Annotated in this window: 52 protein-coding genes, 1 tRNA gene and 1 riboswitch (1 of these 54 cut by a window edge); of the genes, 19 read left to right on the plus strand and 34 right to left on the minus strand. The window is 63.9% G+C overall.

Going from position 1 to position 55,972, the window contains the following annotated elements:
• Positions 1-9 precede the first annotated feature (9 nt).
• Genes BIO17B3_RS15575 through BIO17B3_RS15600 form a run of 6 tightly spaced genes read right to left on the minus strand, consistent with a single transcriptional unit; the run spans position 10 to position 5,590 of the window.
• Positions 10-1,191: a class I SAM-dependent rRNA methyltransferase gene (locus BIO17B3_RS15575; RefSeq protein ID WP_156054710.1), complete on the minus strand. Its 1,182-nt coding sequence runs from the start codon at positions 1,189-1,191 to the stop codon at positions 10-12.
• Positions 1,192-1,200: 9 nt separating this feature from the next.
• Positions 1,201-2,211 carry a tyrosine recombinase XerC gene (locus BIO17B3_RS15580; RefSeq protein WP_156054711.1) on the minus strand — a complete coding sequence of 337 codons (1,011 nt, stop codon included), beginning with the start codon at positions 2,209-2,211 and terminating at the stop codon, positions 1,201-1,203.
• 49 nt (positions 2,212-2,260) lie between these two features.
• Complete coding sequence (locus BIO17B3_RS15585; protein WP_156054712.1) at positions 2,261-2,932, minus strand: DUF484 family protein; 672 nt, start codon at positions 2,930-2,932, stop codon at positions 2,261-2,263.
• 13 nt (positions 2,933-2,945) lie between these two features.
• Positions 2,946-3,809 carry a diaminopimelate epimerase gene (dapF, locus tag BIO17B3_RS15590; RefSeq protein WP_156054713.1) on the minus strand — a complete coding sequence of 288 codons (864 nt, stop codon included), beginning with the start codon at positions 3,807-3,809 and terminating at the stop codon, positions 2,946-2,948.
• 3 nt (positions 3,810-3,812) lie between these two features.
• A complete protein-coding gene (locus BIO17B3_RS15595; protein WP_156054714.1) occupies positions 3,813-4,718 on the minus strand; it encodes a lipid A biosynthesis acyltransferase in 906 nt (301 codons plus the stop codon).
• The gene (locus tag BIO17B3_RS15600) at positions 4,715-5,590 is read right to left on the minus strand and encodes a lysophospholipid acyltransferase family protein (protein ID WP_156054715.1); all 876 of its coding nucleotides are present in this window, start codon (positions 5,588-5,590) and stop codon (positions 4,715-4,717) included. The genes BIO17B3_RS15595 and BIO17B3_RS15600 overlap by 4 nt, the downstream gene beginning before the upstream one ends.
• Positions 5,591-5,809: 219 nt before the next feature.
• Here BIO17B3_RS15600 and metK point away from each other — a divergent pair, with 219 nt between their 5' ends.
• Positions 5,810-7,003 carry a methionine adenosyltransferase gene (gene metK, locus BIO17B3_RS15605; protein ID WP_156054716.1) on the plus strand — a complete coding sequence of 398 codons (1,194 nt, stop codon included), beginning with the start codon at positions 5,810-5,812 and terminating at the stop codon, positions 7,001-7,003.
• Between the two features lie 34 nt (positions 7,004-7,037).
• Here the strand turns inward: metK and pip are convergent, their stop codons facing one another.
• Complete coding sequence (pip, locus tag BIO17B3_RS15610) at positions 7,038-7,988, minus strand: prolyl aminopeptidase (RefSeq protein WP_156054717.1); 951 nt, start codon at positions 7,986-7,988, stop codon at positions 7,038-7,040.
• Positions 7,989-8,036: 48 nt separating this feature from the next.
• Between pip and BIO17B3_RS15615 the strand changes: the two genes are divergently transcribed.
• From BIO17B3_RS15615 to metF, 9 genes are all read left to right on the plus strand, one after another.
• Entirely contained in the window at positions 8,037-8,363 is a 327-nt protein-coding gene (locus BIO17B3_RS15615) for a pyrimidine/purine nucleoside phosphorylase (protein ID WP_156054718.1), read from the plus strand.
• A gap of 16 nt (positions 8,364-8,379) precedes the next feature.
• Positions 8,380-9,720, plus strand: coding sequence for an argininosuccinate synthase (argG, locus tag BIO17B3_RS15620; RefSeq protein ID WP_156054719.1), 1,341 nt, complete (start codon positions 8,380-8,382; stop codon positions 9,718-9,720).
• A 94-nt stretch (positions 9,721-9,814) separates the two neighbouring features.
• Positions 9,815-10,591: an EAL domain-containing protein gene (locus tag BIO17B3_RS15625; RefSeq protein ID WP_156054720.1), complete on the plus strand. Its 777-nt coding sequence runs from the start codon at positions 9,815-9,817 to the stop codon at positions 10,589-10,591.
• A gap of 228 nt (positions 10,592-10,819) precedes the next feature.
• Positions 10,820-11,071, plus strand: a complete 252-nt coding sequence (locus BIO17B3_RS15630; RefSeq protein WP_156054721.1) for a type II toxin-antitoxin system Phd/YefM family antitoxin — start codon at positions 10,820-10,822, stop codon at positions 11,069-11,071.
• Complete coding sequence (locus BIO17B3_RS15635; protein ID WP_156054722.1) at positions 11,061-11,504, plus strand: putative toxin-antitoxin system toxin component, PIN family; 444 nt, start codon at positions 11,061-11,063, stop codon at positions 11,502-11,504. The genes BIO17B3_RS15630 and BIO17B3_RS15635 overlap by 11 nt, the downstream gene beginning before the upstream one ends.
• Positions 11,505-11,640: 136 nt before the next feature.
• Positions 11,641-12,642 (plus strand): magnesium/cobalt transporter CorA, encoded by a 1,002-nt coding sequence (gene corA / locus BIO17B3_RS15640; protein ID WP_156054723.1) that lies wholly within the window; start codon positions 11,641-11,643, stop codon positions 12,640-12,642.
• A gap of 61 nt (positions 12,643-12,703) precedes the next feature.
• The gene (locus BIO17B3_RS15645) at positions 12,704-13,333 is read left to right on the plus strand and encodes a LysE family translocator (protein ID WP_156054724.1); all 630 of its coding nucleotides are present in this window, start codon (positions 12,704-12,706) and stop codon (positions 13,331-13,333) included.
• A gap of 126 nt (positions 13,334-13,459) precedes the next feature.
• Positions 13,460-13,579: riboswitch (S-adenosyl-L-homocysteine riboswitch) on the plus strand.
• A gap of 59 nt (positions 13,580-13,638) precedes the next feature.
• The gene (gene ahcY, locus BIO17B3_RS15650) at positions 13,639-15,057 is read left to right on the plus strand and encodes an adenosylhomocysteinase (RefSeq protein WP_156054725.1); all 1,419 of its coding nucleotides are present in this window, start codon (positions 13,639-13,641) and stop codon (positions 15,055-15,057) included.
• A 5-nt stretch (positions 15,058-15,062) separates the two neighbouring features.
• Positions 15,063-15,914, plus strand: coding sequence for a methylenetetrahydrofolate reductase [NAD(P)H] (gene metF / locus BIO17B3_RS15655; protein ID WP_370512640.1), 852 nt, complete (start codon positions 15,063-15,065; stop codon positions 15,912-15,914).
• Here the strand turns inward: metF and BIO17B3_RS15660 are convergent.
• The 15 genes from BIO17B3_RS15660 to BIO17B3_RS15730 form a co-directional block, all read right to left on the minus strand.
• Entirely contained in the window at positions 15,911-17,146 is a 1,236-nt protein-coding gene (locus BIO17B3_RS15660; protein WP_156054727.1) for an MFS transporter, read from the minus strand. The two genes, metF and BIO17B3_RS15660, sit on opposite strands and share 4 nt — an antisense overlap.
• Before the next feature lie 137 nt (positions 17,147-17,283).
• Entirely contained in the window at positions 17,284-17,559 is a 276-nt protein-coding gene (locus tag BIO17B3_RS15665) for a DUF4404 family protein (RefSeq protein ID WP_232054314.1), read from the minus strand.
• 79 nt (positions 17,560-17,638) lie between these two features.
• Positions 17,639-18,499, minus strand: a complete 861-nt coding sequence (locus BIO17B3_RS15670; RefSeq protein WP_172979003.1) for an aldo/keto reductase — start codon at positions 18,497-18,499, stop codon at positions 17,639-17,641.
• 12 nt (positions 18,500-18,511) lie between these two features.
• A complete protein-coding gene (gene ubiB / locus BIO17B3_RS15675; protein ID WP_156054729.1) occupies positions 18,512-20,083 on the minus strand; it encodes a ubiquinone biosynthesis regulatory protein kinase UbiB in 1,572 nt (523 codons plus the stop codon).
• A 7-nt stretch (positions 20,084-20,090) separates the two neighbouring features.
• Entirely contained in the window at positions 20,091-20,750 is a 660-nt protein-coding gene (locus BIO17B3_RS15680; protein ID WP_156054730.1) for an SCP2 domain-containing protein, read from the minus strand.
• A gap of 139 nt (positions 20,751-20,889) precedes the next feature.
• On the minus strand, positions 20,890-21,804 hold the full coding sequence (locus BIO17B3_RS15685) for a Tim44 domain-containing protein (protein WP_156054731.1): 915 nt from the start codon (positions 21,802-21,804) through the stop codon (positions 20,890-20,892).
• 86 nt (positions 21,805-21,890) lie between these two features.
• Complete coding sequence (gene ubiE / locus BIO17B3_RS15690) at positions 21,891-22,640, minus strand: bifunctional demethylmenaquinone methyltransferase/2-methoxy-6-polyprenyl-1,4-benzoquinol methylase UbiE (protein ID WP_013106459.1); 750 nt, start codon at positions 22,638-22,640, stop codon at positions 21,891-21,893.
• Positions 22,641-22,669: 29 nt separating this feature from the next.
• Positions 22,670-23,089, minus strand: coding sequence for a gamma-butyrobetaine hydroxylase-like domain-containing protein (locus BIO17B3_RS15695; RefSeq protein ID WP_156054732.1), 420 nt, complete (start codon positions 23,087-23,089; stop codon positions 22,670-22,672).
• Positions 23,090-23,417: 328 nt separating this feature from the next.
• Positions 23,418-23,493, minus strand: a tRNA-Thr gene (locus BIO17B3_RS15700).
• A gap of 62 nt (positions 23,494-23,555) precedes the next feature.
• Entirely contained in the window at positions 23,556-24,077 is a 522-nt protein-coding gene (locus BIO17B3_RS15705; RefSeq protein ID WP_013106448.1) for a ClpXP protease specificity-enhancing factor, read from the minus strand.
• Between the two features lie 18 nt (positions 24,078-24,095).
• The gene (locus BIO17B3_RS15710; RefSeq protein ID WP_013106447.1) at positions 24,096-24,707 is read right to left on the minus strand and encodes a glutathione S-transferase N-terminal domain-containing protein; all 612 of its coding nucleotides are present in this window, start codon (positions 24,705-24,707) and stop codon (positions 24,096-24,098) included.
• A 93-nt stretch (positions 24,708-24,800) separates the two neighbouring features.
• Positions 24,801-25,607, minus strand: coding sequence for a cytochrome c1 (locus BIO17B3_RS15715; RefSeq protein WP_013123749.1), 807 nt, complete (start codon positions 25,605-25,607; stop codon positions 24,801-24,803).
• Positions 25,607-27,010 carry a cytochrome bc complex cytochrome b subunit gene (locus tag BIO17B3_RS15720; protein WP_156054733.1) on the minus strand — a complete coding sequence of 468 codons (1,404 nt, stop codon included), beginning with the start codon at positions 27,008-27,010 and terminating at the stop codon, positions 25,607-25,609. The genes BIO17B3_RS15715 and BIO17B3_RS15720 overlap by 1 nt, the downstream gene beginning before the upstream one ends.
• Before the next feature lie 68 nt (positions 27,011-27,078).
• The gene (gene petA / locus BIO17B3_RS15725) at positions 27,079-27,660 is read right to left on the minus strand and encodes a ubiquinol-cytochrome c reductase iron-sulfur subunit (RefSeq protein ID WP_172979002.1); all 582 of its coding nucleotides are present in this window, start codon (positions 27,658-27,660) and stop codon (positions 27,079-27,081) included.
• A 197-nt stretch (positions 27,661-27,857) separates the two neighbouring features.
• Complete coding sequence (locus BIO17B3_RS15730; protein WP_156054734.1) at positions 27,858-29,720, minus strand: pyruvate kinase; 1,863 nt, start codon at positions 29,718-29,720, stop codon at positions 27,858-27,860.
• Positions 29,721-29,830: 110 nt separating this feature from the next.
• On the opposite strand from BIO17B3_RS15730, the gene BIO17B3_RS15735 reads away from it, so the two are divergent.
• Entirely contained in the window at positions 29,831-30,193 is a 363-nt protein-coding gene (locus BIO17B3_RS15735) for a carboxymuconolactone decarboxylase family protein (RefSeq protein WP_013106442.1), read from the plus strand.
• A 19-nt stretch (positions 30,194-30,212) separates the two neighbouring features.
• Here the strand turns inward: BIO17B3_RS15735 and BIO17B3_RS15740 are convergent, their stop codons facing one another.
• The 3 genes from BIO17B3_RS15740 to icmF all read right to left on the minus strand — a co-directional run bounded on the left by BIO17B3_RS15740 (position 30,213) and on the right by icmF (position 35,424).
• Complete coding sequence (locus BIO17B3_RS15740; protein ID WP_156054735.1) at positions 30,213-31,115, minus strand: pseudouridine synthase; 903 nt, start codon at positions 31,113-31,115, stop codon at positions 30,213-30,215.
• Positions 31,112-32,056, minus strand: a complete 945-nt coding sequence (locus BIO17B3_RS15745) for a DMT family transporter (protein WP_156054736.1) — start codon at positions 32,054-32,056, stop codon at positions 31,112-31,114. The genes BIO17B3_RS15740 and BIO17B3_RS15745 overlap by 4 nt, the downstream gene beginning before the upstream one ends.
• Positions 32,057-32,142: 86 nt before the next feature.
• Positions 32,143-35,424, minus strand: coding sequence for a fused isobutyryl-CoA mutase/GTPase IcmF (gene icmF, locus BIO17B3_RS15750; protein ID WP_156054737.1), 3,282 nt, complete (start codon positions 35,422-35,424; stop codon positions 32,143-32,145).
• A gap of 242 nt (positions 35,425-35,666) precedes the next feature.
• Between icmF and BIO17B3_RS15755 the strand changes: the two genes are divergently transcribed.
• On the plus strand, positions 35,667-36,176 hold the full coding sequence (locus BIO17B3_RS15755; RefSeq protein ID WP_156054738.1) for a DUF1269 domain-containing protein: 510 nt from the start codon (positions 35,667-35,669) through the stop codon (positions 36,174-36,176).
• Positions 36,177-36,188: 12 nt separating this feature from the next.
• On the opposite strand, the gene nhaR is transcribed toward BIO17B3_RS15755, so the two are convergent.
• Complete coding sequence (gene nhaR, locus BIO17B3_RS15760) at positions 36,189-37,082, minus strand: transcriptional activator NhaR (protein ID WP_156054739.1); 894 nt, start codon at positions 37,080-37,082, stop codon at positions 36,189-36,191.
• A 118-nt stretch (positions 37,083-37,200) separates the two neighbouring features.
• Between nhaR and BIO17B3_RS15765 the strand changes: the two genes are divergently transcribed.
• The 3 genes from BIO17B3_RS15765 (at position 37,201) to BIO17B3_RS15775 (ending at position 39,296) form a co-directional block, all read left to right on the plus strand.
• Positions 37,201-37,902 (plus strand): Bax inhibitor-1/YccA family protein, encoded by a 702-nt coding sequence (locus BIO17B3_RS15765; protein WP_156054740.1) that lies wholly within the window; start codon positions 37,201-37,203, stop codon positions 37,900-37,902.
• Between the two features lie 11 nt (positions 37,903-37,913).
• The gene (locus BIO17B3_RS15770) at positions 37,914-38,228 is read left to right on the plus strand and encodes a zf-TFIIB domain-containing protein (protein WP_156054741.1); all 315 of its coding nucleotides are present in this window, start codon (positions 37,914-37,916) and stop codon (positions 38,226-38,228) included.
• 84 nt (positions 38,229-38,312) lie between these two features.
• A complete protein-coding gene (locus tag BIO17B3_RS15775; protein ID WP_156054742.1) occupies positions 38,313-39,296 on the plus strand; it encodes a TerC family protein in 984 nt (327 codons plus the stop codon).
• Between the two features lie 93 nt (positions 39,297-39,389).
• On the opposite strand, the gene recQ is transcribed toward BIO17B3_RS15775, so the two are convergent.
• The 3 genes from recQ to BIO17B3_RS15790 are packed head-to-tail and all read right to left on the minus strand — an operon-like array spanning position 39,390 to position 43,145.
• Positions 39,390-41,243 (minus strand): DNA helicase RecQ, encoded by a 1,854-nt coding sequence (recQ, locus tag BIO17B3_RS15780; protein ID WP_156054743.1) that lies wholly within the window; start codon positions 41,241-41,243, stop codon positions 39,390-39,392.
• Between the two features lie 28 nt (positions 41,244-41,271).
• The gene (gene rocF / locus BIO17B3_RS15785) at positions 41,272-42,192 is read right to left on the minus strand and encodes an arginase (RefSeq protein WP_156054744.1); all 921 of its coding nucleotides are present in this window, start codon (positions 42,190-42,192) and stop codon (positions 41,272-41,274) included.
• A complete protein-coding gene (locus BIO17B3_RS15790) occupies positions 42,189-43,145 on the minus strand; it encodes a TIGR00730 family Rossman fold protein (RefSeq protein WP_156054745.1) in 957 nt (318 codons plus the stop codon). Before BIO17B3_RS15790 ends, rocF begins: the two co-directional genes overlap by 4 nt.
• Positions 43,146-43,301: 156 nt before the next feature.
• On the opposite strand from BIO17B3_RS15790, the gene BIO17B3_RS15795 reads away from it, so the two are divergent.
• Positions 43,302-44,939, plus strand: coding sequence for an APC family permease (locus BIO17B3_RS15795; RefSeq protein ID WP_013123736.1), 1,638 nt, complete (start codon positions 43,302-43,304; stop codon positions 44,937-44,939).
• Positions 44,940-45,052: 113 nt separating this feature from the next.
• Here BIO17B3_RS15795 and BIO17B3_RS15800 read toward each other — a convergent pair whose 3' ends face one another.
• The 4 genes from BIO17B3_RS15800 to ptsP are packed head-to-tail and all read right to left on the minus strand — an operon-like array spanning position 45,053 to position 51,558.
• Positions 45,053-46,351 carry a carbohydrate porin gene (locus BIO17B3_RS15800; RefSeq protein ID WP_156054746.1) on the minus strand — a complete coding sequence of 433 codons (1,299 nt, stop codon included), beginning with the start codon at positions 46,349-46,351 and terminating at the stop codon, positions 45,053-45,055.
• A gap of 26 nt (positions 46,352-46,377) precedes the next feature.
• Positions 46,378-48,090, minus strand: a complete 1,713-nt coding sequence (locus BIO17B3_RS15805; protein ID WP_156054747.1) for a PTS fructose transporter subunit IIC — start codon at positions 48,088-48,090, stop codon at positions 46,378-46,380.
• A gap of 25 nt (positions 48,091-48,115) precedes the next feature.
• On the minus strand, positions 48,116-49,054 hold the full coding sequence (pfkB, locus tag BIO17B3_RS15810; protein WP_156054748.1) for a 1-phosphofructokinase: 939 nt from the start codon (positions 49,052-49,054) through the stop codon (positions 48,116-48,118).
• Positions 49,051-51,558 (minus strand): phosphoenolpyruvate--protein phosphotransferase, encoded by a 2,508-nt coding sequence (gene ptsP, locus BIO17B3_RS15815; RefSeq protein WP_156054749.1) that lies wholly within the window; start codon positions 51,556-51,558, stop codon positions 49,051-49,053. The genes pfkB and ptsP overlap by 4 nt, the downstream gene beginning before the upstream one ends.
• A gap of 164 nt (positions 51,559-51,722) precedes the next feature.
• Between ptsP and BIO17B3_RS15820 the strand changes: the two genes are divergently transcribed.
• A complete protein-coding gene (locus BIO17B3_RS15820; protein WP_013123731.1) occupies positions 51,723-52,721 on the plus strand; it encodes a LacI family DNA-binding transcriptional regulator in 999 nt (332 codons plus the stop codon).
• A gap of 39 nt (positions 52,722-52,760) precedes the next feature.
• Here BIO17B3_RS15820 and BIO17B3_RS15825 read toward each other — a convergent pair whose 3' ends face one another.
• Entirely contained in the window at positions 52,761-54,224 is a 1,464-nt protein-coding gene (locus tag BIO17B3_RS15825; protein ID WP_156054750.1) for a sensor domain-containing diguanylate cyclase, read from the minus strand.
• 197 nt (positions 54,225-54,421) lie between these two features.
• Between BIO17B3_RS15825 and BIO17B3_RS15830 the strand changes: the two genes are divergently transcribed.
• The gene (locus BIO17B3_RS15830) at positions 54,422-55,408 is read left to right on the plus strand and encodes an aldo/keto reductase (RefSeq protein WP_156054751.1); all 987 of its coding nucleotides are present in this window, start codon (positions 54,422-54,424) and stop codon (positions 55,406-55,408) included.
• Positions 55,409-55,507: 99 nt separating this feature from the next.
• Positions 55,508-55,972, plus strand: partial view of a diguanylate cyclase gene (locus tag BIO17B3_RS15835; protein WP_156054752.1) — the beginning only. Its footprint extends 1,428 nt past the window's final position; only the first 465 of its 1,893 coding nucleotides appear in the window; it begins with the start codon at positions 55,508-55,510; its stop codon lies beyond the right edge, outside the window.

Raw genomic sequence — 55,972 nt, forward strand, 5'->3', positions numbered from 1 at the left:
ACCGGAAGTTCAACTGCGGCGCAGCAGCAGCCCCTTGAGATACTCGCCTTCGGGGAAATGCAGGCTCAATGGGTGGTCGAGCCCGGCGCCGGTACGGGCGACGATCTGAGCGTCTGCGCCCGCGTCGAGCGCGGCGCCAGCGACGATTTTCTGGAACAGCTCGGCACTGACGCCGCCCGAGCACGAAAAGGTGAACAGCCAGCCTCCCGGCGGCAGCAGATGGAAGGCCAGGCGATTGATGTCTTTGTAGGCGCGCGCGGCGCGTTCGACTTGCTGCGGGCTGGCGGCGAATTTGGGCGGATCGAGCACGATGGCGTCGAACTGCGCGCCTTCTTCGCGCAGGCGGCGCAGAGTGGCGTTGACGTCGGCGTCGATGAATTGCGCCCGCGCCGGATCGAAGCCATTGAGCGCGACATGCTCGGCCGCCAGCGCCAGCGCGGGCGCGGAGGAATCGACCGAGGTGACTTGCTGCGCCCCGCCGGCCAGGGCGGCCAGCGAGAAGCCGCCGGTGTAGCTGAAGCAGTTGAGCACGCGCTGCAGGCCGTGCGCGCGTACCGTGTCGGCAAAGCGGGCGCGGGCGTCGCGCTGATCGAGGTAGAAGCCGGTCTTGTGGCCGGTGGCGACATCGACCTGCAGCCGCAGACCGTTTTCATGGATCTCGACCTGCGTTTGCCCTTCGCCCAGCAGCCAGCCGGTGGCCGCGGGCAGGCCTTCGCGTTCGCGCAGCGCGGCGTCCGAGCGTTCGTAAACGCGGGTTTCGGGCATGAGGGCATGCAGGGCGCTGACGATCACCGATTTCCAGCGCTCAATCCCCGCGCTGCCCGCTTGCAGCACCACGATGTCGGCGTAGCGATCGACGATGCAGCCGGGCAGACCATCGCTCTCGCCGTGTACCAGGCGGCAGGCGGTGAGATCCAGCCCGAGCGCTTGGCGGCGGGCGATGGCCGCGCGCAGTTGTTCGGTGAAAAAGGCGGCGTCGATGCGCTGCGTGGCCTCGAAGCTCCAGACCCGCAAGCGGATTTGCGAAGCGGGGCTGAACGCGGCCCAGGCGAGAAACTGGCCGTCGTGCGATTCCACGCGGACGGTTTCTCCACTGTCGGCGCTGCCTTTGGCGATCGAGCTGGCGAACACCCAGGGGTGGCGGCGCAGCAAGGAGCGTTCCTTGCCCGGATGAAGGCGGATGGTTTTCATGGAGGGGCCTTAGGGTTTTTTGCGCGCCCGGGGATGGGCGGCGTCGTAGACCTTGGCCAAATGTTGGAAGTCCAGGCGGGTGTAGACCTGTGTAGTGGCAATGCTGGAATGGCCCAGCAATTCTTGCACCGCGCGCAAATCGCCGCTGGACTGCAGCACATGCGAGGCGAAGGAGTGGCGCAGCATATGCGGATGCACGCGGGCATCGAGCCCGGCAGCGCGGGCGTGCTCGCGCAGCTCCAGCCAGACGCGCTGCGGCGTGAGGCGTGCGCCGCGTGCGCCGAGAAACAGCGCGACCTGCGCGTCGGCGTCGGCATCGGGACGGAGCAGGGCGGGGCGCTGCTCCAGCCATTGCCGCAGCGCCAGTAGGGCGGGACGGCCGATGGGCACGCTGCGCCGCTTGTTGCCCTTGCCGGTGACGGTGGCTTCGGCGGCGTCCCAGTCGATCCAGCCGCGCGCGGTCTTGCTGGCGCGCAGGTCTAGCCCGGTGAGCTCGGACACGCGCAGCCCGCAGGAATAAAGCAATTCGGCGATGGCATGCACCCGCGCGCTGCGGGTGGCGAAGGGTTCAGCTTGGTGCGGGCGTCGGTGCGGGCGCGCTGCGGGCGTCGATTCTTGCGGGGTGTAAGCCGCCAGCGCCACGGCCTGATCGACCGAAAGCGCCTTGGGCAGCGGCTTGGCGGCCTTGGGCGCACGCACGTCCTGCACCGGATTGGCGGCAACGAAGCCGAGCCGCCCCATCCAGCGGAAAAAACTGCGCCAGGCCGACAGCCGCGCCGCGATGGCGCGCGGGCTCATGCCGCCGGCGTGAAGCTGCGCGGCCCAGCGGCGGATGTGCAGCGACTCGATTGGCGCTGCGCCCAGCGTTTCGGCGCGCTGCAGCAGGTCATCGAGGTCGCGCCGATAGTTGACCAGCGTGCCCTCAGCCAGACGGCGTTCGGTTTGCGCGTGTGCGAGATAGTCCACCGCCAACTGACGCAAGGTCGGGCTATTGAGCGGGAGTGAGCCGGGCGCGGCCATATGAGCAAATTGAGGGGCAAACAGGGGGCGAAGAATGGCCTGGGCGGGCTCAGCGCGCGAGCAGGCCGACGAGCGCGGCGCTGGCCAACTGGCTGATGTGGTTAAGGAAGTCAGTGCCCATATCGGCGGTGAAACGCTGGCTGTCGGGGGAGGCCAGCACCAGCAGCCCCATGCACATGCTGGTGTGCGGGTTTTGCAGCGGAATGAGCGCGAGCGATTGCGCCATTTGCGCGTCCGGCAGCCAGTGCGCGGCCTCGAAGCCGGGGTTGGGGCCGACGAAGGGCGCGGCCAGGCTGGCGGCGAAGGTCTTGGCGTCTTCGCTCACCCCGGTTGCGAAGTCGAGCGCGGCGAACGCTTCGCGCACCGGCCAGAGCTTGAGCGCGGTCATGGGCAGGTCGAAGGCGGACTTGAGGGTGTCTTGCAGCGTTTGCGGCAACTGCTCCGGTGCGCCCTGTTGCGCCAGCATGACATCGCGGGCCCACAACAGCAGCTTGCCAGCCAGGGTTTCGTTGTCCACCGCGTTGCGCATCATCGCGGCCAGGCGATGTTCCAGAGTGCGCATTTTGTCGCGCAGCATTTCCATCTGCCGCTCCTGCAACGACACGGCGCGGTTGCCGTGCGGGCTGAGCAATTGCACGGTGGTGAGCAGTTCGGCGTGGCGCTCGAAAAATTCGGGGTTGGCGGCCAGGTAGGCGGCCAGATCGTGTTCGCTCAGTTCCATCGGGTGTTCTCCATCAGGGCAGATCGGGAAGGTCGATCGTGCCGTCAAAAACAAAAGCGGCGGGGCCGGTCATGCGCACGGGCTGGCCTGCTCCCGCCCATGAAATGGTCAGCTCGCCGCCGTGGGTCTGCACGTCCACCGCGCCTTGCAGCCAGCCGTGGCGCAGCCCGGCCGCCACGGCGGCGCAGGCGCCAGTGCCGCAGGCCAGGGTTTCGCCCGCGCCGCGCTCCCAGACGCGCAGGCGGATGTGCTGGGCATCGACGATCTGCATGAAACCGGCGTTGACCCGGCGCGGAAAACGGGGGTGATGCTCGATCAGCGGGCCGTCGCGCAAAACGGGCGCGGTGTCCACATCGTCCACCCGCTGCACCGCATGCGGATTGCCCATCGACAGCACGCTCACCCAGGCGGTGGCGTCCGCGATGTCCAGCGGCCATTGCTCCCAGCCATCCACCTGCCGCGGCCTCAGGCCGGTGGCCTCGAAAGGCACGCGCGGCAGATCGAAAACCGGCGCGCCCATGTCCACGGTGACGCGGCCGTCGGGCTGCAGTTCAGGCTCGATGAGGCCGGAGAGCGTCTGCACCCGGATGCGTCTTTTGGCGGTGAGCCCCTTGCCGTGCACATAGGCGACGAAGCAGCGCGCGCCATTGCCGCATTGCTCCACCTCACCGCCGTCGGCGTTGAAAATGCGATAGCCGAAATCGACTTCGGGCGAGGGCGCGGCTTCGACCACCAGAATCTGGTCAGCGCCCACGCCAAAGTGCCGGTCGGCAAGCAGGCGCAGTTGCGCCGCGTTGAGGGTCAGCGGGGCGCGGGTGGCGTCGAGTACGACAAAGTCGTTGCCGGCACCGTGCATTTTGGTGAACGCGACTTGCATGGGTCAGTAAAGAGAAGGCTCGCCTTCGGGGCGGTTCTTGAAGCGCTTGTGCACCCAATGGTATTGCGCGGGCATGGTGCGCACCTGCTCTTCGATGAAGCGGTTCATGCGTCGCAGATCGGCGTCGATGTCGGCGGGCTTGCCCCGGGCGTCCAGCGCGGGAAAATCGGCCCAGGCGGGATGCACGGTGATGGCGTAGCCGCGCGCACCGGGCAGGATGCGGGTGACCACGGCGTAAACCCGGGCGTCGGCGGAAGCCGCCAGCCGCGGGGCGACGTCGAGGGTGGCAGCGGGAACGCCGAAAAAGTCGATGAAGCGCGAGCTGCGCAGGCCGAAGTCCATGTCGGGCAGGGTGTAGAACGGCACCCCGGCTTTGAGTTGCCGCAACATGCCCGCCGCGCCGTCATGCCGCGAGACGATGGCGGCGGTGTGAAAGCGGCTGCGCCGCGCCACCACCCAATCGTCGAGTACCTTGTTTTTCTGCGGGGTGTACATGCCCGAAACCGGGCGCGGCGCCACCAGGCTGAGCGCCGTCCATCCGGCGTCGAGCCCCTCGAAGTGAAAACCCAGCAGCAGGGTGTTGCGGCTGCCATCCAGCGCTTCCTCCACCGGGCCTTCGAGATGCAGCAGGCGCTGCAGGCGCTTCGGGCTGGCGTACCAGAGCACGCCGCGTTCGAGAAACGCCCGGGCGACGAAGACAAAATGCTGTCGCGCCACGGTGCGCTGCTGCGCAGCCGTCCAGTCGGGGAAACACAGTTGCAGATTGCGCAGGGTGATGCGCCGACGCGAGCGGGCCAGCGGCCACAGCAACCAGCCCACCGCCGTGCCCAGCGCAGCGAGCACGGGGTAGGGCAGCAGATGCAGCAGCCAGACAAGGCCGATGCTCAGACGGGCGAACAGCGACTTCATGGCGCGCATTCCTCGGCAAGATTCGGCGCGGGGGGCGGCGGTGCGCCCGAGGGGATTTTGTAGCGGTTGTAGGCCCAGAGATATTGCTCGGGACAGCGCCGGATCAGACCTTCCAGCGCACGATTGATCTGCGTGGCGGCGCGTTGCGGGTCGGCGTCCAAGGCTTCGGGAAACGGCTCCAGCGTCAGGGTGTAGCCGCGCCCGCCGGGCAGGCGCAGGGCCGAGGCCAGAATGATGCGGGCGTTGCCCAGTTGCACCAGGCGCGCGGGCAGAGTCATGGTGTAGGCCGGGCGGCCGAAAAAGTCGGCCCAGACGCCTTCGCCGCTGCCGGGCGCCTGATCGGGCAACAGGCCGACGGACTCCCCCGCGCGCAGGGCGCGCAGCAATTGCCGCACCCCGGCGAGATTGGCCGGGGCGGTGGCCAGATTGTGGCGCTGGCGCGAGGCCAGGGCCAGCGGCAGCAGCACGGCCTTGCGCGGCGGGCGGAACATCACCGTGATCGGGCTCCAGAGCGCGGCCGCCTGCGCCGAGATTTCAAAGCATCCCAGGTGCGGCGTGAGATACAGCACGCCCATGCCCTGGGCGCGAACGGCATCGACATGTTCCTTGCCGATCACCTGCACGCGGTGCACGGGCGCCGCAGCGCCGCGCCGGAACCAGACCACGGGCAACTCCCCGACCATGCGTCCGGCCTGCGCGGCCGCCTTGCGCGCAAGCTGCTCCGGTGCATACCCCGCCTGTTGCAGATGTGCGCGCAGACGCTGGCGATACACGCTTGAAGCGGCATAAACCAGCAGGCCGAGCGCCGCCCCGAGCGACTGGAGCAAACCCAGCGGCAAGACAGACAGCCAGCGGAACACGCGAAGCAGCACGATGAAGGATTTCCCTGAGGTGCAAAGGGTGCCATGTTACGAAGCGCCGCTGAACAAAGGGCGCGCATAGAATCCATGACATTGCCACCGAGTTAATGACAACTTGCGGGGTGGCAGGGGCAGGCGACCTTCGGGGCGGCTGCGTAGATGTCCGCTAAAGCGTCGCCGTGCGAGACCCAAACGGTGGCGTCGATCCAACCGTTCAAAGAAAGGTCCGTCATGGCAAACCACTTCCTGTTTACATCCGAGTCCGTTTCCGAAGGTCATCCCGACAAGGTGGCCGATCAGATTTCCGACGCCATTCTCGACGCCAATCTGGCGCAAGACCCGGCCTCCCGCGTTGCCGCCGAAACCCTGGCCAACACTGGCCTGATCGTGCTGGCGGGTGAGATCACCACCACGGCCGTGGTCGATTACATCCAGGTCGCGCGCGATACGCTCAAACGCATCGGTTACGACGACGCCGATTTCGGCATCGACCACAAAAGCTGCGCGGTGCTCGTCGCCTACGACAAGCAAAGCCCCGACATCGCCCAAGGCGTGAACAAGGCGCACGACGACGAACTCGACATCGGCGCCGGCGACCAGGGGCTGATGTTCGGCTACGCCTGCGACGAAACCCCCGAGCTCATGCCCGCGCCGATCTACTACGCGCACCGCCTGGTCGAGCGCCAGAGCCAGTTGCGCCGTGACGGCCGTCTGCCCTGGCTGCGCCCGGATGCCAAGAGCCAGATCACCTTCCGCTACGAAAACGGCTATCCCGTGGCCATCGACACGGTGGTGCTGTCCACCCAGCACGCGCCTGACATCGCGCTGGCCGATCTGCGCGAGGCGGTCATCGAGCACATCATCAAACCCGTGCTGCCCGCGGAGTTCATGCGCGGCGAGGTGAAGTACCTCATCAACCCGACCGGCCGCTTCGTCGTCGGCGGCCCGCAGGGCGACTGCGGTCTCACGGGGCGCAAGATCATCGTCGATACCTACGGTGGCGCGGCCCCGCATGGCGGCGGCGCCTTCAGCGGCAAAGACCCGACCAAGGTCGACCGTTCGGCCGCCTACGCTGCGCGCCATGTGGCCAAGAACATTGTGGCTGCCGGGTTGGCCAAGAAATGCCTGGTGCAGATTTCCTATGCGATCGGCGTGGCCCAGCCCACCAGCATCATGGTGACGACGCAGGGTACCGGCGTGATCGACGACGCCAAGCTCGAACAACTGGTGCGCCGTCACTTCGATCTGCGGCCGCGCGGCATTATCGAAATGCTCGATCTGCGTCGCCCCATCTACTCCAAGACCGCCGCCTACGGCCATTTCGGCCGCGACGAACCCGAGTTCAGCTGGGAGGCCACCGACAAAGCCGCCAAGCTGCGCGACGACGCCGGACTGGGCGCACTGCGGGCCGCCGCGACGGCGTAAAAGAGGGCGTGTCAGGGGCGGCGGTTCGGCGACGTTAACAGCCGGAAAATCGGTCCGTCGCCTCGATCAGACGCGAGAGGATGCCCGGCTCGTTGTAGGCGTGCCCGGCGTCGGGCACGAGCTGAAAGTCGGCTTGCGGCCAGGCGCGGTGCAAGTCCCAGGCGCTGCGTACCGGGGTGCACACGTCGTACCGGCCTTGCACGATGACGCCAGGCACCTCGGCCAGCTTGCCTGCGTCGCGGATCAACTGGCCTTGCTCCATCCAGCCTTCATGCACGAAGTAGTGGTTCTCGATGCGGGCGAAGGCCAGCGAGAACGCATCTTGCGCATGATGTGCAGCGTTGACCGCATCGGGCAGCAGACGGATGGTTTGCCCTTCCCACACGCTCCAGGCGCGGGCGCAGGCCAGTTGCGCTGCCGGGTCGGCGCCCGTCAGCCGTTTGCGATAAGCGCCGATCAGATCGCCGCGCTCCGCTTCGGGAATGGGCGCCAGAAAGCCCTCCCACAGATCGGGAAACAGCCACGACGCACCCTCCTGGTAGAACCAAAGCAGCTCCTCTCGCCGCAGGGTGAAGATGCCGCGCAGGATCAGCGCCGACACTCGCGCGGTGTGCGTCTGGGCATAGGCCAGGGCCAGGGTGCTGCCCCACGAGCCGCCGAACACCAGCCAGCGATCCACGCCCAGCAGGGTGCGCAGCCGCTCGATGTCGGCCACCAGATGCCAGGTGGTGTTGTTCTCCAGCGAGGCGTGCGGGGTCGATCGTCCGCAGCCGCGCTGGTCGAACAACAGCACGCAGTAGCGCTGCGGGTCGAACAGCCGACGATGATCCGGCGAACAGCCCGAGCCCGGTCCGCCGTGCAGAAAGACGGCAGGCCGACCTTGCGGATTGCCGCAGAGTTCCCAGTAGATCTGGTGGCCTTCGCCGGTGTCGAGCACGCCGGTTTTGAAGGGTTCGATGGGCGGGTAATAAGTGCGTAAGTTCATGGGAATGGCAGAATAGCGGGTCTCTTTTCCCCCTGCCCGAACCTATCCATGAGCACCACCCAGATCGGCGGCGTGACCGTCAACACGCAGGCCAATGTGTACTTCGACGGCAAATGCATCAGCCACGGCATCACCCTGGCTGACGGTACGAAAAAATCAGTCGGTGTCATCCTGCCCGCCACGCTGACCTTCAACACCGGCGCGCCCGAAATCATGGAATGCGTGGCCGGGGCCTGCGAATACAAACTGCCGGGCAGCGACGTTTGGGTGAAATCCGGCGTGGGCGAGCGTTTCAGCGTACCCGGCAACACCCGCTTCGAGATTCGCGTGCCGGAAGGCGAAACCGCCTATCACTACATCTGCCATTTCGGCTAACCCGCGCTCAAAACCCATGGCTACCATTTTGCAAAACCTGCCTACCGGGCAAAAAGTCGGCATCGCCTTCTCCGGCGGCCTCGACACTTCCGCCGCCCTGCTGTGGATGAAAAAAAAGGGCGCCCAGCCCTACGCCTACACCGCCAACCTCGGTCAGCCCGACGAGAGCGACTACGACGACATTCCGCGCAAGGCCATGGGCTTTGGCGCTGAAAAGGCCCGCCTGATCGACTGCCGCGTGCAACTGGCGCACGAAGGCATTGCCGCCATCCAGTGCGGCGCGTTTCACATCAGCACCGGCGGCGTCACCTACTTCAACACCACCCCGCTGGGCCGCGCCGTCACCGGCACCATGCTGGTGGCCGCCATGAAGGAAGACGACGTCAACATCTGGGGCGACGGCTCCACCTTCAAAGGCAACGACATCGAGCGCTTCTACCGCTACGGCCTGCTCACCAACCCCGCGCTGAAAATCTACAAACCCTGGCTCGACCAGACCTTCATCGACGAACTCGGCGGCCGCAAGGAAATGAGCGAGTTTCTCATTGCCAACGGCTTCGATTACAAGATGTCGGTCGAAAAGGCCTACAGCACCGACAGCAATATGCTCGGCGCCACGCACGAAGCCAAAGACCTGGAGCACCTGAGCAGCGGCATCCGCATCGTCAACCCCATCATGGGCGTGGCGTTCTGGAAGCCCGAAGTGGAAGTCAAAGCCGAAGAAGTCACCATTCGTTTCGAGGAAGGCCAGCCGGTCGCCCTCAACGGCCAGACCTTCAGCGACGCGGTTGCGCTCTTCCTCAAAGCCAACGAAATCGGCGGCCGCCACGGCCTGGGCATGAGCGACCAGATCGAGAACCGCATCATCGAAGCCAAGAGCCGCGGCATCTACGAAGCCCCCGGCATGGCGCTGCTGCACATCGCCTACGAGCGCCTGGTTACCGGCATCCACAACGAAGACACCATCGAGCAGTACCGCATGGGCGGTCTCAAGCTCGGCCGCCTGCTCTACCAGGGCCGCTGGTTCGACCCGCAAACGATGATGCTGCGCGAATCCGCCCAGCGCTGGGTGGCCCGCGCCGTGACCGGCGAAGTGACGCTGGAACTGCGCCGTGGCAACGACTACTCCATCCTCAACACCGAGAGCCCCAACCTGACCTACGCCCCCGAGCGCCTGAGCATGGAAAAGGTGGAAGACGCCCCGTTCAGCCCGCTGGACCGCATCGGCCAGCTGACCCTGCGCAACCTCGACATCACCGACACCCGCGCCAAGCTCGGCATCTACGCCAAGACCGGGCTGATTTCGCTGGGCGAGGGCGCGAGTATGTTGCGGTTGGAAGGGGAGAAGGGGGAGTGAAGCCGCAGATGCATGTGTTCTTGGTCATGCATGACTCCTGATCTTCTCTCTCCCCTATCACCATGAGGTTGATTATCCCCCGAGGAGAACTATTTTGAATATCAATTCATTGGCGGCGACGGGCTGCAAGCTGTGTTTCGATTCGCCTCCACTGGATTTTGATTTCACCATGGCGTTTCAGCCCATTGTGGATTCACGCAGCGGTACAATTTTTGCACATGAAGCCTTGGCGCGTGGTTTGCAGGGTGAGCCCGCAAGCACCATTTTTGAGAAGGTGAACGACGATAATCGCTATCGATTCGATCAGACTTGCCGCGTCAAGGCGGTAGCGCTTGCCGCCCGGTTGGGATTGAAAGGCTATCTGAGCATCAATTTTCTTCCGAATGCGGTTTACAAACCTGAGCTCTGTATTCGCGCCACTTTGGCCGCGGCGGAACAGTACAGTTTTCCGCCAGACCGTCTGCTGTTTGAAGTGACCGAGAGCGAGCGTGTTGAAGATGTCGGGCACTTGAAGCCCATCATTAACGACTATAAAAGCAGAGGTTTTCTGACGGCGATTGATGATTTTGGTGCCGGTTTTGCAGGGCTGAATCTGCTTGCCGAATTGCAAACGGATATTGTCAAGCTGGATATGGCATTGGTGCGTAACGTTAACGAAGACCGCATCAAGGCCTCCATTATCCGTGGGGTTATTCAGACCTGCATAGATCTGAATATCCGGGTCATCGCGGAGGGCGTAGAAACGCGAGAGGAATATCTGTGCCTTGAGCGTATGGGAATCAATTTGTTTCAGGGGTTCTATTTTTCTCGACCGGTATTTGAGGGGTTGGGACAAATCGACCCGAATTTGTTCAGTCATGCACTGGGTTGATTATTTGTCAGGTTCCGCATGATTTCCGACTGTTTTTGAGAGCAGATCAGCGAGGACTCGGGTTTGGGACGAGGCTAAGCTCGCAGCGGCCCATGCTGGGGCGCAACCCTGATATGCGCGAACAGTGTTTGGGTGAGCGGACGAGCCATTCGCCCCACAGACCGCGCGAATCGAACGAATCGAGCGGTAGAATGGGGCATTCCCGCATTGATCGAAAAGGGGGTGCCTATGCAGACCTACACCGCGAATGAAGCCAAGACGCGCTTCGGCGAATTTCTCGACCGGGTGCAACGTGAGCCCGTGCGCGTCATGCGGCACGACCGCGTCGTGGGGGTGATGGTCAGCGCGCAAGACTTCGAGGCCATGCGCGCCTTCTATGCCAACCGCCTGCAGCACACGCTGGAAAGCAGTGCGGCGCTGGCACAGCAGGGCGGGCTGACCGAACAGGCATTGAACGATCTCTTGGCTGATGAAAGTTGAGCGCGATTCGCGGCGTTTCGTGATCGACACTAATGTCTGGATCAGCGCCGCGCTTTCACCGCCGGGTGCGCCCGCGCAAGTGGTGCGCCGCGTTCTGCAGCACGGTCTGGTCGTGCTGACGACGCACACCTTTGCCGAACTTGAGACTCGCTTGTGGAAGCCTAAGTTCGACCCGTATCTGTCCATCGAGGTCCGGCAGCAACTTCTACACGATCTGAGCGCCGCAGCGCTTTGGGTGGATGTTCCGCCCGGGTTGGCTGCACAGACGTTCAGCCGCGATCCCGACGACGACGCCTTCATTCACGCCGCCGAGGTGGCGCAAGCCTTATGGCTGGTCACCGGCGACCAAGACCTGTTGGGGGTGAATCCGCCTCCAATCGGGTTGCGCATCCTCACGCCTGCGCAGGCCTTGCAGCATCCCGAGTTTGCTTAGCTGGCAATGTGCTGCATGACGCCGGAAGGACGGGCGGTACTGTCGTTCCAGCATGTCGGCTCGTTCGGCAATGCAAAATCACGCGCATTTGTCCGCTGACGATTCGCCCCATTAGGCCAACGAATGAAACCATCCCATGCCTCTTTCTGACACCCCCAACGTCGAAAACCCCGTTCGCGCCTGTGTGGCCTATGACCGCAGCGGGAGGCGGGTGGGCGATATCGCGCTGGAGGCGATCAGCGACATGCTCGCTTTGCCCGACCGGTTTGTCTGGGTGGGGCTGTATGAGCCGGATGCGGCCTTGCTGGCGCAGATGCAGCACGAGTTTGGCCTGCACCCGCTGGCGGTGGAAGACGCCGCCAAGGCGCACCAGCGCCCCAAGCTGGAGGCTTATGGCGAATCGCTTTTTGTCGTGGCACGCACGGCCTCGCGCAGCGGCGTGCATGTGCGGTTCGGCGAGACGCATGTGTTCATGGGCCGCAACTACATCCTCACCATCCGGCATGGGGATTCGACCGGCTACGCGACGGTGCGTCGCAATGTCGAGCAGACGCCTGCGTTGCTCGCGCAGGGGCCGGGGTATGCGCTGTACGCGGTGCTTGATGCCATCGTCGACGGGTACCTGCCCATCGTCGAGGCCTATCGGGCCGAGCTGGAGGAGCTGGAAGGCGAGATCTTCGCGCGCCAATGGCGGCGCGGCACGCTCAAGCGGCTGTACGCCATGCAGCGCGAACTCACCCGCCTGCGGCTGGCGGTGGCGCCTTTGCAGGATGTGCTGGCGCAGCTTCAGCGCCTGCCCGACGACGTGATGCCCGAGGCCATGCGGCCTTACTTCCGCGACGTGAACGACCATGCCAACCGCATCAACGACACGGTGGGCGCGCTGCGCGAAATGCTCTCGGCGGCGATGAACGTCTCGGTCTCTCTTGTGACGCTGGAGCAAAACGAGGTGGTCAAGCGGCTGGCCGGCTGGGCCGCGCTGCTGGCCGTGCCCACGCTGCTCACCGGCTGGTTCGGCATGAACTTCCGGCACATGCCCGAGTTGGACTGGCGCTGGTCGTATCCGGCATTGCTCGTCTTCACACTGGGTTTGTGCGGCGGGCTGTACTACTGGCTCAAGCGCTCTCGCTGGTTGTAGCCAGGGTTCGCCCCACCCCAAACCCAAACTATTGCTCTTTTGCCACTAGAGCTTGCCGCCCATGCCCGACATCCACCACTTCGCCTTGTTCCTGCTCTCGGGCCTGCTGCTCAATATGACCCCCGGCGCGGATATGTTGTTCATCGTGTCGCGTAGTGCTGGGCAGGGGGTGAGGGCCGGGGCGATGGCGGCGCTGGGGGTTGGGGCGGGTTGTCTGGTGCATGTCACCGCGGCCGCAGTGGGGCTGTCGGCGCTGATTGCCGCGTCGGATCTGGCGTTCAACGTGGTCAAGTGGATGGGAGCGGCCTACCTGGTGTGGCTGGGGGTGGGTCTGCTGCGTGCAAGGACGCAGGCGCCAGCGGTTACAGCGCCGATGGCTGCCGCACCCTTGCGGGCGGTGTTCTGGCAAGGCGTGCTGACCAATGTGCTCAACCCGAAGATCGTGCTGTTTTTTCTGGCCTTTTTGCCGCAGTTCGTTGGCACCTCGACGCGCGGACAGGGCTGGGCGTTTCTGTTGCTCGGCGTGGTGTTCACCGTCAATGGCACGCTATTCAATCTGGGCGTGGCCTGGGTGGCGGCGCGGGCGCGCCATCTGGGGCGCATGCAGCGCCTGGCGCTTTGGGTGCGGCGGCTGACGGGCGTGGTGTTCGTCGGCTTGGGCCTGCGTCTGGCGTTGGCGTCGCGGGTGTAGAGCGGGACAAGTCAACGCGGCGCCGCAGTAATCCACTCCAGAATCAGGCGGTGCGCGGGTGGGAGCAGTCATTTCACGGCCTGCGGTGCGCGTGGCAAACCTGCGGCAAACCGATAGAATGTGTGGCTTCCCGAGGAGCGTTGCAACGCACGGGGCGAGTTGTTCGCCGCTGTCGCCAGGCTCGGGTCTTTGATCGCAGGCCGCTACACCTTGCTGGCGGCTTTCCTTCAACGGCGCTCACCCAACCCGTGCCGGGCGCGGGATGCGGTGCGCATCCGTTCCCGGCCACTTTGTTCGGAGTTTGTATGAACGCTGTGGTCGATATGAAAATTTCCCCTGATTATGTAATTGCCGACATCGGCCTAGCCGACTGGGGCCGCCGCGAGATTGCCATTGCCGAGAGCGAGATGCCCGCGCTCATGGCCATCCGCGAGGAATACGCCGCCCGCCAGCCGCTGCGCGGCGCGCGCATCACCGGCAGTCTGCACATGACCATCCAGACGGCCGTGCTGATCGAAACCCTGCAGGCGCTGGGGGCGCAGGTGCGCTGGGCGTCGTGCAATATTTTTTCCACCCAAGATCATGCCGCCGCGGCCATTGCCGCCAACGGCACGCCGGTATTCGCGGTGAAGGGCGAGTCGCTCGAAGATTATTGGGAATACACCCACCGCATTTTCGAGTGGACCGATGGCGGCTACTCCAACATGATTCTGGACGACGGCGGCGATGCCACCCTGCTGCTGCATCTGGGCGCTCGCGCCGAGGCCGACGCTGCCGCGCTCAACCACCCCACCAGCGAAGAAGAGCGCGTGCTGTTCGCCGCCATCAAGGCCAAGCTGGCGAAGGACGGCAAGTGGTATTCCACCCGCCTGGCGCAGATCAAGGGTGTGACCGAGGAAACGACGACCGGCGTGCACCGCCTCTATCAGATGCACCAGCGCGGCGAGCTGAAGTTTCCTGCGATCAACGTCAATGACAGCGTGACCAAGAGCAAGTTCGACAACCTCTATGGCTGCCGCGAAAGTCTGGTGGACGGCATCAAGCGCGCCACCGATGTGATGGTCGCCGGCAAGATCGCCGTGGTCGCCGGTTACGGCGACGTGGGCAAAGGCTCGGCACAGGCGCTGCGCGCGCTGTCGGCCCAGGTGTGGGTGACCGAGATCGACCCGATCTGCGCCCTGCAGGCCGCGATGGAAGGCTATCGCGTGGTGAACATGGACTATGCCTGCGACAAGGCCGACATTTTCGTCACCGCCACCGGCAACTACCACGTCATCACCCACGACCACATGGCCCGCATGAAGAACCAGGCCATCGTCTGCAATATCGGTCACTTCGACAACGAGATCGACGTCGCGGGCATCGAGAAGTACCAGTGGGAAGAGATCAAGCCGCAGGTCGATCACATCATCTTCCCGGACGGGAAACGCATTATCCTGCTGGCCAAGGGCCGTCTGGTGAATCTGGGCTGCGGCACCGGCCATCCGAGCTACGTCATGAGCTCCAGCTTCGCCAACCAGACCCTGGCGCAGATCGAGCTGTTCACCAAGACTGGCGAATACCCTGTGGGCGTCTACACCCTGCCCAAGCACCTCGACGAGCATGTCGCGCGTCTGCAGCTCAGCACCCTCAATGTGCAGCTCACCACGCTGAGCGACCAGCAGGCCGCCTACATCAATGTGCCCAAAGACGGCCCGTACAAGCCGGCCCACTACCGGTACTGATGCGCATGGCTTCCGCACAATCGGTTTCTCCTCGGGTCAATCTGAGCTTCGAGTTCTTCCCGCCCAAGACGCCCGAGGGTGCGGACAAACTCCGGGCGGTGCGGCAGCGTCTGTACGCACGTCAGCCCGAGTTCTGTTCCGTGACCTTCGGCGCCGGCGGCTCCACGCAGGAAGGCACGCTGCAGACGGTGCGCGGCATCCTCGCCGAAGGCGTGGATGCCGCGCCCCATCTGTCGTGCATCGGTGCCAGCCGTGATTCGGTGCGCGGGCATCTGCGCGACTTTCAGGCTGCGGGCGTCAAACGTCTCGTGGCGTTGCGTGGCGACCTGCCTTCGGGCTACGGCATCGGCGGCGAGTTCCACCATGCCAGCGATCTGGTGGCGTTCATCCGCGACGAAATGGGCAGCGCGTTTCACATCGAAGTGGCCGCCTATCCCGAGATGCATCCGCAGGCCAGAAGCCCGCTCGATGATCTGCAGCATTTCGCCGACAAGGTACGCGCCGGGGCGAACTCGGCCATCACGCAGTACTTCTACAGCGCTGCGGCCTATCGCCGTTTTGTCGACGACGTGCGCGCCCTCGGTCTCGACGTGCCCGTGGTGCCGGGCATCATGCCCATCACCAATTCCAGCCAGCTTTTGCGCTTCTCTGAAGTGTGCGGCGCCGAGATTCCACGCTGGATCAGACTGCGCCTGCAGAGCTACGGAGACGACCGCGAGAGTATCCGCGCCTTCGGCCGCGAGGTGGTCAGCAGCCTGTGCGAAGAACTCATCGCCAGCGGCGCGCCAGGGCTGCATTTCTACACCCTGAACCAGGCCGAAGCCACGCTGGCCGTGCTCGACGATCTCGGACGTTAAGCGTTTGAGGTTAAGCCGCGCCGGCGGCTTCCACTGGCGGCGTGCAGCAGCAACGCCGCCAGTGCGAAGCCTGCGCCCGCCAGAGTCACGGCGGGCCAGCCACCGGCCGTCCACGCATGGCTGGCGACGAACGAACCTACCGAGCCACCGATGAAATAGAGCGTCATGTACACGGCGTTGATGCGGCTGCGCGCGGCGGCGTCCAGGGCATAGATGCGGGTCTGGTTGGCGATCTGCGAACCCTGCACCCCGGCGTCGAGCACCAGCACCCCGGCGACCAGCCACCCAAGCCCGTGCGTGCCCGGCGCGAACAAGGCCCACGACAGCACGGTGAGCGCCAGCGCGACAAACAGCACGCGGCGCGGCCCATCCGGCTTGTCGGAATAGCGACCGGCGATCGGCGCCACCGTCGCGCCCATGATGCCCAGAATGCCGAAGGCGCCCACCACCGCCGGGCCGAAGCCATAGGCCGGGCTCTGCAGCAGCGGCGTGAGACCCACCCAGAACACGCTGAAGCTGGCGAAAAACAGCCCGCCGGTGATGCCGGCAAAGCGCAGATCGCGATGCAGGGCGAACTGCTTCAGGGTGGAACCGAGCAGGGCAGCATAGCTCTGATCTGTGGCGTGGGCATCAACTGGCAGACGCGGCAGTACGCGCCAAAGCATGATCCACATCCCAATGTTCACCAGCGTGGCGAAAGCGAACACCGCTTGCCAGTTCAGCAGCGCCGCAATGCCGCCGGCCAGCACCCGACCGCCCAGAATGCCCACGAGCAGGCCGCTCATCACCAGGCCAATGGCCTTGCCGCGCGCCTGCGGCGGCGCGAGGTGCGCCACCATGGGAATGATCTGCTGCGCAATGCTGGAGAGCATGCCGATGGCGAACGAGGCGGTGGCGAGCAGCAGCACGCTGGGCGCCAGCGCAGCGCCGATCAGCGCGGGCACGAGCAGCGCGGCCATGATGAGAATCACCCGGTGCCGCGCATGCCGGTCGCCCAGCGGGCCGAGGAACATCAGCCCCGCGGCGTAGCCGATCTGCGTGGCCGAGGGCACGGCCGCCACACCAGCCACGGTGGTGTGAAACTGCCGCGCGAACTGCTCCAGCAGGGGCTGGGCGTAGTAGATATTGGCGACCGACACCCCACAGGCCACCGCCATGTAAGCAATGAAATGGCGCGATATGGGCGGATGTGCGCAGAGCTGGGGGGCAGCGACGGAGACGTTTGCAGACATGGTGAATTTTGCGAATGCACCATTGTCGCGGCGCATCAAAAAGGCCGCTTGTCGGGGGACTTCACTCCGGCCCGCTCGCCCCTGCGTTTTCTCAAAAACGCCGTGCAAAGACTCAGCCCGGCGGCGGGCGCGAGTCTTTACAGCCCTAGGCCGAGCAGCAGGCTGCGCAGTTCGCGCAGGACCAGATCGACATTCGGGTGCTCGGCGGCGAAACGGGTGGCCAGGGTTTGCGCCTGTTCCGCGAGATCGTCGTTCGGCGCGGGAGCCGATTCAGTCTGCTTGCGTTCGAGTGCGGCCTGAATGTCGCGATCCAGGGTCTGCAGCAGGCTCTTGAGCTCGGGGTTGATGGCGGGCTGCGATTGCAGCACGGTGTGCAGGCGCTGCAGGGTGTCGCGGATTTGTGTATCAGACATGATGTAGTTGATTGCAGGGGACGAAAGCATTGTGCCCAGACGCGGCAGGCGCGGCAAGCATACAGCTCAAACCTAGCGGTCAAATCATCGCCAGAGGCTGTTTATGGCTCGGCGGGGCAAAGGCGGCGTCCAGCGCTTGCAGATCGCTTGCCGAGAGTCGCAACTCGGCGGCGGCCAGATTGTCTTGCAGGTGCGCGGTACGCACGGCCTTGGGGATGGCAATGACCTCGGGTTGGCGCAGCACCCAGGCCAGCGCCACCTGAGCCGCGCTGACGCCGAGCCGCTGACCGATCCTCTGCAACACGGGATGGCCGCCGAGCGCGCCTTGATCAATAGGGCTGTAGGCCATAAGCGGTAGCCGGTGGCGCGCCTGCCAGGGCAGCAGATCGAATTCCACGCCCCGAGCGCCCAGGCTGTAATAGACCTGATTGGTGGCGCAGGCCGATCCGCCTGGCAGCGCGAACAGATCTTCCAGATCAGCCACATCGAAATTGCTCACGCCCCAGTGAAGGATCAAACCGCGGCTGTGGAGCTGGGCAAACCCGGCCAGCGTTTCCGCCAGCGCGTACTCGCCGCGCCAATGCAGCAGGTACAGATCGATGCGGTCGAGCTTCAAGCGCTGCAGGCTGCGTTCGCAGGCCTCGACCACCCCGCGGGTGCTGGCATGGTGCGGGTACACCTTGCTGACGATGGTGAGGTCTTCGCGTTGCACCTCGCCTGCGGCAAACGCCTGCCGCAGCGCTTCGCCCAGCATGTTCTCGGCGCCGCCTTCGCCGTACATCTCGGCGGTATCGATCAGGCGGTATCCCATGCGCAGCGCTTCGCGTACCGCAAGGATTTCAGCGGCACGCGCCTCAGCGCGTTCGCCCATACGCCAAGTGCCCAGACCCAGTGCGGGGATGGCGCTACCGTCGGGTAATGTGCGTTGTGGCATGAGCATGGCGGAGGAGCGTCAAAACAAGAGTTGTAGCCAGTGGCTGTCCACCGCGGCGAGCAGCAGTACCGCCACGATGAAGCCGACGACAAACGCCATCAACGTCTGCAGCAGGGCATTAGTCCGCCGCTGTTCCTGCAGCAGCTCGCGCAGCACGGGGTCGTCGCGCTTTTCCTGCGCCAGCAGGGCCTGATGCAGCAGACGAGGGATTTCCGGCAGGTATTGCGCGTAGCGGGTCGATTCGTTCTTGAACTTGTCGCGGAAGGCAGGCCAGCCCACCTGGCTTTTCATCCATTTTTCGAGAAAGGGCTGCGCTGTCGTCCAGAGATCGAGATCGGGGTCGAGCTGGCGACCCAGCCCTTCGACGTTCAACAAGGTTTTTTGTAGCAGCACGAGTTGGGGCTGGATTTCCACCTTGAAGCGGCGCGAAACCTGAAACAGCCGCAGCAGCACCTGGCCGAGCGAAATGTCTTTCAGCGGGCGGGCGAACTGCGGCTCGCAAACGCTGCGCACCGCCGCTTCGAGTTCGTCGATGCGGGCATCGGCCGGCACCCATCCCGACTCCACATGCAGTTCGGCCACGCGCTTGTAATCGCGACGGAAAAAAGCAATGAAGTTCTGCGCCAGATAGTCTTTGTCGAAGTCGGACAGGGTGCCGACAATGCCGAAGTCCAGCGCGATGTAGCGGCCGAATGTCTCGGGCTGCAGGCTGACCATGATGTTGCCCGGGTGCATGTCGGCATGAAAGAACCCGTCGCGGAACACCTGGGTGAAAAAGATATCCACCCCGGCCTTGGCCAGTTGCTTGAAATCGACACCGGCTGCGCGCAGCGCATCGACGCGGCCGATCGGCACGCCGTACATGCGCTGCATCACGATCACGTCGCTGCGGCACAGCTCCCAGTGCATCTCGGGAATCAGCAGTAGGTCGAGCGAAGCCATATTGCGCCGCAGTTGCGTGCCGTTGGCCGCCTCGCGGACCAGGTCGAGCTCGTCGTGCAGGTATTTGTCGAATTCGGCCACCACTTCGCGCGGTTTCAGTCGCTTGCCCTCACTCCACAGCCGGTCTACCCAGGCAGCCATGGTGTGCATCAGCGCGAGGTCTTCATCGATGACTTTGTGCATGCCCGGACGCAGCACCTTGACCGCCACCTCGGCGCCGCCCTGTTGCAAGGGCAAGGTGGCGAAATGCACCTGCGCGATCGAGGCGCTGGCCACCGGCTTGCGTTCGAAGGTGGCGAACAAGGTTTCGATGGGTCTGCCGAACGAACGCTCGATGATGGCCACGGCGACCTCGGAGTCGAACGGGGGCACGTTGTCCTGAAGCTTGGCGAGTTCGTCGGCGATGTCGGGCGGCAACAGGTCGCGGCGGGTTGAAAGCACTTGGCCGAATTTGACAAAAATCGGCCCCAGACTCTCCAGCGCCAGACGCAAACGCTCGCCGCGTGGACGATTGAGCGGACGCCCGAAGCTGAGCACCCGGGAGAGCCGACGCAGCCAGGGATGGCGAAAGCTCGACAGCGCCATTTCATCCAGGCCGTGGCGCAGGATGACGGAAACAATCTTCAGCAGGCGGAGCAGGCGGCGCATCGGTCGTTCAGTTCTCGCGGGCGCTCGATTGCTTGCGCAACAGGGCAAGACGCTTTTCCAGCCGTGCGGCTTGATCGCGCAATTCGCGCACTTGTTCTTGCATTTGCGCCAATTCGCCGCGGCTGACCAAAGCACGCGGGCTCGCGGCAAACCAGTCGCGCGCATCGTCGTGGGTACGCGTCCAGGCTTGCTGTCCCTGTGCCGCCAGCTTTTGCCCGGCCCGGGAAATGCGGTGCGCAGGAATATCGCCGACGAGTTGCGCGAGATCGTCTTCAGCATCCCAGCGCACATGCGCCATCAGCCATGACAGCGTCTGGGCCAGCTCGGCGTCCCCGGTGATGCGGGCGCCCGTCAAATTCAGCGGCGCGCGCTTGGCGATGGCCTCACGCAAGGCATCCACATCGAGGGTGATGTGCAGGTCGGCCTCATCATTACCGAGCGCTGTAGACGTTGCGGTGCGCAGCAAGCCTTGCGGTTCGATCTCCCAAGGCAAATCAATACCCAGCGCAGTAAATACCACCGTCTTGCCTGCATGGGCGCCAAGCTTGCCCTGAGCGCGTGGGTCGGATGCGAGCAGATGATTGAGTGCTGGCAAGACCAGGTACTGCAGTCTGCGCACCAGCGAAGTGCGATCGGGAATCAAGGGCTGAAAGTCGGGAATGCGCATGAGGAATGGCGTTTAATGACGCATTCTAGGAGCCTGCCTCCGTTGAGAGGTTTGGTCGCGCAAGCGCTGCATGAAAAACGCCGCAGCGCTTGCGCGGCTGCGGCGTAGAGTGAAAGCGCAGCAGGGTAGATTCGGTGCGTCAATTCAACTGCTGAATACCGGCCAGTTGCCAACCGCTGGAGCCATCGCGAGGTTTCACCAGGTTCCACACCTCGCGCACCGGGCTCGCGCCACCCCAGGTTTCTTCGCGCACCAGACCGGAGAACTCGACACTGGCAACGTATTCAGTCGGGGTTTCTTCCAACGCGAGCAGCGAGGCTTCGAGGGTCACGATTTCCGTCTTGTTAGGTGTCATGCCGCGTTGTTGCAGATCGGCAGCCAGGGCGTCGTACATCTCGGCGGTGGCGAAGGTTTTCAGGCTGTTCAGATCAGCCGCATCCCAGGCTTGCTGCAAGCGGATGTAGTGCTGCTTGGCGCTCGCCAGAAACCCGTCGCGATCAAAATCGGCCGGAATGCCCGCCCCACTTGCGGTTTGCGAACCGGCACCAGGCGTCCACTGCGCCGGCATATGCGTTTCGACGCCCAGCGGAGCCTGCGCATAGCCCTGCGAAGCGCCTGCATATTGCATGGGCTGGGCGGACTTGTCAGTGCTGGACTTGCGACGCAGCAGATTGAAAATCCAGAACGCGGCCAGCGCGAGCAGACCGATCATCAGCGCCGAGCCGAGGAAGGAGCCCAGCGCGCCGCCGAAGCCGAGTGCGTGGAACAGCGCGGCAAGACCCAGACCGGCAGCCAGACCCCCCAGAATGCCGCCCCAGCGGCTGGGCTGCTTGGCGGGCGGTGTGGCCGCGGCCTGCTGACGTGTGGCGGCGGGCGCGGCTTGTTGCGGCGGTGCCGCTTCGCGCTGCGTAACGGTATTGCTTTGCCGCCCCATGCTCTTGCCGCCGCCCATACGTTTGGCATGCGCATCGACAGCGCTCAGCGCGAGACCCAGAGCGAGAGTCAACGTCAGGCCGAAGGTCAGAAGGGTGCGAAGCAAACCAGTCGTTTTCATGCAATTTCCAGAAAGTCGAGAAGAAGTGACATTTTGTTACCAGATCGGTGGAAAAGTTCAATGCGCGCGTTTTGCATTGCGTCAGCTCAAAATTTCTGCCCGATATGTAGCGCAACGACGCCAGCTGTCAGGTTGTGCCAATCGACATGACCGAAACCCGCTTCACGCATCATGCCAGCGAGGGTTTCCTGATCCGGGTGCATGCGGATGGATTCGGCCAGGTATTGGTAGCTCTGCGGGTCGCCCGCAACCATCTTGCCCAGGCGCGGCAAAACCTGGAACGAGTAGAGGTCGTAGGCCCCGCGCAACGGCGCCCAGGGCTTGGAAAACTCCAGCACGAGCAATTTGCCGCCCGGCTTGAGCACACGTTGCATCTCGCGCAGCGCCGCATCTTTGTGGGTCATGTTGCGCAGGCCGAATGCCACGCTCACCAGATCGAATTGCTCGTCCGGGAAGGGCAGCTTTTCGGCATCGCACAAGAGCGTCGGCACCAGCACGCCAGAGTCGATGAGCCGGTCTCGGCCCGCCCGCAGCATGGAGCCATTGATGTCGCTCATCACCACCAGGCCAGTGGGCCCGACCTTGCGGGCGAAAGCGCGCGACAGATCGCCGGTTCCCGCAGCGACATCCAGCACGCGCTGACCTGGGCGCACACCCGAGAGGGCAATGGTGAACGCCTTCCAGACGCGGTGCAGGCCGCCACTCATCAGATCGTTCATCACGTCATAGCGCGACGCGACCGAATCGAACACACCCCGCACGCGCGCAGCTTTTTCATCTTCGGCAACCTGCTGGTAGCCGAAATGGGTGGTAGAGGTGGATTGGGTATCGGACATGGGAAGCTCAATGCGAGGGTCAGTAAGGCTCAGTGAGACGAGCAGTGGTGTGTGTTGGACGTAGCCTCGGGCATGGGCGCGTCGCGGTCGGCACCGGCAGCCTGTAGGCGGTTCAGATAGTCGGCCCAGAGCGACTCCTGGTTTTGCCCCAGGAAGTGCAAATAGTCCCAACTGTAGATGCCGCTGTCATGGCCGTCCGAGAAGTGCGGCTGGATGGCGTAGTTTCCGACCTGCATCACACTATCGATCTCGACGAGACGCTTGCCAGTCTGCAAGGTTTCCTGCCCAGGCCCGTGCCCGCGCACCTCGGCAGACGGCGAATAGACCCGCATCAGCTCAAACGGCAGCAGGTATTGGGTTCCGTCGGCATAGGTGAGTTCGAGCACGCGAGATAACTTGTGCAGAACGATGGCCTGAGGCCAATCGGTGCGAGGGGTGGGAGAGGGCATGAGCAGATACCGAACTGATATAGGTCTATTGTCTCTCAGAGTCGCCAACAGCATTTGCCCCCTGCGGCAGGCATGGGCGGTTCAGGTGAGGAAGAGATGAGAGAAAAAGAGAGAGACGAAAAACGGAGGCGAAAAAAAACCCAGGTCGATGTCGACCTGGGTGAATTGCACACTCCCTGAAAGAGCCAGTAAAGGCTCAGTCACCATTTGATACAAATTGAGACGAGTTGTCCAGATAATTTTTTATCCGACTTGTTCATACAGGAATTGCGCTTGCATGCGCACTGCCCTGCATCAGGCAGCGTGGCATGGAATCCCAAACAGAGATTGGTGCCGACTATCCGAATCGAACGGATGACCTACCGCTTACAAGGCGGTTGCTCTACCAGCTGAGCTAAGTCGGCGTAGGCGCTGCTGAGCGCCGGGTTGCGTGGGTCGGTTATCCGGTGACCTTGAGGTCGCCGGACTACTTCACGCGGGTCAGATGCGCTCCGCCGGGGCGGGGGGCGCCGGGGGGCGGTTCGGAGGAAGGTTCTTCCGATTCCGATGCTTTGGATTTTACCGGCTGCAGCCGCGTGGGCTTGCTGGCTTTAGCCGGTTCGTCCTGGTCTTCTGCGGCGGGCGCGTTGTTGGCTTCACCGATCTCGGCTGATTCGTCAGCGGTTTCGACCGGAAAGGCCATACCTTGGCTGTTTTCCCGTGCATAGATGGCTGAGACTTGACCGATGGGGACAAGAATGTCTCTGGCCACGCCGCCGAAACGCGCCTTGAAGCGAATTTCATCGTTGCCGATGTTCAGCGCGCTGGTGGCGTCAAAGCTGATGTTCAGCACGATTTCACCGTTTTTCACGAACTCCATCGGCACCCGCGCACCAGCCCCGACCTGTACGGCCAGGTAGGGGGTCAGGCCGTTATCCGTGCACCATTCGTACAGGGCGCGGATGAGGTAGGGCTTGGTTGAGCCAATGTTTTGCGAATCGCTGTTCATCACGGTGCACCGAACTGCTTACTTGCGCATGATTTTTTCTGAGGGCGTTAGCGCCTCGATGTAGGCGGGGCGTTGGAAAATGCGCTCGGCATACTTGGCCAGCGGCAGCGCCGACTTGGGCAGATCGATGCCGTAATGATCGAGGCGCCACAGCAGCGGGGCGATGGCCACGTCGAGCATGGAAAAGTCTTCGCCCAGCATGTATTTGTTTTTGAGGAATACGGGCGCGAGCTGCGTCAGGCGGTCGCGAATGGCGCTGCGGGCCTTTTCGAGCGCTTTTTCGTTGGACTTGGTGGCGCGCGATTCGAGTGTCGTCACGTGCACGAACAGTTCCTTCTCAAAATTGAACAGGAATAGCCGCACGCGGGCGCGGGCCACCGGATCGCCGGGCATGAGCTGCGGGTGCGGGAAGCGCTCGTCGATGTACTCGTTGATGATGTTGGATTCGTACAGGATGAGATCGCGCTCGACCAGGATGGGCACCTGTCCGTAGGGATTCATGACGCTGACGTCTTCGGGTTTGTTGAACAGGTCAACGTCACGGATTTCGAAATCCATGCCTTTTTCGAACAGCACGAAGCGGCAACGCTGCGAAAACGGGCAGGTCGTGCCGGAATAGAGCACCATCATGAATGCAGACTCCTGAAAGACGAAACGGGGTGGCAGTGCCACCCCGGCGATACGGATTGGGCTGCGCACCCGGGGTGCGGGCGCTAGCCAGAGTTAGGTGACATCTTTCCAGTATTCGGATTTCAGCTTCCAGGTAATGAAGCTGAACAATCCCAGGAAAATGAGCACGATGACGCCAAGGCGCTTGCGGAACAGTTGATCGGGTTCGGCCATCCACTGCATGTAGGCGACGAGGTCGGCAACCGTCGAATCATACTCGGTTGTCGATTCCGACCCTTTCGTCAGCTGGGTGTAGCCGACGAAAGTCTTGAGCTTGATGGCCGGATCGGCGGGGTCGGGGCCGACCTGGAAGTTGGCGGCGCGCTCACCCTGCAACATCCACAGCGGGTTGGGCATGCCCACGCCGGGGAAGACCAGATTGTTCCAGCCGGTCGGTCGCGTATCGTCGCGGTAAAAAGTGCGCAGATAGGTGTAGAGGTAGTCCGTGCCGCTGCCGCGATGAGAGGCCAGCGCCTTGGTGATGATGGACAAATCGGGCGGATCGATGCCGAACCACTTCTCCGCCTGAACGGGCGTCATGGCCACACGCATGGTGTCGCCAATCTTCGCATCGCCGAACATCAGGTTGTGCTGAATCTGGTCGTCTGTCAGGCCGATGCCGCGCAGGCTTTCATACCGCATGTACTTGGCGGAATGGCAGCCGATGCAGTAATTGACGAATAAGCGGGCGCCGTTTTGCAGCGCCAGCACATTGTTGACCCGGTAAGGGGCATGATCGAGCGGAATTTCTTGCTCTTCCGAGGCGGCGCTGGCGGCGCCTTGCAGCATCAGCCCGAGCAGCAACCCCAGGCACAGACGTCGCAGAAGCGGGTGCAGGAAGGAGGTCATGGTGGCGGGCATCAGTGGGCTTTGTAGGTCAGGCGTTGCGGCACGGGTTTGAATTCCCCCAGGCGGCTCCACCACGGCATGAGGAAAAAGAAGCCGAAGTAAAGCAGGGTGCAGGTAAGCGCCACAGCGTAGGCCACGGGCGAGGGCGGCTGGATGCCGAAGTAGCCCAGCACTACGAAGTTGATGGCGAACAGGGTGTAGACGGCGCGGTGCCAGGTGGGGCGATAACGGATCGACTTGACGGGCGATTTGTCGAGCCAGGGCAGGAAGAAAAAGATGATGACGGCGCCGCCCATGCTGACCACCCCCCAGAACTTGGCGTCTACCGAGGCAAGCGCCCAGAACAGCAGGCCGCCGCCCACGGCAAACGAAACGGCGAGGCCGGGTTTGCCGCGGTTGCGCCACAGGGCAAACAGCGTGGCCACGACCACCACGCCCATCCAGATGTGCACGGTGTTGCTCGTCGTCGCGCGCAGGATGGAGTAGAACGGCGTGAAGTACCAGACCGGGGCGATGTGCGGCGGGGTTTTCAGCGGGTTGGCCGGAATGAAGTTGTTGTGCTCCAGGAAGTAGCCGCCGAACTGCGGCGCGAAGAACACCACGGCACAGAAAATCATCAGGAACACGGACAGCCCGAACAGATCGTGCACGGTGTAGTAGGGGTGGAACGCCACGCCGTCACGCGGAATGCCGCGGCCGTCTTTGTTGTCCTTGATTTCCACGCCGTCCGGGTTGTTCGAGCCGACCTGGTGCAGGGCGATGATGTGCGATCCCACCAGGCCGATGAGCAGCAGCGGAATGGCGATGACGTGGAAGGCGAAAAAGCGGTTGAGCGTGACATCGCTCACCACGTAATCGCCACGAATCCACACCGCCAGATCGGGGCCGATGTAGGGGATGGCGGAGAACAGGTTGACGATGACCTGCGCGCCCCAGAACGACATCTGCCCCCACGGCAGCAGGTAGCCGAAAAAGGCCTCGGCCATCAGGCTCAGAAAGATCAGGCAGCCGAAAATCCAGATGAGTTCGCGCGGGGTGCGGTAGGAGCCGTAAATCAGGCCGCGGAACATGTGCAGATACACCACGATGAAAAACGCCGAGGCCCCGGTGGAGTGGATGTAGCGAATCAGCCAGCCCCAGTTGACATCGCGCATGATGTATTCGACCGAACCGAAGGCCAGCGCGGCGTCGGGCTTGTAGTTCATCACCAGGAAAATGCCGCTGATGATCTGAATGGCCAGCACCACGATGGACAGTGAGCCGAAGTAGTACCAGAAATTGAGGTTTTTCGGCGCGTAATACTCGGTCAGGTGCGCGCTCCACAGCGAGGAGAAGGGAAAGCGCTTGTCCACCCAGCCGCGCAGCCCGCCGTGTTCGGGGGCGGCGTGCGCGCCGTGCAGCGATTGATCGGCCATTGAGGTGTCTCCTGTTTGTTTTGTGGGGAGGGTGCAGCGGGAGGAAAATCGGGAGGAAGGGCGGGAGGTCAGGCTTTCTCGTGTTCGCCGATGCGCACCTTGGCGTCGGTCACATACATATACGGCGGCACGACCAGGTTGTCGGGGGCGGGCATGTTCTTGAACACGCGACCCGCCAGATCGAACATCGAGCCGTGGCAGGGGCAGAGAAAGCCGCCATCCCAGTCCGAGGGCAAGGAGGGTTGCGGCCCCGGCGTGAAGCGGTCGACCGGTGAGCAGCCCAGATGGGTGCAGATGCCCACGACCACGAGATATTCTTTTTTGATCGAGCGCCACTGCGTTTGCGCCCAGGCCGGAGTGGGGAAGGCGGTGCGCTTGGAGTCGGGATCGGCGACGAGGGGTTGGGTTTCGTTGAGCGACTCCAGCATGGCCGGGGTGCGGTGCAGAATCCACACGGGTTGGCCGCGCCACAGCACGGTCATTTTTTCACTCGGACGCAGCGAGCTGATGTCCACATCCACCGGCCCGCCTTCGGCGCGGGCCTTCGCGGAAGGCGCGAGCGAATCGACAAAAGGCACGGCCGCTCCCCCTGCTGCCACGCAACCGGCGCAACCCGTTGCAATCAACCATGTGCGACGCTTTGAATCCATGTCCGTACTCCGCGAAAGATGGCGCATTGTTCCCTGCGCGGCACCGCTTGGACATTAGGACAACCCTCTATAAGCGCTCACTGATTTGGACGTTTGTCGTTGACAAAAATCAATCATGCAAGTGCTGCGGTGCAACAAAGTGAAACCCGTTCGACCGGCGGCGCGATCTTGCTTGGAGGCGTTTGTGAGGCTGGGGTTCAGTTGGGTAGCTCGGCGATCGACAATGGGCGGCGCAAGGTCATGCGCTTGGCGTAATGGCCTTCCATGCGTTCGAGCACGCCGGAGAGAAAGCGCACGGCCTCGACGATGTGCGGCCCTTTGTTGAGCATGGCGCACTCGGCGCGAATGCTCAGGGCGGCATCGCTGACCTCGGGGCGGGAGGGTAGGCCGCTGCGGGCCATGGTGTCGAGAATCTGGGTGGCCCAGATCACCGGCAGGTGGGCGGCCTCGCACATCCAGAGAATTTCCTCCTGCGCTTCGGACAGCCGCTCGAAGCCCAGTTCCACCGCCAGATCGCCGCGCGCGACCATGACGCCCAGGCGCGGGTGCGCCAGGGCTTCGAGCAGGATGGCGGGCAGGCGATCGAAGGCCTGACGGTTCTCGATCTTGAGCACCACACCGGCATCGTCGCGCTGTCGTGCGCTGAGTTCCGCGCGCAACTGGCGCACGTCTTGCGGGCTGCGCAAAAAGGACAGCGCAACCAGATCGAGATGGCGAGCCATCGCGGCGAGATCGTCTCGGTCTTTTTCGGTGAGCGCGGGAAGGTCGAAGCGGGTGTCGGGAAAGTTGATGCCCTTTTCCGCCTTGAGCCGACTGCCGCTCGGCTCGGCGTGGGTGATGCGCAGTTGCAGGGTGTCGTCCGTGCGGGTTTCGATGACCGCGCCAATGCGCCCGTCGTCGAGCCACACGCTTTGCCCGACCTGCGCCGAGGTGAAGGCGACATCGAGCGTGCAGTGCACCTGCGGCGGCGTGGTGAAGGCGCCATCGTCGCCGCGCTGCCCAGCATGGCCGGGGCGTTCTTCGCGCAGCAGCACCAGCGGGTCGCCGACGAACAGCCGCAGTTCGCCCGGAACTTCGGCGATGCCTTGCAGCGTGCCTGCGGCCATCTCGACAGAGTCGTTCGTCAGCTTGAACGGCATGCCTTCGGCCAGATAAGCCGAGCGTTCGAAGGCAAACACCAGCAGCGCGCCCTCGCGGGAAATCAGTCTGCCTTGCCGCGCGCGCGAGCGCAGATCGGTGACCTGCAGCCGGGCGGACGGCGGCAACTGCGCGGGCAGGGGCGGATGCAGCGCTCCGGCGTGCAGCAGGATTTGTCCCTCGGGAGCTTGCGGTGGCGGGCCCTCACCGCACCACAGCGCCAGCAGCGCGGGGGCGATGATTTGTCCGCGCACATCGTGCCGGGGCCGCAGACGCAGGACGCGGCCCTGCGGCAGCAACTCGCCCGTGCGCGACTTGGGCCCCGCCAGATCGATCTGCACCAGAGGACGGCGCTGCGGCGAAGCGTCGGTGCCATGAACAAGCTCGGCCATGCGCTGCCAGACGGCGGTATCGTCATGCGCGCAGTTGATGCGGGCGATGTCCATGCCGGCCTCAACTAGGGCGCGTAGCCCTGCAGCGTCTTGCGCGGCTTCAGTAGCCAGCGTCACCATGATGCGCACCTCGCGCTGCGGTCGCGGCGGGTTGAGCAGGGCGGTGGTGTTGTGCTGCAGCAGTTGCAGGCCCTCGACGAACGTGCAGGGGGGCGCGGGGCGCTGGCTGCGGGCATGGCCGAGCAAGTCTTCGAGCCGGTCGAGCACCGCGTCGAGCGCGGCGAGCACATGGGTTTCCAGCATGCCCAGCGAAGAAAGGCCGATCTGAGCCAACTGGGTCTGCAACGGCCGCAGATCGGCCTGGCGCACGGCGATGTAGTGCAGCAGATTGCGGGCGCTGGCGCGGCGCTGCGGCGGCAGCGCGTCGATGCGGTCTTGGTGGGCTTGCTCATACGCGAGCGCGGCGCGGCGTAATTCGGAGACCGCGTCGTACAGCAGGCGGTGAGGAGAGGGCGTGGGTACGGCAGACATGTGCGCTTGTTACCACGCGCAAGTGTCGGCCCTGTGTCAATCCAAGTGGTGACATCAGAGCGTCACATCGCCCATTCACAGTGAAGGCATCAATCCGGGAGAAAAACGAGATGAACGATTCAGTGCACAACGGCATGGACGTGTCCATGCGCGATTTCAAAATGGGCATGGGCATGATGAACCGCGAGGCCGCCAGCACGATGAAGGCGTTTGGTGCCTTCATGGGCGAGGCCCTGGGCGATGGCGTGCTCGACGCCAAGACCAAGGAACTCATCGCCCTGGGCATGGCGATTACCGCGCGCTGCGTCTATTGCATCGGCATCCATGTCGAGAAGTCGCTGCGTGCGGGCGTGAGCCACGCCGAAATCGTCGAGGTCTGCAAGGTGGCCATCGTCATGGGCGGCGGCCCGGCGATGACCTATATCGCCGAAGTCAAGAAGGCGCTCGATTTGTTCGAGCAGGTTCACGCTTGAGCGCTTCCCTGCTCGCGCCTTAAAACCCTTCGTCCTCGCGCAGATAGCGCCATTGCCCCAGCGGCAGTGCACCGAGGCGCAAGCCGCCGATGCGCACGCGCTTGAGACCGGTAACTCGCAGGCCGACGAGCTCGCACATGCGGCGAATCTGGCGCTTCTTGCCTTCGCGCAGCACAAAGCGCAATTGCTGCGGGTTGATCCATTCCACCTGCGCCGGCCGCAGCGGCTGATCGTCGAGCTTCAGACCGTGGCGCAGCAGGGCGAGGCGGCTCTCGGGAAAGGCGGCCTGCACGTCTTCTTCGGCGCCGTTGCGGGCTGGCGCATCGGTCAGGCTGACCCGCACCAGATATTCCTTCTCCACCGCGCTGTCTTCGCCGATGAGTTGACGGGCGATGCGGCCGTCTTGGGTGAGTACCAGCAGGCCGGTGGAGTCGATGTCGAGCCGACCCGCCACGGCTAGATGCCGCAAATGCGCGGGTGAAAACGGCTGCGGCGCTTCGCATTCGGCCCAGCGGTTTTCGGCCTTGATGAGCGCGACCGCCGGGGTGTAACCGTGCTCGGCCTGCGCGCTGACATAGCCCACCGGCTTGTGCAGCAAGATGGTGACCTGCGCCGCCTGCCGATGCTGCGCCGCCTTGCGGATGACGATGCGCGAGGCGGGCAGATTGCCCGCCACCTTGGTACCGAGCACCGCGGGTGTGCCGTCGAGCAGCACCCAGCCGCGCTCGATCCAGTCGTCTGCTTCGCGCCGCGAGGCCAGGCCGAGTTCGGATATGCGCTTGGACAGGCGCACTTCGACGGCGGGGTCGCCCTGCGGTGCGGGCGCGGCCACCGTTTTGGCGGGTGCGCTGCGCCGGGGTGCGGGTTCGGAAGAGCGCGACCGTCCTGGCCAGACGGAAGCGGGGCGCGGTTTGGTCGTCATGGGTCTATGGGTTGAGCCGGCTGGACGCGCCGCATCAGCGTGAACAAACCGCTCGCCAGCGCGCGCAGCGGCAGTTGCGAGACCAGCAGGCCGCTGAACACCAGCGCGCAACCGAACAGGGCGCGTGCGTCGAGCGACTGATGCAGCACCAGCCACGCCGCGAGCGCGGCGAACACACCTTCCATGCTGAAAATCACCGCAGCGTGCGCGGGCACGGCGTGCCGCTGCGCGACCACTTGCAGGGTGTAGGCCACGCCGACCGACAGCGCGCCGCCGTAGAAAATGGTCCAGGCCGCGCGCTGCAGCGCCTCCAGGCTGATTGATTCCACCAGCACCCCGGCGCCCAGGCACAGCAGGCCGCAGACGACGAATTGCACCACGGCGAGTTGCAGCGGGTCGTGGCGCGGCGCCATGCGGCCCAGCAGCAGCAACTGCACAGTGATGAACAGCGCGCCGCCCAACTCCAGCCAGTCGCCATGCCGCACGCTATAGCCCTGGCGCACACTGAGAAAGTACATGCCGCTTGCGGCCAGCAAGGCGCCCAGCCAGACTCCAGCGCCGACGCGCCGCCCCCACAGCAGGCCCAGCAGCGGCACCAGCACGACGTAGAGCGAGCTGATGAAACCGGCGTTGGCCACCGTGGTCGATTCCAGCCCGATCTGCTGCATGGAAATGGAGATGGCCACCACCACGCCGAGCAGGCCGCCGTCGCGCAGCAGGCTGCGCAGATTTGAGGCAGGATGTGCAGCCGGATCAGGACGGCGGCGCAAGGCCATCACCGCTAGCACCACGGCAGCGCCCAGCATGAAACGCAGACCGGTGTAGAAGAACGGCCCCACCGTGCCGATGCTCGCGGTCTGGGCGACGAAGGCCGTGCCCCAGATGAGCGAAGCCAGCAGCATCAGGGCGCTGGCGCGGAGCGAGGCGGGGGAGGTGGACATGACAGAAAATAAAAAACCGCCGCGCAGAACAGGAAACCGAAATTGGAAACGACTCGCCGCGCAGCGGAGTGGCGAAATGATAAGTCTTACATGCTGCGCCGGTATTGGCCGCCCACCTCGAACAGCGCGGCGGTGATCTGCCCTAGGCTGCACACCCGCACCGCGTCCATCAGCACGGCAAACACATTTTCGTTATGAATGACGGCCTGCTGCAGCCGGTGCAGCAAGGCGGGCGCCTCGGCCGCGTGGCGATGGTGAAAGTCGGCCAGACGCTGCAGTTGCGACTCTTTTTCCGCCTCGGTGGAGCGCGCCAGTTCGAGATGCGCTGGAGCGGCGTCGCCGTGCGGATTGCGGAAAGTGTTCACCCCGATGATGGGCAACTCGCCAGTGTGCTTGAGCATTTCGTAGTGCAGACTTTCCTCCTGGATTTTGCTGCGCTGGTAGCCGGTTTCCATCGCACCCAGTACCCCGCCGCGCTCGGCAATGGCTTCGAATTCCTTGAGCACCGCCTCTTCGACTAGATCGGTCAGTTCTTCGATGACGAATGCGCCCTGATTCGGGTTTTCGCACTTCGCCAGCCCCCACTCGCGGTTGATGATGAGCTGAATCGCCATCGCCCGGCGCACGCTTTCCTCGGTGGGTGTGGTGATGGCTTCGTCATAAGCGTTGGTGTGCAGGCTGTTGCAGTTGTCGTAAATGGCGATCAGCGCCTGCAGCGTGGTGCGGATGTCGTTGAACGCAATTTCCTGCGCGTGCAAGCTGCGGCCGCTGGTCTGCACGTGGTATTTGAGCTTCTGACTGCGTTCGTTGGCGCCGTATTTGTCGCGCATGGCGATCGCCCAGATGCGCCGCGCCACGCGGCCGAGCACGCTGTATTCCGGGTCCATGCCGTTGCTGAAAAAAAAGCTCAGGTTGGGCGCGAAATCGTCGATGTGCATGCCGCGCGCCAGATAGGCTTCCACAAAAGTGAAGCCGTTGCTCAGGGTGAAGGCAAGCTGGCTGATGGGGTTGGCCCCAGCCTCGGCGATGTGATAGCCGCTGATGCTCACGGAGTAGAAATTGCGCACCCGGTGCTGCACAAAATACTGCTGAATATCGCCCATGACCTTGAGCGAAAACTCGGTGGAAAAGATGCAGGTGTTCTGTCCCTGGTCTTCTTTCAGAATGTCGGCCTGCACCGTGCCGCGCACGTTTTCCAGCACCCATTCGCGGATTTTCTGAGCCTCGTCATCGGTCGGCTGGCGGTGATTGTCAGCCTCGAATTTGGCCATCTGCTGGTCGATGGCGGTGTTGAGGAACATCGCCAGAATCGTGGGTGCCGGGCCGTTGATGGTCATGCTCACACTGGTGGCGGGGTCGCACAGATCGAAGCCGTCGTACAGCGCCTTCAGGTCGTCGAGCGTGGCGATGCTCACGCCGGAATTGCCCACCTTGCCGTAGATGTCCGGGCGGCGGTCGGGATCTGCACCGTAAAGCGTGACGGAGTCGAACGCGGTGGACAGGCGCTTGGCCGGCATGCCCTCGCTCAGCATCTTGAAGCGCCGGTTGGTGCGAAAGGCATCGCCCTCGCCGGCGAACATGCGGGTGGGATCTTCATTCTCGCGTTTGAAGGCAAAAGTGCCCGCGGTGTACGGAAAGCTGCCCGGCACGTTGTCGCGCATCAGCCAGCGCAGCACCTCGCCGTGGTCTGCATAGCGCGGCAGCACCACCTTGCGCAGCGTGGTGCCCGACAGCGTGGTGTGGGTGAGGCGAGTGCGGATTTCGCGGTCGCGAATTTTCACCACATATTCGTCACCGGCGTAGGCGCGCTGCATGTCGGGCCACATCGCCAGCAGTTTGCGCGCGGCGGGCTGCATGCGGGCTTCGCGCTGTTCGGCCAGATCGGTCACGGCCTGCACTGCGGAGATTTTGTGCGGGTTGGCCGCGTGCAGCATGCGGCCGCTTTCGCGCAACTGCTGCGCCTCGCGCGCCAGGGTCGCTTGCGTCTCGACATTGCGGTGATAGCCACGCACCGCGTCGGCGATTTCCGCCAGGTAGCGGCTGCGCGCGGCCGGCACGATCGGGGTCTGGTGGGTGCTGTGGCGTGTGGTGACCGGGGGCAGTCGTCCTTCGGAAAGCTTGAGTCCATGCTCTGCCAGCCGGGGTTTGATGGCCTGGTACAGCGCCGTCACGCCGTCGTCGTTGAAGCGCGCAGCCATGGTGCCGAACACGGGCAGGTCTTCGGGCTTGGCCGTCCAGGCTTCGCGGTTGCGCTGCAGTTGCTTGGCCACGTCGCGCAGCGCGTCCATCGCGCCTTTGCGGTCGAATTTGTTGATGGCGACGAAGTCGGCAAAGTCGAGCATGTCGATTTTCTCCAACTGGCTGGCCGCGCCGAATTCCGGCGTCATGACGTACAGGCTGGCGTCGGCGTGCGGCACGATGGCCGCATCGCCCTGGCCGATGCCCGAGGTCTCGACGATGATGAGATCGAAGCCCGCCGCCTTGCACGCGGCGATGACTTCGGGCAGGGCGGCGCTGAGCTCCCCGCCCGATTGCCGGGTGGCGAGACTGCGCATAAAGACTTCATTACTGTTGCGCCACGGCCCGATGGCGTTCATGCGGATGCGGTCGCCCAGCAGCGCACCGCCGCTTTTGCGGCGGGAAGGGTCGATGCTGATGACGGCAATGCGCAGCGCGTCGTCCTGATCGAGCCGGGTGCGGCGGATCAGCTCGTCCACCAGACTGCTCTTGCCCGCGCCGCCGGTGCCTGTCACCCCGAGCACCACGCCGTGCGCGCCTTCAACCTGCTGGCGAAGGCTGTGCATCAGCGCCGCGTCGGCAGTGCCGTTTTCAATCTGAGTGATCAGGCGTGCGAGCGAGGATGGCGAAGTCGGCAGCGCGGCAGTCGCCTGTTTTGCGTCCAGCGCGGGCAGGGGGCGGTCGGCGCGTTGCAGCATGTCGCCGATCATGCCTTGCAGCCCTAGCCGCTGACCATCTTCCGGGCTGTAGATCCGGGCCACGCCATACTGCTGCAGCGCCTCGATTTCGTCGGCCACAATCACACCGCCGCCGCCGCCAAACACCTGAATATGCCCCGCGCCCTGTTCGCGCAGCCGGTCGATCATGTAGCGGAAGAATTCCACATGCCCGCCCTGATAGCTGGAAATGGCGATGGCGTGCGCGTCCTCCTGAATCGCCGCGGTGACGATCTCGTCCACCGAACGGTTGTGGCCCAGGTGAATGACCTCGGCCCCCATACTGATGAGGATGCGCCGCATGATATTGATGGCCGCATCGTGGCCGTCGAACAGCGAGGCGGCCGTCACGAAACGCAGCCGCTGCTGCGGCGAATAGGCGGCCAGCACTTTGGCCTCGGACAAGTCGGTCATCGCGGTCTCCTTCGACGCAGCGTACATGGCGCAGCGGCATGATTGATTGACGTTTACGTCAATTAGAACTGTAGCCGATCTGCGACCGCACTGAGGCTCTATCTGGTTTGCGGTGCACTATCGCCAACTACGACAAAACCCTAAGTCTGTTTTCATATTTCCCCCTTACGCTTGTGGTCAGTTCAGCCAAACAGAGACAGCGGCGTCTTTGGTGCAGGCGGGCAATTGATCAGGAGACACTTATGCGCAGACTCTTTTTTCTCGCGCCAGATGTAAATAGCGCGCACGCTTTGGTCGACAGCCTGCTGCTGGCCCGCATTCCAGACAAGCACATCCACGTGTTGGCGCGGGAGGGAACGCCGATGGGCGACTTGCCCGAGGCGGGCGTGGCTCAGCGATCCGACCTGATTCCCGCCATTGAGCGCGGTGCGGCGGCGGGCGGCGCCACCGGCCTGGTGGCCGGGTTGGTGGCCGTGGCGATCCCGGGCATGGCCATCATTCCCGGTGGCGGGCTGGTCATTGCGCTGGCCGCGGCAGGAGCGCTGGTGGGCAGCTGGGCCAGCAGCCTGGTGGGGGTGAGCGTGAGCAGCACCCGGCTTGAACGCTTCAAGGAGGCGATCGCATCGGGTCAGGTGCTGGTGATGGCCGATGTGGCGCACGAGCAGGTGGAGTCCGTCATGCATCGCATGAAAGAGTGCTGCCCGAACGTGGCCTCGGAGGGGATGGACAACGACATTCCCGCTTTTCCGTAAGCCGCTGGGTTTTCAGTCGCCCAGCAGATCCTTGGCCACGCGGGTGATTCTCGCCACGCCCGGGTGAGTGATGCGCCGCTCGACCGAGATGGCGTAGAACTCCTGGTGCATGTCGGCGCAGTGCCCGAGCAGCGTCACGCCAAGTTCGCGCGCGATGTCGGCCTGCAGCACGCTGGGGGCGGCAAATGCGCCCCGGCCCTCGCGGCCGAAGGCGGTCATCAGCGCGCCGTCCTCGAATTCACCGGCGATGTGGGCGGCGATTTTGTTCTGGCCCAGCCATTGATCGATCTGCGCGCGCACCGCCGACGACGTGGCGGGCAGCAGCAGCGGCAGCTCTGACAGACACTGCGGAAAAGGCTGCGTGGCGCGCTCCAGCAGCGAGGTGCTGGCATAGAAACACAAGGTGGTTCGGCCCAGCCTGTGGTTGAACGCCCGCACATTCACATGTGCGGGCAGCGGGGCGTCGGCGATCACCAGATCGAGCCGGTGCACCGCCAGATCGGCCAGCAGATCGTCCATTTCGCCTTCTTCGCACACCAGCCGGGGTGACTCTCCGCCTTGCAGGGCGGGTTCGATGAGGCGGTAGGCAATGGCTTTCGGCACGGCATCGGTCACGCCGATGCGCAGCGGCGCGGTGGGGCGTGCGGGTTGGTCGTGTTGCAGTGCGGCCTCCAGTTCTGCGCCCAGGGTGAAGATTTCCTCCGCATAACGCAACACCAGTTGGCCTGCCTCGGTCAGTTCCAGATTGCGGCCACTTTTGCGCAACAGCCGTTTGTTGAAGTATTCCTCCAGCAGCTTGATCTGCCCGCTGAGCGTTTGCGGTGTGAGATGCAGCTGCTTGCCCGCCCGCACGATGCCGCCCGTCTTGGCTGTGACCCAGAAGTAGTGCAAGTGCTTGAAATTCATTTGTGTGATCCCCAATCACTTCGAATAAGTCGAAATGAAAAAGTCAAAAATACGAATTTACTCGAAATTAAAACATCTCTAGAGTTCGTGCTGTCTTGATTCTTTTATGGAGTTCAACATGAACGAGAGCAATGCCTGGGGCAAGAGTGCCGTGGTGTATTCCACCGGCACGGCTGCCGCTCCTGATTCCGCCTCTATGCCGGCGCACCGCGTGCTGCGCAATACCTATGCCTTGCTGGCGCTGACCCTGACGTTCAGTGCGGCGGTGGCCGCGGTGAGTGCCGCGCTCAGGCTGCCGCATCCCGGCATCCTTCTCACCTTGGTGGGCTATTTCGGCCTGCTGTTCGCCACTTACAAGCTGAGCAACAGCGTTTGGGGTCTGGGCGCGGTGTTCGCGCTGACGGGCTTCATGGGCTATACGCTGGGGCCCATCGTCAGTCATTACCTGGCGAATGCCGGCGGTGACGAGATCGTGGCGATGGCCTTCGGCGGCACGGCGCTGATTTTCTTCGGGCTGTCGGCCTGGGTGCTCACCAGCAAGCGCGACTTCAGCTTCATGGGCGGCTTCCTGTTTGCCGGCATGATCGTGGCGCTGCTGGCCGGATTGGCGGCCGTGTTCTTCCAGATGCCCGCGTTGTCGCTCGCGGTTTCGGCCGCGGTGGTACTGTTGATGTCGGGCATGATTCTGTTCGAGACCAGCCGCATCGTGAACGGTGGCGAGACTAACTACATCCTGGCCACGGTGAGCCTGTTTGTCAGCATTTTCAACCTGTTCACCAGCTTGCTGCAGTTGCTCGGTTTCATGAACAGCGACGACTGAAGGAGCGCGCGATGAACTGCCCGCACTGCGCAGAGACCACGCTGGTGATGGCCGAGCGCCACGGCATCGAGATCGATTACTGCCCGAAGTGCCGTGGCGTGTGGCTTGATCGCGGCGAGCTCGACAAAATCATCGAGCGCGCCGCGTCAGCGGAACAAACCACAAGCCCGCGAGCTAGCTCGCCCCAGCCCGTTGTCTCCCAGTCGGCCCGCCAGCCGGATTTCGACGACAGCGATTTTCGCCAGCGTTCCCACGATCCGCGCTTTGGCCAGCAGCCCTACAAAAAGCGCAAGTCGCTGCTGTCCGATCTGTTTGATTTCGATTGACACACTGCGCTCCAACCGTGTCATTTCTTGGGGGGCTGCGGCCCCCCTTTTTTGTGCCTTCCTTTACGCTTTTTTGACTCGATCATGGAATTTCTGCACGCTTCGTTTCTGGGTTATGCGCTGTGGCTCTGGCTGGTGTTCGGGGGTGTGGTCGTCACCCTGCTGGCGCTTGACCTCGGGGTGTTGCACCGCGAGGGCGGCGAGATCAGCGTGACGGAAAGCCTGTGGCTGTCGGCGGGCTATATCGCCGTGGCGGTGGCTTTTGGCGGCTGGCTGTGGTGGCAGGTGGGAGCGCAGCAGGGCATGGATTACTTCACCGCCTATGCGGTGGAAAAAAGTCTGTCGCTCGATAACGTGTTCGTGATCTCGCTGGTGTTCACCGCCTTCGCCGTGCCGCGCGCTTTGCAGCACCGCGTGCTGTTCTGGGGCATTCTGGGGGTGATCGCGCTGCGCGCCCTGCTCATCGGCGCGGGCGCCACGCTGGTGCAGGAATTCCACTGGGTGCTCTACCTGTTCGCCGCTTTCCTGATCTACACCGGCATCAAAATGCTGTGGGCCGCCGATCATGCGCCCGACCCGATGCGCAACCCGGTACTGCGCCTCATTCGCCGCGTGGTGCCGGTGACGGAGCAGTTGCACGGCAAGGCTTTTTGGGTGAAACAGCCTGACGCGCACGGGCGGGTGCGGCGCATCGCCACCCCGCTGTTCATGGCCTTGGTTACGGTGGAACTGGCTGATTTGGTGTTTGCGGTGGACAGCGTGCCCGCCGTGTTCGCGGTCACTGCAGATCCCTTCGTGGTCTATACGAGCAATATCTTCGCCATTCTGGGCCTGCGCGCGCTGTACTTCGCGCTGGCAGCCATTTTGCACCGCTTCGCCTACCTGAAATACGCGCTGGCGCTGGTGCTGGTGTTCATCGGCGGCAAGATCATCGCGGCCGAGTTGGTCGGCAAGATTCCCTCGGCCATCAGCCTGAGCGTGACTTTTGGCCTGCTGGCCGCGGGCGTGCTGTTCTCGTTGTGGAAAACACGTGGAGCAGCAAGCGAAGGCAGTCCTGCTGGGGGTTGACGATCAGCAAACGTGTCGCAAGCCAAGTTGGCTGTTGCGTCTGGCGTTCAAAATCTCCTGGCTGATGCGGCCGGGTCTGCGGCGCGTGCTGAATCAGCCCATCTCGCTCGCCTGTGCAATGACTTCGAGCAGCGCGGCGCCGTAGGTGTCGCGCTTTTTGTCGCCCACGCCGGAAATGCCGCGCAGCGCATCCAGACTATCCGGCCGGGCCAGGGCGATGGCCTGCAGCGTGGCGTCGGGAAACACCACAAAGGCAGGCACGCCGTGCTCTTTGGCGGTGGCTGCGCGCCAGGTGCGCAGGTGGGCGAACAGCTCGGCATCGGCGCTCGACATGGCCTGCATGGTCAGTCGCGTGCCGGTCGACGTGGTGCTGCCGTTGGTGCTGCGGCGACGGCGCTCCGCGCCAGGCTCGCGGTGCTTGAGGTGGATGCGCTGCTCGCCCTTGAGCACCGCGCGACTGGCGTCGGTGAGGTGCAGCACGTTGAAATGCGCAGCGTCGACTTCGACCAGTCGTTGCGCGACGAGCTGGCGCAGCAGCAAGCGCCAGTCGGTCTCGCTCAGATCGGCGCCGATGCCGAAGGTCGACAGGGCGTGGTGGCCGTGGCGTTCGGTCTTCTCGGTGCGCTTGCCGCGCAGCACGTCGATGAGGTGGCTGGCGGCGAAGCTGGTGCCGCTGGCTTGGCGGCAGCGGTAGATGGTGGACAGCAGCTTTTGCGCGGCCTCGGTGGCGTCGATGAGTTGCGGCGGGTTCAGGCAGTTGTCGCAGTTGCCGCAGGGCGCGCTGGCTTCGCCGAAGTAGCCCAGCAGGCGCACGCGGCGGCAGTCGGCGGCTTCGGCCAGCGCGAGCATGGCGTCGAGCTTGGCGGTGGACAGGCGCTTGTAGGCGTCGTCGGCGTCCGACAGGTCGATCAGCCGACGCTGCTGCACCACGTCGGCCAGGCCGTAAGCCATCCACGCGGTGGCGGGCAGGCCGTCGCGCCCAGCGCGGCCGGTTTCCTGAAAATAGCCCTCGATGGACTTGGGCATGTCAAGGTGGGCGACGAAACGCACATCGGGCTTGTCGATGCCCATGCCGAAGGCGATGGTGGCCACCATGACGATGCCGTCCTCATCGAGAAAACGCCGCAGGTGCGCCGCGCGTGTGGCCGCGGGCAGGCCGGCGTGATAGGGCAAGGCGCGCAGGCCGTGGCCCGCGAGCATCTCGGCCACTTCCTCCACCGTGTTGCGCGACAGGGCGTACACCACGCCGCAGTCATGCGGATGTTCGCTGCGGATGAACTGCAGCAGTTGCGCGCGGCCGTCGCGTTTTTCCACCACGCGGTAGCGGATGTTGGGGCGGTCGAAGCTGGAGACGAACTCGGCGCCGTCGTGCAGCAGGCGCTGCACGATTTCGTGCCGCGTGGGCTCGTCGGCGGTGGCGGTCAGCGCCACGCGCGGCACCTCGGGCCAGCGCTCGCGCAGCAGCGAGAGCTGGCCGTATTCTGGGCGGAAGTCGTGGCCCCATTGCGAGACGCAATGCGCCTCGTCGATGGCGAACAGGGCGATGCGCAGATCGTCGAGCAGAGCCTGGCCGGATTCGCTCAGCAGGCGTTCGGGCGCCATGTAGAGCAGGTCCAGCTCGCCTTGGCGCGCCGCGCGCTGCACCGCTCTGGCCTCTGTGGCGTCAAGGGTGGAGTTGAGAAAGGCGGCGCGTAGCCCCAGTTCGCGCAGCGCGGCCACCTGGTCTTGCATCAGCGCGATCAGCGGCGACACCACGATGCCCACGCCTTCGCGCAGCAGGGCCGGTATCTGGAAGCACAGCGATTTGCCGCCACCCGTTGGCATGAGCACCAGGGCGTCGCGGCCCGCAACCACATGGTCGATGGCCTGGGCCTGCAAACTGCGGAACGCGGGGTAGCCCCAGACGTGTTGCAGCGCGTCCAGGGCAGAGGGAAACTTCTTGGGCATGGACGCTATTGTCGCTGCGCCGACAGCCTCACCTGCGCATCAGCGTGGACTTGCCGAACAGGCTCTCGATGAGATCGACCGCCACCTCGGCGGTACGGTTGCGTTCGTCGAAGGCGGGGTTGAGTTCCACCACGTCGAGCGAGGCCAGCAGGCCGGTGTCGGCGATCATTTCCATGCAAAGCTGCGCCTCGCGGTAGGTAGGGCCGCCGGGCACGGTGGTGCCCACGCCGGGGGCGATGTCGGGGTCGAGGAAATCGACGTCGAAACTCACATGCAGATGAGTGTCGGCGTCCACGCCTTCGAGTGCCCGGCGCATGGCGTCGCGCATGCCGTATTCGTCGATGTAACGCATGTCGAACACGTCGAGCCCGGCCTGATGCACCAGCCGTTTTTCCTCTGCGTCCACGCTGCGGATGCCGATCTGCCGGATGCAGGAGGGTTGCAGTTGCGGCGCCGGGCCGCCTAGGGTGGTGAGCGCTTGCGGGCCGTTGCCGCACAGGCAGGCCACCGGCATGCCGTGGATGTTGCCGGTGGGCGTGACGGTGTGGGTGTTGAAGTCGGCATGGGCGTCGAGCCACAGCACGCGCAGCTTGCGACCCTGTGCGCGGCAATGCTGCGCCACCGCGCTGAGCGAGCCGATGGCCAGGCAATGATCGCCGCCCAGCAGGATGGGCAGGGCCTGAGCCCGCAAGGCATCGCCCACGGCCTGATGCACCGCGGTGTTCCAGGCGATGACTTCGGGCAGATGGCGATAGCCGCAGGCCGGTGGTTGCCAAGGGTTGTGGGGGCCGATGAGATTGCCGGTATCGAGCACCGTCAGGCCCTGAGCGCGCAGGGCGCGGTCGATGCCGGCCACGCGCAGCGCTTCTGGCCCCATGGAGGCGCCACGGTCTGCGGCGCCGATGTCGGTGGGCGCGCCGATGAGATGAATGACGGGGCTGGCGCTCATGGAGCAACAGGCTCGGATTCAGCCTCTGTGCCGCTCTCTGCACCGACATCCGCACCGCCCTGCGCACCGTTCAGCTCGAAGGCCTGCGCTAACACATCCCACGCCTGCTCGGCGGTTTCGACGAAGTGAAACAGATCCAGGTCTTCGGCGGCGATCATGCCGGTTTCGACCAGATAGTCGAAGTTGATCAGCTTGCGCCAGAAACTCTCGCCGAACAGCACGATGGGGCGCTGCCTCACTTTGCGCGCCTGCGTGAGCGTGAGCACCTCGAACAACTCGTCGAGCGTGCCGAAGCCGCCGGGGAAGCACACCAGCGCGACCGAGCGCATGAGAAAGTGCATCTTGCGCAGCGCGAAGTAGTGGAACTGGAAGCACAGCTCCGGCGTGATGTAGGGGTTGGGCCGCTGTTCGTGCTGCAGCACGATGTTCAGGCCGATGCTTTTGCCCTGGGCTTCGAACGCGCCGCGGTTGCCCGCCTCCATGATGCCGGGGCCGCCGCCGGTGACGACTACCAGCGGCTCGTCGGCATCGCAGGTGGCGCGGGTGACGAGGGTGGCGAAGCGCCGCGCCTCCTCGTAGTAGCGCGACATCTCGAGCTGCATGCGCGCCCGCGCGACGGCCTGGGCGTTGCCTTTGGCAATGGCTTCGGCTAGGCGCTGTTGCGCCACGTCGCGCGGCAGGATGCGCGCACTGCCGAAGATCACCAGGGTGGACTCGATGCCGTGCTCGGTCTGGATCATTTCGGGCTTGAGCAGCTCGAGCTGCATACGCACCGCGCGCATTTCTTCACGCAGGATGAACTCGGTGTCGGTGAACGCCAGTTTGTAGCTGCTGCCCGGCTGGTCGTAGGGCGAGGGCTCGACGGCGACGATGGCCGCATCTTCGCCTGCGCTGGGAAAGTTGCGGTCGGTGAGGTGGCTGCGCTTGTGGCGCAAAAGGCGTTGTTTGTTCATGAGGCAAGCATAGCGAATCGGTTTGAACGGGAAAGGGGTGTTTCGCGACATGTTTCGCGAGATGTTTCGCAGCGCCGCAGCCGTTACGTTTTCAAACGGCATTGCGTCGCAAATGCGCCTAAAACCCTCACATCAAAAAACGATGAGGAGCACATCATGGCAAGCATTCACCTCGATACCCCCGCGGCGGCTGGCACGCCGGGGCGCAACATCCGCAAGGCTGCTGGCATCTGGAGCCTGCTGTTCGCCAGCCTGACGGCCATCATCGGCTCGGGCTGGCTTTTCGCGCCGCTTACGGCGGCCACGCAGGCCGGGCCGGCCAGCATTCTTTCGTGGGCCATCGGCGGCGCGGCCATTCTGGTGCTGGCTTTTGTGAATGCCGAACTGACCAGCTCGTTTCCGGGCATGGGCGCGGTCATCACCTTTCCCAAGTTGAGCCACGGCCATCTGGCTGCGGCGGTGGTGAGCTGGGTGGTGTTTCTCGGTTACGTGACCGTCGCTCCGGCCGAGGTGTTGGCGGTGGTGACTTACGCCAACAACTATCTGCCGGGCATGGTCGATGCGAAAACTTCGCTGCTGACCGACACCGGCATGATCGTCAGCATCTTGCTGCTCGGCGCTTTCATCCTCATCAACGCTTGGGGCGTGCGCGCCCTGCTGCGGCTGGGCAATACCTTGATGATCTGGAAGCTCATCATCCCCATTCTGACCATCGTGGCGCTGATGCTCGCCTCGTTTCATGTGGGCAATTTCACCGCGCAGGGCTTCGCCCCGTTTGGCGCCAAAGGCACGATCGCGGCCATCGCCACCTCGGGCATCGTGTTCAGCTATCTGGGCTTTCGCCAGGCCATCGAGCTGTCGGGCGAGGCGACCAACCCGCAGCGTGACGTGCCCATTGCCATCATCGGCTCGGTGCTGATCGCCGGGGCGATTTTTGTCATGCTGGAAGTGGCCCTCATCGGCGCGGTCAATCCTTCCGACATCGCGCAGGGCTGGGCCAAGCTTCACTTCACCGGGGTGTCAGGCCCGTTCGCCGGTCTGGCCGTGATTCTGGGCATGAGCTGGCTGGCCATCCTGCTCTACATCGACGCTGTGGTCTCGCCTGCGGGCACCGGCCTGGTGTATGGCGGCACTACAGCGCGCGTGGTGTACGCCACCGGGCGCGACGGTCTGTCTACGCCCTGGTTCGCCAAGCTGAACAAAAACGGCGCGCCGTCCACCGGGCTGTGGATCACCTGGATCGTGGGCATTCTGTTCTTCCTGCCGTTTCCGTCGTGGCAGAAGATCGTCACCTTCATCTCGTCGGCCACCGTGCTAGGTTATGGCATCGGCCCGGTGGCGCTGATGACCCTGCGCCGCAGCATGCCGCTGGGCACTTATCCGCGCCCCTTCACCTTGAAAGGCGCAAGCCTGTGGGCGCCGCTGGCCTTCATCGTGGCCAACTTCATCATCTACTGGTCGGGCGCGAGCACGGACAACTTCCTGTTCGGCGGCCTGGCCATCATCTTTGTGCTGTTCGTGATCGGTCAGGCCATCACCCACGGCGGCAAACTCAGCCATCTGCAATGGAAGGGCGCGTGGTGGCTGGCGCCGTATTTCTTCGCCATGTGGCTGGTGACCTATCTCGGTCCGAAGGATCTCATCGGCGGCACGGGATTGCTGACCTTCTATCAGGGCATGGTCGTCGTGGTCATCATCAGCATCGCCATCATGGCCATCGCCGTAGCCAGCGGCCTGCCCGAGCCGGAAGAGGCGCGCGAACTGATCGCGATGACTGGCAGGACGCGCGGCTGATTGCATAGCGTGAACAGGCCCTAGTTCTGTTTCACGCCCCTCGGCCGGGTGTTGACGTAAAAACGGCTGCGATCAATCGCAGCCGTTTTCAATTCAGCCATGCCGGGGTTTGGTCAAAGTGCCACCGTGAATTTCAGCCCGATCACAAAGGCGTTGGGAATGTTCCTGGTGCGAAAGGGCTCGGCCTGCTGATCGGGATGGAGGATGTACTGCAGGTTGGGGGAGAGTCGGATTCCTGGGCTGAGTTGATAGCCATAGGCCAGTTCCATCATGGTTTCGCTCCCCGGTATATCGGTGCTTGCGCCAACCGAGGCGCGCGCCACCCGAATATTCTGCAGGGCTAGGCTGGAGAATCGCTGCTGGTTGATGACAAACCCAAGAGTGTCTTGTTCACGACCGGGGAAAGGCCCTTGCATGACCGCGCCCAGTTCCAGAAAGCTGGATTCATTGACCCGGCCTGTGAGATTGGTCATCGCCACGCCAAAAAGGGTCAGGCCGCGTTGGGAGTTCGTGTCAGGGCGCCACACCATCTGGCTGAACCGCACATAGGCGCCGGAGCGGTTGCGGTCGGTGCGGTAGGGCTGTCCGGTGAGGACGGCATAGTCGCCATTGGCATCGAGTAGGGGATCGGTGTACTTGGAGCGATCAAACCAGCCGCCGATCTCATAGTCACGCGGATGGGTGTCGTTGGCGAAGGTCGTGGCATAGCCCATCGCCCAGGGCACGACGACGCCAGTGGCATCCTTGGTGCTCCAGTCGATGCCGTGATCATTGGGGCGCTTGTCGTTCGGATTGACTTCGTACGCTCCAACTTTGGTGTACAACCTGTCGGTCACCCAGCCCTTGGCGTAGCCGCCCCAGCTCGACGCTGGAAAGTAAGTGAAGTTGCTGTTCTTGAAGACGAAAGTAGGGTTGCCGCAGGCCGAGTTGCTCTGGAAGTTGCAATACAGCGGGGAGTTGAGGAAGTCGATATTCGCCACCGTCCGCCCGCCCTGAATTTCCAGCCGCCCGCCGAAAAACTTTTTCTCAACGGTGAAGTAGGCCAGGTGCAGATTTTGCGTCCCGTAAATCTCCTGCACCGAGGTATTGTTGCCAATCGCCTCGTTTGACAAGCTCTGGCCGTGGCGTTGCGTGACGGCGATGTGCACGCTGGTGGCATTCCACCCCAGCATCTTCTGCAAATCCAGATCCGCGCCCAGGAAGAGTTGGCCCGCGTAGGCTGAGCCCTGCCGCAGGCCGCCGGTGGTGTTGGCTGCGGCTTCGCCGGTGTAATTGGCGGAGAAGGTCAGGCCATTGCCCAGGTCATACTGGCCCGGTGTGTGCGTGGACTGAGCGGCCTGCGCTGCGGCGCTGCTCATCAGCAAGAGTGCAGCGCACAGGCAGGTGGGCTTAAAAAGAGTGGAAAGCATCATGGAGGTCTCCTGGAAAAGATGAGGGATCAGGCAACAGGTTTTTTGAGCAAGCCCAACAACACCGCACTGACCACAGTGCCGGCGACGATGGCAATGACATACATCCCCAGATGCGACACCGCGTTGGGAATGGGCAGCACGAAGACGCCGCCATGGGGCACTCGCAACTGCACGGCAGCCACCATCGAAATGGCGCCGGCGACGGCCGAGCCGATCATGTTGGCGGGAATGACGCGTAGTGGATCGCGCGCGGCATAGGGAATGGCGCCTTCGGTGATGAAGGACAGGCCCAGCAACCCGGTGGCGCCCCAGGCCTCGCGCTCATCCAAGGTGAATCGGCTCGGAAAGACGCGCGTGGCCAACGCCAGCGCCAGGGGCGGGGTCATGCCAGCGGCCATGACGGCGGCCATGGGGGTGAAAATCTGGCTGGCGAGCAGACCGGTGGCGAAGGTGTAAGCCGCCTTGTTCACCGGGCCGCCCATGTCGAATGCCATCATCGCGCCCAGCATCAGACCGAGCAGAATGGCGCTGGCGCCCTGCATGCTTTTGAGCCAATCGGTGAGCCAGGCCAGGGCATGCGCCACCGGCGTGCCAACCACATAGATCATCAGCAGGCCGGTTAGCAAGGTGCCGAGCAGAGGCAGGATCAGCACCGGCTTGAGCCCCTCCACATGCCGATTGAGTTTCAGATGCTTGTTGAACCAATCCGTGCCGTAACCCGCGATGAAGCCTGAGACGATTCCGCCAAGAAATCCAGCGCCAATCGAGGAGGCGATCATGCCGCCGATCATTCCCGGCGCGATCCCCGGCCGGTCGGCGATGGAGTAGGCGATATAGCCCGAAAGCGCGGGAACGATGAGCGCAAAGGCCGCCTTGGCGCCGATCTGGAACAGTTCGTAGCCCAGTGTGCCAGCGTGCTCCGGTTTGAAGACGTAGATGCCCCCCAGTGCAAAAGACAGCGCGATGAGCAGGCCGCCCGCCGTGATGAAGGGCAGCATGAATGACACGCCGGTCATCAAATGCTTGTATGGCCCGGCGCGCAACACCGCGGCCTTTTCGCGCTTGCCAGACGCTTCGAAGCTGGCATCGCCCGCAGGGCTCAGGACCTGTGCCTCGGCCAGTGCGCGCCTGATCAAGGCCTGCCCGTCCTGGATGGCGGGTTTGGTGCTGGCCTGCAGTACCCGTTTACCCGCAAAACGCGATAAATCAACCTGCCGGTCTGCGGAAATGAGCACCACATCAGCCTGTGCGATGTCGTCGTCCGTGAGGGTGTTCTGCGAACCGACCGAGCCCTGCGTTTCGACCTTCACCAGGTGGCCGAGCGCCTTGGCGGCCTGCTCGATGGCTTCTGCGGCCATGAAAGTGTGGGCGATGCCAGTGGGGCAGGATGTGACCGCGACGATCCTGGCCGTAGTGGATCGGCTCTTGTCCGGTGGGGTGGGAGCGAGCGCGTGGTCCAGCACCGTGTTGACATTGGCAAGCACCTCTTCAATTGAGGCAGAGACGACGCGCAAGCCTGCAAAGCGTGGATCGGCGGCGTTCACCGGCCCTACGGCCAGCAGTGTGCCGCCCGCCTCAGTCTGCGTGCGCGTCAGCGGGTTGAGCACACCTTCTGCGGTGTTGACTTCAATGTCGATGGCTTGCTGTCGCTTGGCAGCTGCCAGGCGCAAGGCCTCGGCGGCGAGGACGCCGGCCACGGTGCGGTCTTGCGCCGCCACACATGCGAATAACGGGCTCATACGGGTCTCCTGTAGTGTGGTGCTTTCAGCGCTCGAGCTGAAGTTGCACTTGTGCCGCGAGGTGTTGCACCTGATCGCGCGGACCGAGATTGGGGCCGATCTGCCCGAGCTTGCTGTGGGCGAACGCGCTGCCCAGCCGGGCGATGTGCTCAAGCGTGGCGCGCTCTGCGAGTGCTGCAACGATGCCGGCCACCATCGCATCTCCCGCTCCCACGGTGCTCATGGGCTGCAGGGGAGGCAGGCTGGCATGCAAGGCTGCGGTGGGCGAGATAAACAATGCGCCTTCTGCGCCCATGGAGATGGCTACCAGTTCCACGCCGCGAGCCAACAAACCTTGGGCTGTGCGGATCAGGTCGCCGCGGGTCGGCAAGGCATGTCCTGCCCAGGCTTCGAGTTCCTCGCGGTTGGGTTTGATGACGCTCGGCACGCGGGCCTGCAACGCAGCGCCAAGCGGCGCGCCGCTGGTGTCGAGCACCGTGCGAATGCCATGCTCCGCCAGTGCGCCGATCAGCTCTGCATAGGTTTCCGCTGGAAATCCGGCGGGCAGGCTGCCGGACAGCACCACAAGCGTTTTTGCATCCGCATAGCGCAGCACAGTCTCACGCACTTGGCGCGTCAGGGCGACGGGAATGTCGGCGCCGGGTAGATTGATGTCGGTGGTGGCGTGGGGATCTAGCAGCTTGATGTTGGTGCGCGTCTGTCCGGGGTGGCGGATGAAACGGTCTTCGATACCTTTGGCCGCGAACAGGTCGTTGAAGAGGGCGGTGTTGTCGCTGCCCAGAAGTCCGGTGGCGATCACGGGCTGGCCCCAGTCGGCCAGGCAGCCGGCGACTATCACACCCTTGCCTCCCGCATCGAAGCGCACCGAACGGGCGCGGTGCACCTCGCCGGGGCGCAGCGCGTCGAGAGTAATGGTCTCGTCGATTGCAGGGTTGAACGTGACCGTGATGACAGGGGCGTTCATGCAGCCTCCCCATTGAGTGCGCGTACCGCCTGTGCAGATTCGGCCGCGAGCGCATGCGTGGCAAGCTGTTGCAGTTCTGCCAGTGCGCTGGCACGTAGCCGTGCCTTCACCGCCGGAATGTCGCGCGGAGTCATGGACAGCTCGTTCACGCCCAGGCCGGTGAGCAGTGCGGCGCCGAACGGGTCGCCAGCCATGCCGCCGCATACGCCCACCCAACGGCCGTGCCGCGCCGCGCCCTCCACCGTGGCGCGGATGAGGCGCAGCACGGCGGGGTGCAGACTGTCGGTTTGCGGCGCCAGCTCGGGGTTCTGCCGATCCATCGCCAGGGTGTATTGCGTGAGATCGTTGGTGCCGATGGAGAAAAAATCGACGTGCGCCGCCAACACGTCGGCCTGGAGGGCGGCTGCGGGGACTTCGATCATGATGCCTAGCGGGACTTGCGGCGCGTCCAGTTCGGCCCGAATGCGCTCGCATACGGCGCGCAGGGTCAATACTTCGTCAACGCTGGTGATCATCGGGAACATGATGGACAGGTCTGCGCCGAGCTTGGCGGCGCGGTAGAGTGCGCGCAGTTGGGGCTCCAGCAGATCGGCGCGGCGCAGCAGCAGACGCGCGCCGCGTACGCCGAGAAATGGATTGGCTTCCTGCGGCAGATGCAAGTGAGCCACCTGTTTGTCGCCGCCAATGTCCAGCGCGCGCACGATGAGCGGCCGATTGCCCAATGCTTCGATCATGTCGCGGTAGATGGCGAATTGCGCCGCCTCATCGGGTGTTTCGCCACGTTCCAGAAAGAGAAATTCGGTGCGCATCAGGCCAACACCCTCCGCGCCTTCGTCTATGGCCATGGGCACCTGGGAAGGCAGGTTGACATTGGCCCCGATGGCGACAACGTGGCCATCCAGCAGGCGCGCAGCCTGGCTGCGTTCGGCCTTTTGCGCGTCGCGTCGCGCAGCCTCACTGGTCATCCAGGAGCGGGCCGAAGCGAGATCGGCCTCGCTCGGATCGAGATAAAGCTTGCCGCCAACGCCGTCGATCACGCCCTGCGTGCCGCTGCGCAGAGCTTGCAGTGCCGGTCCCGCGCCGACCATGGCGGGAAGCCCGAGGGTGCGCGCAAGAATGGCCGTATGCGAAGTGGGTCCGCCCTGCGCGATGGCCAGCCCAACGACACGGGTCATGTCGATGGCGGCGGTGTCAGAGGGGCTGAGGTCGTCGGAGACGAGGATGCACGGCGCGTCGGGCAAATCCTGCAGGCTGCCGAGTTGTAGCGTGGGTTCCAGCAGCATCAGGACGCGGCGGCCCACATCGCGTAGATCGGTCGCTCGCCCGGCGAGTACCGGGTTGCCCAGGGCGGCCAGTTTGCAAGCCATGCGGTCGATGGCACTATTCCACGACCAGCCCACGCCGTGGCCTTCGACCATGATCTGGCAAGCCAGGGTGATGAGATCGCTGTCCTTGAGAAGTTCACGCTGGGCCTTGAAGATGCGTGCTTCGGCTTCACCGAGGCGGCGCGCCGTGTCGTCGGCCAGTGCGGCAAGTTGCTGATCGGTGGCAATGAGTGCGTTGTTGAGCTGGTCTGCTCCCTGGTCGAGCGGCACGGGCAGATCGGGGATCTCCGCATGGGACTTCGCCAGCACATGCAGTACCCCGATGGCCAGACCCGGGCTGGCGGGTATGCCGGGTACTGCGACGGGCTGGCCTGGCGGTACCCAGGCTCCCGCAGTGGGGACGGTCTGCACGGCCGCGCGTTGTGCATCCGCCCGCTCTTGCAGGGTCAGGCTGTCAAGCAACTGGCGGAAGCGGTCGAGCGCATCGCGGGCGTGTTCGCCATCGGCCGAGAGATGCAGCAGGTCGCCCTGGCGCAGCCCCAGGCTCAGCAGGGCAACCAGGTTGCGCGGATCTGCCGCGTCATTGCCATGCCGCACTTGGAGTCGCACACCGGATTTGCGGGCGGCCTCCACCCAGACGGAGGCGGGGCGGGCATGCAGGCCGGCGGGATAGGGCAGCACCCAGTCCAGGGTCTGCGCTAGGTCCACAGCAGGCGATGTGCCAGCGGAGACGGTGTCGTCCCTCAGGGCGCTCGCCAGCTCCGAGGGGTTCAAGGTGCTGAACAGTGCGGACAGGCGCATGTCATCCTGCATCAGGCGTGTGAGACGACGCAGGATGGCGATGTGGCTATCGGACTTGGCGGCAATCGCCACTACAAGCCGTGCAGTCTGCCCCGGGTTCCATTCCACGCCCTGTGGGACTTGCAGCACCGCAATGCCGTCGCGCTGGATCAGGTCGCGATCCTTTCCCAGGCTATGCGGGATCGACACACCGTGCCCAAGAAAGGTGTTAGCCACTTTTTCTCGCTCCAGCACGCTGGCAGTGAATTCGGGTGCGACGCAGCCGCTGGCGATGAGCAACTGGCAGGCTTCGCGGATGGCGTCCTCTTTGGTCTCTGGCCGGGCGCCAAGACGGATGCGTGCGTCAGTGAGCAGGTCCTGCGGTGTGGTGACAGACATTCTCATCTCCTCGTTTCGTGGAATAAATGATAACGATTACATCAGTAGCTTCAAGCGATTTTCCCGGGTGAAAACCCTGATTCAACTCAAGTGTCGCGTATTTTTTGTAAGATGCGACGATGTTCGGCAGGCGAATTTCCGCAAAATTTTGTTGACGTTTACATATGAGCTCAAGCATCAAGGATGTCGCACGTGTCGCCGGTGTGTCGGTGGCGACGGTGTCGCGCGCGCTCAGCGGCGCTGCGGCAGTCAGCCCTGCGCTCACCGAACGCATTCAGCAGGCGATCCGGGAGACGGGCTATCGCCCGAATCTGTCCGCACGCCGACTGCGTTCGCAAGACTCGGGCACCATCGGGCTAATCGTCGCGGACATTCGCAACCCGTTTTTCACCGCAGTCAGCCGTGCGGTGGAAGACGCGGCTTACAGCGCAGGGTTGCGCGTCATTTTGTGTAATACCGATGAAAATCCGGACAAAGAGGCGATGTACCTCAATCTGATGGAAGAGGAGCGCGTGACGGGCGTGATCTTCGCGCCTACGCGGCAGACGGCGGATCAGCTCAATGCGCAAGACTGGAGTTTTCCGATCGTGCTGATCGATCGTGTCGGCGCACGGGGCGGCCAGGACGCCGTAGCGCTGGATAACGCGGCGGCGAGCGCCTTGCTGGTTGAGCACCTACATGCGCAGGGCTGCCGGCGTATCGCCGGGGTGTTCGGCAACGCCAGCAGCAGCGGCGTGGAGCGCCACGACGGCTATGTCGCGGCGATGTTCCGCCTGGGGTTGCCGCCGCGCTCCACGTTTGTTCCGCCACAGGCACTGGCGGCAGAGGAGGCGGTTGCGCACTGGCTGCGCGAAACGGCGCGACCTGATGCGCTGATTGCAAGCAACGGCCTGTTGCTCATGGGCTTGGTCCGGGCGGTTCGGCATGCCGGACTGCAGATTGCGCGCGACATCGCCGTGGCGGGATTCGACAACGAGAGCTGGACGGAAATTGTGGAGCCAGGCCTGACCGTGATCGAGCAGCCGGTAGACGACATCGGACGCAACGCCATGCAGTTGCTGTCCGAACGGCTGAAAAATCCTGACCTTCCTGCGAGAAAGCTCTTGCTCAGCGGCCGTTGCATCGAGCGCGGCTCGACACGGTGCGGCGGCGCAGCAGCCTGAAGCGCCCCGGCTCGGGCGCAGAAATGGCGTGATCGTGCCCTAATCGTGTCGCCTGTCGATGTCTGACTTCAGGTAGTAGGCGCGCTTCTCGGCGTACATCTGCTGGTCGGCGCGGTGGATGGCGGCTTCCAGGCGTTCGCCGGGCATGCAGGTGGCGATGCCCATGGAAAAGATCAGTCGCGGAGACTGGTGAAACTGGTTGTTCAGGTCGACGAGTTCGAGCAGGCGCTGGCTTAGCGTTTTGGCGGCGCTGGCGTCGGCGTCGGGCAGCAGCAGCACGAATTCATCGCCGCCCACGCGAGCGGCGACCTGCGGCTTGTCCACCAGTTTGGCGAGCACCTCGCCGGCGCGGCGCAGCAGGCCGTCGCCCGCGGCGTGGCCGAGTTCGTCATTGACGGATTTCAGGCCGTTGAGGTCGAGCATGATGACGCTCACGGGCCAGGCTTCCTTGCGTTCGAGGCGGTTGATTTCGTCGACATAGAAGGTGCGGTTGCGCAGGCCGGTGAGTATGTCGTGGTTGCCCAGGAATTCGAGATAGGCCTCGGCCTTTTTGCGTGCGGTGATGTCCGTGAGCGAGACCAGCACCTGCGCCCAGTCGTCTTCATGCCCGGGCATGACGGCGAACTGCATGTGGGCGTTGATCGGCTGGCCCTTGAGGCTGTAGTTGATGACTTCGCGCTGCTGGGTGAGCTTGCCGTTCCACAGGTCGATGAGCTGATCGGCGAAATGCACCCGCATGTCGTCGCGGAACACATGCTGCAGGTTGCGCAGCAGATGCGGCTTGTCGCTGGCGCCCACCATGCTCAGGGTCTGATGGTTGACGTCGAGCACGCGGATTTCCTGCATGCAGCGGTCGATGAATTCCGGATGCACGCGCAAGAAGGTGGGGAAGTCGCTGATGCCCTGCTCGCGCAGCATGGACAGCAGGCTGCGCACCGCGCTGAAGTCCTCGACCCAAAGTGATACGGGCGAGTGCTCGAACAGGCCGCGCGCATATTGCTCGCTGGCATGCAGTTGGCGCTCGGCGCGCAGGCGGTCCGTGAGGTCTTCGACGGAAAACAGCACCCGGCCCCAGCTTTGCTCGTGGCCGGGCAGCACATGGGCGTTGAGCAGGATGTCGAGGCGGCGTCCGCTCAGGGTGTAGTTGACCGTCTGGCTGGTGTAACGCGTGGCGCCCTGCCACAGTTGCACCAGTTCTTCCAGGTGCTGGCTGTGCATGTCATCGCGAAACACGCGGTCGAGATTGGCGACCAGATGCGCCAGATCGCGGACCTCGAACAGGTCGAGCGTGCGGCGGTTGACCTGCAGCACTTTGATGCGCGCCGAGCATTCAGCCACGCGGGCGGGCTGTTCGTGCAACCACGCGCGCAGATCACTTACTCCCTCGGCCCGCCATTGTTTGAACAACTGATGCAGGGCGCTGAAATCCTCGACCCAGAGCGAAACCGGCGCGAGTTCGAACATATTGACGAGCTCGTCTTGGTGCAGCGTGAGGGCGGTCATGGGCGGGTGAGGTGCGGGATATCGAGAGATGCAAATTTTAGGAAGTGTTCTTCGGGCCGGTGCGGGCTGAAACAACAGGAAACTGCGGCTGACGTGAACTTTTTCCGGTTTACCCACGGTAACAGCGAACGCCCGCGCGAACCGATAGGCTAAGTCTTGATGCCCACATGTTTGCTGGGTGAGCAGGAGGAATAGTGATGCAGTACCGACAATTGGGCGCTGATGGGCCGAATGTCTCGGCTCTCGGTTTGGGATGCATGGGGATGTCCGAGTTTTACGGGCAGGGCGACGACGCTGAATCGATCGCCACCCTTCGCCGCGCACTCGATCTCGGCGTGAATTTTCTCGATACGGCCGATATGTACGGCGTAGGACGTAACGAGGTGTTAGTCGGCCGCGCCATCAACGGGCGTCGCGATGAGGTTTTCCTAGCGACCAAATTCGGCAATATGCGCGGGCCGAATGGCGAGTTTCTGGGGGTGAACGGCCGCCCCGACTATGTGCGCCAGAGCTGCGAAGCCAGCCTGAAACGGCTGGGCGTGGACGTGATCGATCTTTATTACCAGCACCGCGTCGATCCCGAGGTGCCGATCGAGGAGACGGTGGGCGCGATGGCCGATCTGGTGCGCGCGGGCAAGGTGCGCTGGCTCGGGCTGTCCGAGGCGGCGCCAGCCACCATCCGCCGCGCGCATGCGGTGCATCCGATCTCCGCGCTGCAGTCGGAGTATTCGCTCTGGTCGCGCGACCCTGAAGGCGTGCTGCTCGACACGGTACGCGAACTGGGCATCGCTTTCGTCGCCTACAGCCCCTTGGGACGAGGCTTTCTCACCTCGCAGATCAAGTCGCTCGACGATTTGCCCGAAGACGACTGGCGCCGCCGCTCACCGCGTTTTCAGCCGGAGACCTTCGCGCGCAATTTGCGTCTGGCCGAAACCGTGCGGCAGATGGCCGAGGCGAAAAACTGCACCCCGGCGCAGTTCGCCCTGGCGTGGCTGCTGGCGCAAGGCGATGATGTCATCGCCATTCCGGGCACCAAGCGGCGGCGCTATCTGGAGGAAAACATGGGCGCATTGCGGGTGCGCCTGAGCACGGCGGATCTCATTCGCATCCATCAAGCGGTGCCACCCGGTGCGGCCAGCGGCGAGCGCTACCCGGAAGCCGGGATGCAGGCGGTCAATCGTTGACCTAGTTTCCGATTCTTCGGCGCAACACCCGTAGATTTTCAGAGGGACGACGCTTGGGCAAGTCGGTAACATGACTTGACATTCCAAAAAAATCCTCCCATGCCTGCCTCACCGCTGACCGATCCCGAGATTCTTCAAGCCCTGACCGCCGAGAACCGGCTCCTGCCGTCGCCCAGCGCGGTCGCGCTCGAACTCATGCGCGCGCTGGAGCGGCGCGATCTGGGCATGCGCGACATCGCCAACATCGCGCGTAAGGACCCGGCCCTGGTGGCGCGCATGATCCAGTTGGCCAACTCGGCCATCTTCGCGGGCATGCGTCCCGCGGTGGCCATTGAAGAGGCCGTGCTGCGCATCGGCACGGGCGGGCTGGCCCGGCTGGCCATTGCGCTGTCGCTCATGCAGGCGAGCAAGGCCACGGATATCGAAGGTTTCGATCTGCGCCGGTTCTGGATGACCTCGATCCAGCGCGGTCTGGTGTTCCAGTATCTGTCGCAGCGTGTGGGCAAGATGCCCAGCGCCGAAGCCTTCAGCCTGGGCCTGCTCGCCGATGTGGGGCAACTCGCG

It is taken from the genome of Thiomonas sp. OC7 (genome assembly GCF_900634595.1).
Classification (GTDB): domain Bacteria; phylum Pseudomonadota; class Gammaproteobacteria; order Burkholderiales; family Burkholderiaceae_C; genus Thiomonas; species Thiomonas arsenitoxydans.

Bases quoted from the DNA above. Each gene is read 5' to 3' on its own strand.
- BIO17B3_RS15575 (WP_156054710.1), bottom strand. From the start codon at position 1,191: ATGAAAACCATCCGCCTTCATCCGGGCAAGGAACGCTCCTTGCTGCGC.
- BIO17B3_RS15580 (WP_156054711.1), bottom strand. From the start codon at position 2,211: ATGGCCGCGCCCGGCTCACTCCCGCTCAATAGCCCGACCTTGCGTCAG.
- BIO17B3_RS15585 (WP_156054712.1), bottom strand. From the start codon at position 2,932: ATGGAACTGAGCGAACACGATCTGGCCGCCTACCTGGCCGCCAACCCC.
- dapF (WP_156054713.1), bottom strand. From the start codon at position 3,809: ATGCAAGTCGCGTTCACCAAAATGCACGGTGCCGGCAACGACTTTGTC.
- BIO17B3_RS15595 (WP_156054714.1), bottom strand. From the start codon at position 4,718: ATGAAGTCGCTGTTCGCCCGTCTGAGCATCGGCCTTGTCTGGCTGCTG.
- metK (WP_156054716.1), top strand. From the start codon at position 5,810: ATGGCAAACCACTTCCTGTTTACATCCGAGTCCGTTTCCGAAGGTCAT.
- pip (WP_156054717.1), bottom strand. From the start codon at position 7,988: ATGAACTTACGCACTTATTACCCGCCCATCGAACCCTTCAAAACCGGC.
- BIO17B3_RS15615 (WP_156054718.1), top strand. From the start codon at position 8,037: ATGAGCACCACCCAGATCGGCGGCGTGACCGTCAACACGCAGGCCAAT.
- argG (WP_156054719.1), top strand. From the start codon at position 8,380: ATGGCTACCATTTTGCAAAACCTGCCTACCGGGCAAAAAGTCGGCATC.
- BIO17B3_RS15630 (WP_156054721.1), top strand. From the start codon at position 10,820: ATGCAGACCTACACCGCGAATGAAGCCAAGACGCGCTTCGGCGAATTT.
- BIO17B3_RS15635 (WP_156054722.1), top strand. From the start codon at position 11,061: ATGAAAGTTGAGCGCGATTCGCGGCGTTTCGTGATCGACACTAATGTC.
- corA (WP_156054723.1), top strand. From the start codon at position 11,641: ATGCCTCTTTCTGACACCCCCAACGTCGAAAACCCCGTTCGCGCCTGT.
- BIO17B3_RS15645 (WP_156054724.1), top strand. From the start codon at position 12,704: ATGCCCGACATCCACCACTTCGCCTTGTTCCTGCTCTCGGGCCTGCTG.
- ahcY (WP_156054725.1), top strand. From the start codon at position 13,639: ATGAACGCTGTGGTCGATATGAAAATTTCCCCTGATTATGTAATTGCC.
- metF (WP_370512640.1), top strand. From the start codon at position 15,063: ATGGCTTCCGCACAATCGGTTTCTCCTCGGGTCAATCTGAGCTTCGAG.
- BIO17B3_RS15660 (WP_156054727.1), bottom strand. From the start codon at position 17,146: ATGTCTGCAAACGTCTCCGTCGCTGCCCCCCAGCTCTGCGCACATCCG.
- BIO17B3_RS15665 (WP_232054314.1), bottom strand. From the start codon at position 17,559: ATGTCTGATACACAAATCCGCGACACCCTGCAGCGCCTGCACACCGTG.
- BIO17B3_RS15670 (WP_172979003.1), bottom strand. From the start codon at position 18,499: ATGCTCATGCCACAACGCACATTACCCGACGGTAGCGCCATCCCCGCA.
- ubiB (WP_156054729.1), bottom strand. From the start codon at position 20,083: ATGCGCCGCCTGCTCCGCCTGCTGAAGATTGTTTCCGTCATCCTGCGC.
- BIO17B3_RS15680 (WP_156054730.1), bottom strand. From the start codon at position 20,750: ATGCGCATTCCCGACTTTCAGCCCTTGATTCCCGATCGCACTTCGCTG.
- BIO17B3_RS15685 (WP_156054731.1), bottom strand. From the start codon at position 21,804: ATGAAAACGACTGGTTTGCTTCGCACCCTTCTGACCTTCGGCCTGACG.
- ubiE (WP_013106459.1), bottom strand. From the start codon at position 22,640: ATGTCCGATACCCAATCCACCTCTACCACCCATTTCGGCTACCAGCAG.
- BIO17B3_RS15695 (WP_156054732.1), bottom strand. From the start codon at position 23,089: ATGCCCTCTCCCACCCCTCGCACCGATTGGCCTCAGGCCATCGTTCTG.
- BIO17B3_RS15705 (WP_013106448.1), bottom strand. From the start codon at position 24,077: ATGAACAGCGATTCGCAAAACATTGGCTCAACCAAGCCCTACCTCATC.
- BIO17B3_RS15710 (WP_013106447.1), bottom strand. From the start codon at position 24,707: ATGATGGTGCTCTATTCCGGCACGACCTGCCCGTTTTCGCAGCGTTGC.
- BIO17B3_RS15715 (WP_013123749.1), bottom strand. From the start codon at position 25,607: ATGCCCGCCACCATGACCTCCTTCCTGCACCCGCTTCTGCGACGTCTG.
- BIO17B3_RS15720 (WP_156054733.1), bottom strand. From the start codon at position 27,010: ATGGCCGATCAATCGCTGCACGGCGCGCACGCCGCCCCCGAACACGGC.
- petA (WP_172979002.1), bottom strand. From the start codon at position 27,660: ATGGATTCAAAGCGTCGCACATGGTTGATTGCAACGGGTTGCGCCGGT.
- BIO17B3_RS15730 (WP_156054734.1), bottom strand. From the start codon at position 29,720: ATGTCTGCCGTACCCACGCCCTCTCCTCACCGCCTGCTGTACGACGCG.
- BIO17B3_RS15735 (WP_013106442.1), top strand. From the start codon at position 29,831: ATGAACGATTCAGTGCACAACGGCATGGACGTGTCCATGCGCGATTTC.
- BIO17B3_RS15740 (WP_156054735.1), bottom strand. From the start codon at position 31,115: ATGACGACCAAACCGCGCCCCGCTTCCGTCTGGCCAGGACGGTCGCGC.
- BIO17B3_RS15745 (WP_156054736.1), bottom strand. From the start codon at position 32,056: ATGTCCACCTCCCCCGCCTCGCTCCGCGCCAGCGCCCTGATGCTGCTG.
- icmF (WP_156054737.1), bottom strand. From the start codon at position 35,424: ATGACCGACTTGTCCGAGGCCAAAGTGCTGGCCGCCTATTCGCCGCAG.
- BIO17B3_RS15755 (WP_156054738.1), top strand. From the start codon at position 35,667: ATGCGCAGACTCTTTTTTCTCGCGCCAGATGTAAATAGCGCGCACGCT.
- nhaR (WP_156054739.1), bottom strand. From the start codon at position 37,082: ATGAATTTCAAGCACTTGCACTACTTCTGGGTCACAGCCAAGACGGGC.
- BIO17B3_RS15765 (WP_156054740.1), top strand. From the start codon at position 37,201: ATGAACGAGAGCAATGCCTGGGGCAAGAGTGCCGTGGTGTATTCCACC.
- BIO17B3_RS15770 (WP_156054741.1), top strand. From the start codon at position 37,914: ATGAACTGCCCGCACTGCGCAGAGACCACGCTGGTGATGGCCGAGCGC.
- BIO17B3_RS15775 (WP_156054742.1), top strand. From the start codon at position 38,313: ATGGAATTTCTGCACGCTTCGTTTCTGGGTTATGCGCTGTGGCTCTGG.
- recQ (WP_156054743.1), bottom strand. From the start codon at position 41,243: ATGCCCAAGAAGTTTCCCTCTGCCCTGGACGCGCTGCAACACGTCTGG.
- rocF (WP_156054744.1), bottom strand. From the start codon at position 42,192: ATGAGCGCCAGCCCCGTCATTCATCTCATCGGCGCGCCCACCGACATC.
- BIO17B3_RS15790 (WP_156054745.1), bottom strand. From the start codon at position 43,145: ATGAACAAACAACGCCTTTTGCGCCACAAGCGCAGCCACCTCACCGAC.
- BIO17B3_RS15795 (WP_013123736.1), top strand. From the start codon at position 43,302: ATGGCAAGCATTCACCTCGATACCCCCGCGGCGGCTGGCACGCCGGGG.
- BIO17B3_RS15800 (WP_156054746.1), bottom strand. From the start codon at position 46,351: ATGATGCTTTCCACTCTTTTTAAGCCCACCTGCCTGTGCGCTGCACTC.
- BIO17B3_RS15805 (WP_156054747.1), bottom strand. From the start codon at position 48,090: ATGAGCCCGTTATTCGCATGTGTGGCGGCGCAAGACCGCACCGTGGCC.
- pfkB (WP_156054748.1), bottom strand. From the start codon at position 49,054: ATGAACGCCCCTGTCATCACGGTCACGTTCAACCCTGCAATCGACGAG.
- ptsP (WP_156054749.1), bottom strand. From the start codon at position 51,558: ATGTCTGTCACCACACCGCAGGACCTGCTCACTGACGCACGCATCCGT.
- BIO17B3_RS15820 (WP_013123731.1), top strand. From the start codon at position 51,723: ATGAGCTCAAGCATCAAGGATGTCGCACGTGTCGCCGGTGTGTCGGTG.
- BIO17B3_RS15825 (WP_156054750.1), bottom strand. From the start codon at position 54,224: ATGACCGCCCTCACGCTGCACCAAGACGAGCTCGTCAATATGTTCGAA.
- BIO17B3_RS15830 (WP_156054751.1), top strand. From the start codon at position 54,422: ATGCAGTACCGACAATTGGGCGCTGATGGGCCGAATGTCTCGGCTCTC.